This window comes from Rufibacter immobilis, from assembly GCF_003721565.1.
Classification (GTDB): Bacteria; Bacteroidota; Bacteroidia; order Cytophagales; family Hymenobacteraceae; genus Nibribacter; species Nibribacter immobilis.
Genome location: NZ_RJJE01000006.1, coordinates 1 through 43497 on the forward strand (window position 1 = coordinate 1; position 43497 = coordinate 43497).

The 43497-nt window shown below is 43.2% G+C and carries 48 protein-coding genes; 9 read left to right on the forward strand and 39 right to left on the reverse strand.

The genetic code is table 11. The features are described 5' to 3' along the window. The 5 genes from EFA69_RS06405 to EFA69_RS06425 form a co-directional block, all read right to left on the reverse strand. The coding region (locus EFA69_RS06405; protein ID WP_148041283.1) for a hypothetical protein at nt 1–521 on the reverse strand (521 nt) is incomplete at its 3' end. A 57-nt stretch (nt 522–578) separates the two neighbouring features. Continuing rightward, nucleotides 579–2087 (reverse strand): hypothetical protein, encoded by a 1509-nt coding sequence (locus tag EFA69_RS06410; protein WP_123132279.1) that lies wholly within the window; start codon nt 2085–2087, stop codon nt 579–581. A gap of 27 nt (nt 2088–2114) precedes the next feature. After that, the gene (locus tag EFA69_RS06415) at nt 2115–2624 is read right to left on the reverse strand and encodes a hypothetical protein (RefSeq protein ID WP_123132280.1); all 510 of its coding nucleotides are present in this window, start codon (nt 2622–2624) and stop codon (nt 2115–2117) included. 27 nt (nt 2625–2651) lie between these two features. Further along, a complete protein-coding gene (locus EFA69_RS06420) occupies nt 2652–3260 on the reverse strand; it encodes a sigma-70 RNA polymerase sigma factor region 4 domain-containing protein (protein WP_123132281.1) in 609 nt (202 codons plus the stop codon). 44 nt (nt 3261–3304) lie between these two features. After that, a complete protein-coding gene (locus EFA69_RS06425; protein ID WP_123132282.1) occupies nt 3305–3760 on the reverse strand; it encodes a hypothetical protein in 456 nt (151 codons plus the stop codon). A gap of 807 nt (nt 3761–4567) precedes the next feature. Between EFA69_RS06425 and EFA69_RS06430 the strand changes: the two genes are divergently transcribed. The 5 genes from EFA69_RS06430 (at nt 4568) to EFA69_RS06450 (ending at nt 8492) form a co-directional block, all read left to right on the forward strand. Continuing rightward, nucleotides 4568–5539 (forward strand): replication initiation protein, encoded by a 972-nt coding sequence (locus tag EFA69_RS06430; protein WP_123132283.1) that lies wholly within the window; start codon nt 4568–4570, stop codon nt 5537–5539. A 24-nt stretch (nt 5540–5563) separates the two neighbouring features. Further along, nucleotides 5564–6031, forward strand: coding sequence for a hypothetical protein (locus EFA69_RS06435; RefSeq protein ID WP_148041284.1), 468 nt, complete (start codon nt 5564–5566; stop codon nt 6029–6031). Between the two features lie 19 nt (nt 6032–6050). Then, nucleotides 6051–6983 carry a hypothetical protein gene (locus EFA69_RS06440; RefSeq protein ID WP_123132285.1) on the forward strand — a complete coding sequence of 311 codons (933 nt, stop codon included), beginning with the start codon at nt 6051–6053 and terminating at the stop codon, nt 6981–6983. Nucleotides 6984–7134: 151 nt separating this feature from the next. Then, on the forward strand, nt 7135–7923 hold the full coding sequence (locus tag EFA69_RS06445) for a ParA family protein (RefSeq protein WP_123132286.1): 789 nt from the start codon (nt 7135–7137) through the stop codon (nt 7921–7923). An 83-nt stretch (nt 7924–8006) separates the two neighbouring features. Next, nucleotides 8007–8492: a hypothetical protein gene (locus tag EFA69_RS06450; protein ID WP_123132287.1), complete on the forward strand. Its 486-nt coding sequence runs from the start codon at nt 8007–8009 to the stop codon at nt 8490–8492. 61 nt (nt 8493–8553) lie between these two features. Here the strand turns inward: EFA69_RS06450 and EFA69_RS06455 are convergent, their stop codons facing one another. The 5 genes from EFA69_RS06455 to EFA69_RS06470 form a co-directional block, all read right to left on the reverse strand. After that, nucleotides 8554–8955, reverse strand: coding sequence for a type II toxin-antitoxin system PemK/MazF family toxin (locus EFA69_RS06455; RefSeq protein ID WP_123132288.1), 402 nt, complete (start codon nt 8953–8955; stop codon nt 8554–8556). Continuing rightward, entirely contained in the window at nt 8952–9341 is a 390-nt protein-coding gene (locus EFA69_RS06460) for a hypothetical protein (RefSeq protein WP_123132289.1), read from the reverse strand. Before EFA69_RS06460 ends, EFA69_RS06455 begins: the two co-directional genes overlap by 4 nt. Nucleotides 9342–9374: 33 nt before the next feature. Further along, nucleotides 9375–10109, reverse strand: coding sequence for a recombinase family protein (locus EFA69_RS06465; RefSeq protein WP_123132290.1), 735 nt, complete (start codon nt 10107–10109; stop codon nt 9375–9377). 93 nt (nt 10110–10202) lie between these two features. Then, nucleotides 10203–10547, reverse strand: coding sequence for a hypothetical protein (locus tag EFA69_RS20105; protein ID WP_148041285.1), 345 nt, complete (start codon nt 10545–10547; stop codon nt 10203–10205). 5 nt (nt 10548–10552) lie between these two features. Beyond that, on the reverse strand, nt 10553–10942 hold the full coding sequence (locus EFA69_RS06470; protein WP_123132291.1) for a hypothetical protein: 390 nt from the start codon (nt 10940–10942) through the stop codon (nt 10553–10555). 494 nt (nt 10943–11436) lie between these two features. Here EFA69_RS06470 and EFA69_RS06475 point away from each other — a divergent pair, with 494 nt between their 5' ends. From EFA69_RS06475 to EFA69_RS06485, 3 genes are all read left to right on the forward strand, one after another. After that, nucleotides 11437–12333, forward strand: coding sequence for a hypothetical protein (locus tag EFA69_RS06475; protein WP_123132292.1), 897 nt, complete (start codon nt 11437–11439; stop codon nt 12331–12333). Between the two features lie 94 nt (nt 12334–12427). Continuing rightward, on the forward strand, nt 12428–13330 hold the full coding sequence (locus EFA69_RS06480) for a DUF2971 domain-containing protein (RefSeq protein WP_123132293.1): 903 nt from the start codon (nt 12428–12430) through the stop codon (nt 13328–13330). A 92-nt stretch (nt 13331–13422) separates the two neighbouring features. Further along, a complete protein-coding gene (locus EFA69_RS06485) occupies nt 13423–13635 on the forward strand; it encodes a hypothetical protein (RefSeq protein WP_123132294.1) in 213 nt (70 codons plus the stop codon). Nucleotides 13636–14146: 511 nt separating this feature from the next. On the opposite strand, the gene EFA69_RS06495 is transcribed toward EFA69_RS06485, so the two are convergent. The 6 genes from EFA69_RS06495 to EFA69_RS06515 all read right to left on the reverse strand — a co-directional run bounded on the left by EFA69_RS06495 (nt 14147) and on the right by EFA69_RS06515 (nt 17318). After that, the gene (locus EFA69_RS06495; RefSeq protein ID WP_123132296.1) at nt 14147–14593 is read right to left on the reverse strand and encodes a hypothetical protein; all 447 of its coding nucleotides are present in this window, start codon (nt 14591–14593) and stop codon (nt 14147–14149) included. A gap of 4 nt (nt 14594–14597) precedes the next feature. Then, nucleotides 14598–14972 (reverse strand): hypothetical protein, encoded by a 375-nt coding sequence (locus EFA69_RS06500; RefSeq protein ID WP_123132297.1) that lies wholly within the window; start codon nt 14970–14972, stop codon nt 14598–14600. Beyond that, nucleotides 14972–15121, reverse strand: coding sequence for a hypothetical protein (locus EFA69_RS20240; RefSeq protein ID WP_183906709.1), 150 nt, complete (start codon nt 15119–15121; stop codon nt 14972–14974). Before EFA69_RS20240 ends, EFA69_RS06500 begins: the two co-directional genes overlap by 1 nt. Beyond that, nucleotides 15121–15321: a hypothetical protein gene (locus tag EFA69_RS06505; protein ID WP_148041286.1), complete on the reverse strand. Its 201-nt coding sequence runs from the start codon at nt 15319–15321 to the stop codon at nt 15121–15123. The genes EFA69_RS20240 and EFA69_RS06505 overlap by 1 nt, the downstream gene beginning before the upstream one ends. A 76-nt stretch (nt 15322–15397) precedes the next feature. Then, nucleotides 15398–15754 carry a hypothetical protein gene (locus tag EFA69_RS06510; protein ID WP_123132299.1) on the reverse strand — a complete coding sequence of 119 codons (357 nt, stop codon included), beginning with the start codon at nt 15752–15754 and terminating at the stop codon, nt 15398–15400. A 34-nt stretch (nt 15755–15788) separates the two neighbouring features. Then, on the reverse strand, nt 15789–17318 hold the full coding sequence (locus tag EFA69_RS06515) for a hypothetical protein (protein ID WP_123132300.1): 1530 nt from the start codon (nt 17316–17318) through the stop codon (nt 15789–15791). Between the two features lie 637 nt (nt 17319–17955). Here EFA69_RS06515 and EFA69_RS06520 point away from each other — a divergent pair. Next, nucleotides 17956–18408, forward strand: coding sequence for a lysozyme (locus EFA69_RS06520; RefSeq protein WP_123132301.1), 453 nt, complete (start codon nt 17956–17958; stop codon nt 18406–18408). Between the two features lie 157 nt (nt 18409–18565). Here the strand turns inward: EFA69_RS06520 and EFA69_RS06525 are convergent, their stop codons facing one another. The 23 genes from EFA69_RS06525 to EFA69_RS20420 form a co-directional block, all read right to left on the reverse strand. Continuing rightward, the gene (locus EFA69_RS06525) at nt 18566–19354 is read right to left on the reverse strand and encodes a hypothetical protein (protein WP_123132302.1); all 789 of its coding nucleotides are present in this window, start codon (nt 19352–19354) and stop codon (nt 18566–18568) included. After that, entirely contained in the window at nt 19354–24726 is a 5373-nt protein-coding gene (locus tag EFA69_RS06530) for a tail fiber domain-containing protein (protein ID WP_123132303.1), read from the reverse strand. Before EFA69_RS06530 ends, EFA69_RS06525 begins: the two co-directional genes overlap by 1 nt. Before the next feature lie 6 nt (nt 24727–24732). Further along, on the reverse strand, nt 24733–25560 hold the full coding sequence (locus EFA69_RS06535; protein WP_123132304.1) for a hypothetical protein: 828 nt from the start codon (nt 25558–25560) through the stop codon (nt 24733–24735). A gap of 9 nt (nt 25561–25569) precedes the next feature. Further along, nucleotides 25570–25749, reverse strand: coding sequence for a hypothetical protein (locus tag EFA69_RS06540; protein ID WP_123132305.1), 180 nt, complete (start codon nt 25747–25749; stop codon nt 25570–25572). Nucleotides 25750–25794: 45 nt separating this feature from the next. Further along, nucleotides 25795–26034, reverse strand: coding sequence for a hypothetical protein (locus EFA69_RS20245; RefSeq protein WP_123132306.1), 240 nt, complete (start codon nt 26032–26034; stop codon nt 25795–25797). 8 nt (nt 26035–26042) lie between these two features. Then, nucleotides 26043–26534, reverse strand: a complete 492-nt coding sequence (locus tag EFA69_RS06550) for a DUF6712 family protein (RefSeq protein WP_123132307.1) — start codon at nt 26532–26534, stop codon at nt 26043–26045. A gap of 36 nt (nt 26535–26570) precedes the next feature. Further along, a complete protein-coding gene (locus EFA69_RS06555; RefSeq protein WP_123132308.1) occupies nt 26571–27080 on the reverse strand; it encodes a hypothetical protein in 510 nt (169 codons plus the stop codon). Then, entirely contained in the window at nt 27028–28341 is a 1314-nt protein-coding gene (locus tag EFA69_RS06560; RefSeq protein ID WP_123132309.1) for a phage portal protein, read from the reverse strand. Before EFA69_RS06560 ends, EFA69_RS06555 begins: the two co-directional genes overlap by 53 nt. A 30-nt stretch (nt 28342–28371) precedes the next feature. After that, nucleotides 28372–29229 carry a hypothetical protein gene (locus tag EFA69_RS06565; RefSeq protein WP_123132310.1) on the reverse strand — a complete coding sequence of 286 codons (858 nt, stop codon included), beginning with the start codon at nt 29227–29229 and terminating at the stop codon, nt 28372–28374. Next, the gene (locus EFA69_RS06570) at nt 29226–29492 is read right to left on the reverse strand and encodes a hypothetical protein (protein ID WP_123132311.1); all 267 of its coding nucleotides are present in this window, start codon (nt 29490–29492) and stop codon (nt 29226–29228) included. The genes EFA69_RS06565 and EFA69_RS06570 overlap by 4 nt, the downstream gene beginning before the upstream one ends. A gap of 122 nt (nt 29493–29614) precedes the next feature. Continuing rightward, a complete protein-coding gene (locus EFA69_RS06575; RefSeq protein ID WP_148041287.1) occupies nt 29615–30091 on the reverse strand; it encodes a hypothetical protein in 477 nt (158 codons plus the stop codon). A gap of 140 nt (nt 30092–30231) precedes the next feature. Beyond that, a complete protein-coding gene (locus EFA69_RS06580; protein ID WP_123132313.1) occupies nt 30232–31110 on the reverse strand; it encodes a hypothetical protein in 879 nt (292 codons plus the stop codon). A gap of 55 nt (nt 31111–31165) precedes the next feature. Further along, complete coding sequence (locus tag EFA69_RS20250) at nt 31166–31537, reverse strand: hypothetical protein (RefSeq protein WP_183906711.1); 372 nt, start codon at nt 31535–31537, stop codon at nt 31166–31168. 69 nt (nt 31538–31606) lie between these two features. After that, nucleotides 31607–32248 (reverse strand): hypothetical protein, encoded by a 642-nt coding sequence (locus tag EFA69_RS06590; RefSeq protein ID WP_123132314.1) that lies wholly within the window; start codon nt 32246–32248, stop codon nt 31607–31609. Continuing rightward, on the reverse strand, nt 32241–32867 hold the full coding sequence (locus EFA69_RS06595) for an XkdF-like putative serine protease domain-containing protein (RefSeq protein WP_123132315.1): 627 nt from the start codon (nt 32865–32867) through the stop codon (nt 32241–32243). The genes EFA69_RS06590 and EFA69_RS06595 overlap by 8 nt, the downstream gene beginning before the upstream one ends. A gap of 23 nt (nt 32868–32890) precedes the next feature. Further along, nucleotides 32891–35593, reverse strand: coding sequence for a coiled-coil domain-containing protein (locus EFA69_RS06600; RefSeq protein WP_123132316.1), 2703 nt, complete (start codon nt 35591–35593; stop codon nt 32891–32893). A gap of 80 nt (nt 35594–35673) precedes the next feature. After that, a complete protein-coding gene (locus EFA69_RS06605; RefSeq protein WP_123132317.1) occupies nt 35674–38037 on the reverse strand; it encodes a hypothetical protein in 2364 nt (787 codons plus the stop codon). A gap of 3 nt (nt 38038–38040) precedes the next feature. Next, nucleotides 38041–38436 carry a hypothetical protein gene (locus EFA69_RS06610; RefSeq protein WP_123132318.1) on the reverse strand — a complete coding sequence of 132 codons (396 nt, stop codon included), beginning with the start codon at nt 38434–38436 and terminating at the stop codon, nt 38041–38043. Nucleotides 38437–38469: 33 nt separating this feature from the next. Beyond that, nucleotides 38470–39849 carry a DUF5977 domain-containing protein gene (locus EFA69_RS06615; protein WP_123132319.1) on the reverse strand — a complete coding sequence of 460 codons (1380 nt, stop codon included), beginning with the start codon at nt 39847–39849 and terminating at the stop codon, nt 38470–38472. A 25-nt stretch (nt 39850–39874) separates the two neighbouring features. After that, nucleotides 39875–40438 carry a hypothetical protein gene (locus tag EFA69_RS06620; protein ID WP_123132320.1) on the reverse strand — a complete coding sequence of 188 codons (564 nt, stop codon included), beginning with the start codon at nt 40436–40438 and terminating at the stop codon, nt 39875–39877. 428 nt (nt 40439–40866) lie between these two features. Continuing rightward, nucleotides 40867–42189 carry a LamG domain-containing protein gene (locus EFA69_RS06630; protein WP_123132322.1) on the reverse strand — a complete coding sequence of 441 codons (1323 nt, stop codon included), beginning with the start codon at nt 42187–42189 and terminating at the stop codon, nt 40867–40869. Between the two features lie 11 nt (nt 42190–42200). Then, the gene (locus EFA69_RS06635; protein WP_148041288.1) at nt 42201–42905 is read right to left on the reverse strand and encodes a hypothetical protein; all 705 of its coding nucleotides are present in this window, start codon (nt 42903–42905) and stop codon (nt 42201–42203) included. A 278-nt stretch (nt 42906–43183) separates the two neighbouring features. Next, nucleotides 43184–43497 (reverse strand): hypothetical protein (locus EFA69_RS20420; RefSeq protein ID WP_221175688.1); only part of this gene is annotated, 314 nt, incomplete at its 5' end.

The window sequence follows — 43497 nt, forward strand, 5'->3', positions numbered from 1 at the left end:
AAAAAAAAAGCGTCTACCTTCTGGACAAGTGAAGCAGGAAGTTCATTGAACAACTTAGCCCTTGCCTCAAGAACCTTACCACCCTGAGCGTCCAAGTCTTCAACTGTCTCACCTGATTTCCTGCACAGGAGAGCCATTTTGTAGAGAATGATTTCCTCTGGTCTCTCTTCAAAGGCTTTCTCAATCCTGTGGTACATCACAAAGGCTTTATAGATTTCATCTTCAAGGGAGTTGACGTAGTAGGTGTCACCACTGAACTCAAAGTGCTCAATAACACCAGTCTCCCTCTCTTCCAGAAAATTCAACTGGTGGAACAACCGGAACACAAGCGTAGCCTTGAAGCTGGTCAGGTAATCGTACCCAATGCCCGAAAGGATGGAAACCACCCTAGCAGCCTTCTCATAGTCAGAGAGGTCTTCAGCCCTGTCCAGAGCCTGTAATTCCTTAGCCTTGCCGTAGGTCACCTCTGACCACGTTGAGGGTAGTGAGTACTTCTTACCCTCCAATTCAAATTCTTTCATATACAGTTCATATGGATTTCAAGGGATTTTATTTTTAATTAAAGTTTTGATTAAGACTCAGACAGTAGCAAAGAAGAAGCCTGAGGTACTGTTACTGAGAGTCTTGACACAGTAGACAAAGGCATCAGTTTGGTCATCATTTTTGACGTGAGGAAAAACCGTCACCTGATTCAGGAAGGGTTGAATGTAAGTACCCTCAATCAGACTCACCCTCTTGGAATCTACAAAGTTTGCTACGGCTTGTGCTCTCACTACTTTGTTCTCCCTGCCGTGGCTTAACTCTGAGATGTTGAACAAGGTCTCTGCTCTCAACTGCTGTAGCAGGGATATACCAGAAGCAGCCTTCTCAACATAGATTCTTGACTCTGGTGAGTAGTGTTGGGGAACATACTGCTTGAGGAATTTAATCAGGTCAGGGAAGTTCAGTCTCTTCTCTACCACATCCTTGATGAAGATTTGATTATCAAGGAAACAGGCAACCACCATAGCAGTTGCGTCACTTGACTTTGTATCACCGTAGGCTGTATCTAGAAAGAAGTGCCAAATAATTCTCTTACCCCCGTATTTCTGGTTGAATTCTAACCAAGAGATTTTATTGAAGGACTCAGCCTTGAAGATACCAGCGTCAGCAGGGATAGGAGCCTGAAGGTATTGGGCAGCGTAGGTAGCAGGTTGTTTCTTCAGGTCATTGATAACCTCTCTGTCATACAGGTCAGGCAACAGGAGACCGTCAGAATCATAGTAGTCTTTGAACCTCTCAGGCTTAACTACTGATTCCTCAGTCACCTCAAGTGGTACAGAGATGTGATTGAAGGTCTCTTCACCGTAAGTGTTCAGCAGATAGTCAGTGAAATCATCCTTGAACAGACGTTGCATCACCACCACTATGAGACCTGTCTTCTTGTTATTTAACCTTGATTTGATTTTACCCTCATAGAATCTCTCAGCCTGATTTTTGGTAGCGTCAGAGTATTGGTCAGTGTCTTGCTGAATATCATCTAGGAGAATGATGTGAGCACCAAAACCGATAGAAGCAGAACCAACGGAGAATGCTTTTCTCTCACCACCTGCTGAGGTGATGTAGTGAGTCTTCTGATTTTGGTCATCTTTCAACCTGACCTCTGGAAAGATTCTCTTATACCAGTCAGACTCAAGCAACGTCCTTGTCTCATTTGAGAGTGCCGTTCTCAAGTCATCAGTCACAGAGGCTGTCAGGAACTTGAAGTGAGGTAATTTAGTCCAGCACCAAGCATTGTATGTCACTGAGATGATTTTAGACTTCAGGAGTCTAGGTGGTAGGTTAATCAGGAGATGTTTTGTCCTTTTGATACCCTTACCAATTCTCTCAGCCTCAACCTGAAGCAGGTCACATAGTTCCTTGATAATAGGCGTGTCGTGAAACTCAGTGTCAGGTTCCAGAACTTGGGTGAATGCAGCCTTGAAGAACTCATAGAAGGAGTTCCTGTAGTGAGCAGCTAGAATCTGTTCTTCGGTGACGGTTGAGAGTAATTCAATTAATTGCTTCTCTTGGGTTACGGGTTCCTTTGGTTTTTTCTTTGGTGGCAATCATTTAAATATTAATTAAAATTATACTTAGTAAACTGACTCAGGTGTGATGTCTATTGTTTTGTGTTGAGCACCTAGGCCAGCAGCCAATTGAGCAATCATCTCAGGTGAGAGTTGCTGAAGCAGCTTGTTAGCGTCAACGGTGGTAGTGTTCACATTCTGGTTAATCTCAAAACGCTTTACATCAAGACCTGTCAGCTTGTTTATCTTGTCTTGAATAGCAGCACAGTCAGCCCACTTCTCTGCATTGTAGGCTTTATTGTAAAGGTCATTGTACCTGATTAGTGCCGACTGCATATGATACCCCAACTTATCATCCTGAGTCTCCTGAAGGGCTTTCTTGACCTTTGTTATATAGTTCCTAGCACCTCTTTCACTGTCACCGTACTTTCTGACAAATGCATTCACTACGTCAGTGTATCTCATTGACTTGACTATGTACAGGTCTTTTACAAACTCAAATTTCTCCTGACTCAGGTTCTTGGTTTTACCGTTCATCACTGAGACACCCTTAGTATGTTTCTTGTCATTATTCATCTATTAAATTTTTAATTATTGTTATAATTATAAATATGTATTCAGTGCTTTCCCGTTCAGGCACATAGGCACATCATCAGATTTCAGAATCAGGGGAAGGTTTCGCCTGATGTCTTCCCTGATAAGCTTCACAATCAGGTAACACCTGCTTCTTGAGTAACCTGTGACTTCTGCCAGTTGGGAATAGGTAATCTTGTTCACCGCGTAGGTCTTGAAGATTCCGGCCCTTATCCAGTCATAGCGTCCGTAGACGAACTCCATTGCGTTCCTGTAGACCTCTGAGGTGGAGAAATCAGGTTCCGGTCTTTGGCTCACGTCAGTCAGGTATTCATCCAAGTAGTACTTCTCATTGTAGTACTTCTTGGACACACCTTGCTTTCTGATATCATCCTTCAGTTTCTGACAGGCTGTCTTTGAGAGGTAGTTGAGCAGGTTGGCCTCTGTGTTGAAATCACCCTCAGTCTTCTCACCGGAAACCATCTTCTCAACGGTCAGAAGAACAACGTCTGACAGCAGGTCTTCCAACTCTTCTCTGCTGAGGTGAATCTTCAGGAACCTGTCAACATTCTGGTAAATCTGCTTTTTAAGTTTATTTCTGTTTGCCTCTATGGTGTCGTAAATCTCTTCAAGTGTCATTTTCTGTATATTAAACTTATTTAATATTTTAATTTTATTTTTAATTAATAGATAACCGTGTATCTGTGGTTGAAGGAGTCTTCCACCAGCTTATCACTTGGAATCACGTAGCTGTACTGTTGGGCTTTCTCAAGGGGCAGCATCTTTACACGCTTGGGTACATAGCCCCTGTCCTGACCAGCCTTGGTCTTATTGCAGGACTTCACCTGCGTCTGCACATCAAGGCACTTCCTGAGGTCAAAGAGCACGTACACGCTGTCTGTGTAGAAACACTGGTACAATGGAACCACACCGGAGGCGTAGGCTTCCGCTATCAGGTAGTTGAACTTCGGTTCCTCAATCATTATGTCAGGGTAGAAGGTGCTGCTGCACTCCCTGACTTTGGTTTCCACTAGGTAGGTCTTGCCACTGTAGTCAACCCTGTAGTCAAACTGGTCATAGCCGTGGGCATCCGTGATGAAGTAATCCTTCTTGGGGTCAGTGCCCCTAAGCGGATTCATTGTGATGTAAACTCTCTCCTTTACTGCTCTCTTGGTGAATTCTTCCTCTTTTTTGTTTATTATATATTTCTTAGGCATTATCAATGCACCGTATCAATGGTGTCATCAATAAATAGTACGTTGTTAATACTTTTAATTAAAAAATTAATGATTTATGAAAAAATAAATCAATTATTTTCCAGACGGTAGGGGTGCGAGGTTCATTTCTGCTATATTTGGTATGCAGAGGTAGGAGCACTCATAATCTTGGGGTGGATTAATTTATAAACCAATTTATTATTACAGTTCCGAGTACTGATTCCTACCTCTGTAATTTTTACCGCCTTCTCATAGGTTCTAGCAAGTCCTTCAGAGCCTTAACATATTCGTTTCAATTAGAATCAGTTCGGTATCTGTATTAGTTGGTTTGACAGGTTTAAACGTAAATACCTTGCAATCAGATATTTATGCGGTATTTTTAAATAAAGAAAAAAGGAAAAAAGAACTTCTTACGGATTTGTAATCTTTACTTTTCTTTATTGATTTTAAATATTTATATATTTAAGAGACTTGTAAGTTGTTGACTATCAATTATTTATAGCAGCTAAATAATACATATCCCGAACTTACTAATACGTATCCCGAACTTGCTAGTACAGAAGCCGAACCTATTAATACAGAAGCCGAACTTTGAAAATACAGTAACCGAACTGAACTAATACGGATTCCGAACTTACTAATACATATTCCGAACTTGTAAATATTACTATTACATAAACATTTGTAATAATAATATTTTGCTTATGTTTGCATATCTCAGCCTAAGATATGGAAATAGTAAAGCACAATACTACGATAAGCCACGCTAACAGCTTCATAGAGGGTGTTTATGATATGAACCTCATAGAGTTGAGAATCTTTCTCAGCCTGTTATCAAAGCACAAAAGGGGGGTTAATGTATTCAAAGAGGCAATACCTCTCACTCTTAAAGACCTTGAGTTACCTATTGCAAAGTCAACTTTCAGTGAGCAACTATCAAGACTCAAGAAAACTACGGACAGGCTATCAGATATCAAATTCAAGTTTGAAACCGATAGTACCTACCAGCCTCTTCACATCTTCACGCCTGTATTAGATAAAGATAAGAAAGCTATATCTGTCAAACTCTCACTAGAGATTCAGGAGCTTGTTAATATATGGACAAATAACTTCACTGAGGCTGACGTAGAGACTCTGATGCAGATTCCTACATTTACCTCTTACAGAATCTATATGCTGCTCAAGCAGTACCAGACTTGGAAATCTGAAAGGGTTATCACCCTTGATGATTTAAGGGATATGCTGAAACTGTCTGACCAGAAATCATATGAGGTCTACGGCAACCTGAAGAACAGAATTCTCAAACCTGCTCAGGAACATCTTAAAAGCACTGATATGTCTTTTGAATTAAAGGAAATCAAGTCAGGTAAAGCCGTGAGAGCAGTTGTATTCAAGTTCAAAAAGAAAGATAAGAGAGTCATTGAGGTAAAACAGGCCGAACTCTTCTCACCAACACCTGAAGAACCTAATAGTACAGTAGCCTCTACCCCTGTACTAACAGACAAGACCACTGCCAATGCTATCAGGATTATGAGAGAACGCTATGAATTCACTCAGGCTCAGATTGACAGGTACATCAGTAAGCTGAAACCAACTGTCATAACTAAACTCCATAACTCTTTCCAGACAAACCCACCTGTCTTGACCAAGAGCACACCTTCAGAATGGTTGGTCAGCAAGCTTGAAGAGAAAATCAAATAATAGGATATGAATCTAAGCCCATACGTGACCCAGCTAGTAGGTTCAAGGGTTGTTGAAGACTTTAGATGGTCATTCTTCGGGGAAGAATCAGAAGAGAGTATAACAGCTAGGGAATACCTAACTGAACTAAAAATTGTTATGCTTTCTGTTAAGGAACCCTATACCATCAAATTTAGTGATGTAGAGCAGATTGAAAAGGGTGAACACTGTGCTGTTTTCCCTAACATAGTGGGTGAACACCTTGTTAACGCCTTGAATGCTTATTTAGCTAAGGAGTATGAGAATTTTTTCCAAGCATTAGCGAATTTCAAGCATTTCAACTTAACCAACCCTGTGGAGTTGAAGTTTTATCAGGAAAGACATCAGGATATCATAGACAGGATTCTGATGTTGCGGAGTTTCAGGCAAGACTTATCTTCACTGTTATCTTTCTGTGATGATTATAATGAGGTTAAGATTAATCAACCTGAGACTACCGGATATAAGTACTAAAGTTTTTTAATCATATCCTATGAAAAACTACTTCCTGTACTTACTCAGATTCAAGAGTGAGCCTATCATCAAGATAGGTATCTCTAACAATGATGATTTCAGCAGAGTCAAACACCTGTCCAACATCTATGAGTTTGACCTTGACGGTTCCTACGTAGTGAAGGCCAAAGACTCCAAGTTCATCACCAAACTTGAGAAGCATCTTCACACCACCTATAACACATTCAAGGTAGGAAAAGAGTATCAGACCAAGTACAAAGGCAAAGACGGACATACTGAGTTGAGATGTTCTTCCTGCTTAGACCATATCCTTGAAGATATTAGGCACTACAGCAGCAAGGAGTTCTTAGGGGTAGAGTTGGTTGAGGGTATCAAGTTTCCTGAACGTGTTGTCACTAACCAGCCACCAAGGAAGATACCAGTTAAGATACCTTTTGTGGATGAACTTAAGGACTTAGATATATTCCAGCAGATATTAACCTTTGTCAAGACCAGTGATGAGATAGTCAAGGTTAACATCAATGAAAAAGAATTCAAGATAGTCTCTACAACTGAGAATGCTGTTGCTCTACTTGTCAATAGGTTCATTGTTGGTGGTGTCAATGTGGTCTCAAGGTATGGTAATGAGTTCTCTGAAGATGAAGATGATGATACTATGTACTGGTTTGCTGAAGGTAGTACTCAATATTCTCCAAGTGGTGGGCACAAGAAGCCGAACACAGCAGCCCAAGCAAGAAAGGTGATGTCTGATTTCTTTGATATACTTGCTAACTCACCCAAGCTTGACGCTACAATGAAAAACCATAAACCTGACTTTAGCAGATGGGAAGGTTTGGGTTTAGCGCCGTTCTTTCTACATCCTGAAGCTTTAGAGAAGATAATTCAAGAGAGGGAGAGGTTGGGTATAATCGGCAAGAAGAAACGGGGTAGGAAGCCCAAAAGAACTTCATAAATCAACGTTCTCACCCCAAGATGTGTAGACGTGCCACTTCCGGTCAGCACCTTGTAGAGAGCCTGTAAAAGGCTTTATTCCTTATCTTTACTTTTAATTAAAACTTTAATCATAAAAGCAATTAAAATATTAATCCTATATTTGTTTCACTATGGAGAATAACAAGAAGCCAGTGGTTATCAGTATCATCAACCTGAAGGGTGGCGTAGGCAAGACCACCACTGCCGTCAACGTGGCAGCAGCCTTGAGGGAATTGGGCAAGAGAAGCCTTCTGGTAGACTTAGACTCACAGGGTTCGGCCACAAGGAGTCTCCACAGGGGTTCGGTTGAGTACACCGTAGGTGATTTGATGTTCGGGCAGTCTGGTCTTGAAGAGACACTAATCAGTTCACAGGTTGGGATTGACCTGCTACCCTCAAACATTGAGCTTGCAGACTACGAACGGAGCCTGACAACCCTGAAGAACTATCACACCTATCTGGCAAAGGTCTTCAAGCAGGTGTCAGGGGAGTATGACTTCATCCTGATTGACTGCCCACCTTCTCTAGGCAATCTGACCGTCAATGCCCTATATGCCTCTGACTATTACCTAGTGCCAGTCCTGACGGACTTCTACTCACTGGATGGGATAAAGAACATCACCACCACCGCCCACAAAGTCCAGCAGCTTAACCCTGAGTTGAACCTGTTGGGTGTGCTGGTGACCAGATACAACGTCAATGACAAGAAGATTGTAGACAGACAGGTGTTTGAGAAGCTACAGTCAGTCCTTGGTGAGTTGCTGTTTGAGACCACCATCAGGGTCAACAACCCTCTGAAGGATGCCGTAATCAACACTCAGGACATCTTCACCTTTGACAGCAAGTCCAACGGTGCCCAAGACTACGCTGCACTCACTCAGGAGATATTGAATAGGGTAGGGGCAGTGAAGGTTTCCTAATGGAACCTTTCTCACTCTTATTGTTAATTTAAATTTAAATTATAGGTATCTTTGATTCTATAGCCGTACATACTGCTGAAACTATGACTTCTAAGAAAGACAATACCAACAAAGACAGAAAGGACAAGCTTGACTTCACCACAGATGATTTAATCTTTGGTAACAAAAGCCCTAAGCCTGAGCAACTGAACTCCTACGGCCTGAACGCTACCCCTGCCCCTCAGACGGAGAGAAAGAGAGTGGCAATCCCTAAGGGTAGACCTAAGAAGGAGAAACCTCAGGCTACCTACTTGGTGGTGCCTCAGGAGTCACACTATGAGAATGAGAAGAACAAGTTCCTTCCTTTCTCCACCTCAATGAGAGCAGACCTGTACTTAGGTCTGAAGCGTCTTGAGTACCACGACAAGAGAACCATACGCTCAATCCTTGAAGAGGCTCTTGAGATGTACCTGAAGAAACAGCCACACGCAAAACAACCCCTTCCAGAGAAAGAGGCTAAGAAACTCAAGCCAATGAAGACAGCCATTGACTACTACTACGAACGTCAGGATGATGGTCAGGAAGAATAAAAACAGAAGAGGCTACCCTTAAATGAGTAGCCTCTTCTGTTTTTGATGTATGTATGATTTTCTATCTCACGTTCTGAGGGTTCATTTGATTCACATTGAAGTCATTGTTGGTGTAATCATCACTGATGATGTTGTTATAGAACTGAGCAGCAACAAAATCAATAAATTCATCATTGACAGAACTCAGTTTGCTGTCAATGATAGAGTCATTAGCAGTGAACACCTTGAACAGGTTGAGATTGCTAGGTAATTGTAACGGTGCCCCTGAATAAGCATTGTTGTCAATTGGAAGACTCAGATAACTGTTTCTAGACTTAGAGGTAATCTGCATCAGGATATAGTCACCAGATGAATTCACGTTGTCATTACTGATGATTAATGCAGGTCTCTTCTTACTTTCTGACAAGTCAGTGAAAGGGAAATGCACCCAAACTATGTCACCTCTGTTATATTTACTGCTCAACTTCTTACTGTATTTGAGTTGGAGAAGGAACCACTGGTAGTACTGTTATCAGAATATTGCTGTCTGTAGATTTCATCATAACGGTCATCTTCCTCAGAGTCCCAATCTTCAGCCAGAGAGTCCTGAGAGGCTAAGGTAATTTCATCAACGTGCCTAGATGTATTAGGGGTGACGTTGCCGTGAGACCTTGAATGGACATTTTCGGTAGAACTGTGAGTCTTACATTCAACTATGACTTCATCATTATCTGTGATGATATCAGGGTTAGCAGCTATACTAAACCTCTCATTACCATCATTCACAAACCTGACGTACTTCAGGCTTTCCAGCAAGTCCCTGAACTTGCCGTAGCTTGAATCATCTATTGTTACTTCTATAGTCTTCATAACTTCTAAATGTAGTGAAAAACATAGTACTACCTATACTGTAACGGATTCTGAGTCCTTTTGGTGCCTTCTCAGGTACATATCAACCGTACCAGTCTTGAATTCCAGACCCCTTGGTGTCTTGTAGCCTAGGTGGTTGAGTTTGTCAGCAATCTGCTTCAGCGTCATTTTCTCCTTCAGCCTCAGGTCAAGTATCTTGTCAATGGACTGCCTTGAGATGATAGACTCCTGAACCTGTTTCTGACGTGACTGTGAACCCTTCAGACGGTGCTCATTGGTCAGGTTCTGAGGGGTGCCTAGGTTGAATCCCTGAAGCTTCTTGGACTTCAGCGCAGCCTTTGTCCTCTGTGAGACCTTCAGGAGTTCGTCTTCGTGCAGGGCACACTTGATACGGAGTATGGTCATATCATCATTGGGAGAGTTCACACAGACGAACCTAGCCCCCGAAGCAGCAATGTAGTTCATCAGAAGGGAGAAGCGGGTGAGCCTTGACAACTCCTTCACCAGAATGACAGCACCTGTCTCAATGGAAAGCTTTATAGCCTCGTGCAGCTTGGGTCTCTTTGCCAGCAGTTGAGAGAGAACGGGTGCCTTGTCTGCTGAAATCCTGTCCTTGTTCCCACCTGACTCAACCTCAATGAAGGTGGCTATAGAGGTGGCACCTGTAGACCTGATGTACTCCCTGACATCACGCTCCTGTCCCTGCTGACCAAGACCGGACTGCCCCTGACGTTGGGTTGAGACCCTGTAGAACTCAATGACTTTCATATCTGAAGCAAAGTTAGTGTTAAGTGTTTCAAATACCTTGAACGTTCAGGGGTAAAGTTAAGTTTTTAATTCAAAATATAAATAAAATTTTAATTAATAAAAACAGGAGGTAGTGTAGACTGTCCTGTGTCCTGAGTAGGATTTACTGAGTCTGTCATAGGTCACCAAGAGCCTGACGTTATCAAGGAGCGTCACCAAGTCAATCCAGTAGACCTTGAATCTGTAGGTGTCTGTACAGGAGCCTGAGTGGTATTCCTCAAGGCTCAGACGGTCACCAGTGATGGTCACAGGTTCGTGAAGTATAGACTCTGCTGTGTCATTGGTGGTAAGAGCAGTCAGGTTGAATGTCACGGACAACTTTGAGAACCTGTCTTCTCTAATGGAAGTAATGAGGCTCAGGTAGCCAGTAGACTCAAGGAAGGGTATTGGTGTTGTCATTGGGTTTAGTTTGTTGCTTGGTTGTATTTGAACAGGAAGGACTCTCTCTTAACCTTGACCTCAATCCCTGTGAGAAGTCCAGAACCAGAGAAGGAGAAGAACACTTCACCTATCATATCCTTGGGCAGTTTGGAGGGTGTGATGATGACCTTGTTTTCACGTTCCAAGTACATCAGGTTCCTGCCGTTGATGGTCAGGGTCTTGGGTTCCTGAGGTGGTGGAAACATAGGCTGGCCTTCCTTGGTGATGATGTTGGTGGTCAAGACCTCAATCTCTGAGTTATGCCTGTACACCTTCTTGATTCTTGGAAGGAATACCTGAGTATAGTACTCTGAGGTGAAACCGGACAGGGGTTGCTCACCACCTATCCTGATTTCAAAAATGTTGTTGTTCATAATCGTTTTTGTTTTAATTTGTTTAATTTAAATTTTAATTAAAAGATAATGCTTTTAAAAAGACACCTCTTTGAAGAAGGTGTTCCTTATTAAATAGTCACCGTTTCAGAAAACGGATATTTAGTTTTAATTAAAACTTAAATTATTTGCTTGTTCAAATAAAAAGACTGCATCCCTAGAAGCAGCCCTTCAAAATAAGTATTGACTAGACACACTATCTTGAATTGCAAAAATAAGTGCGGTTCCTGAGAAAGTCAATACCCCTGAATAAAAAGTTATACACATCGGGAGGTTTTCAAATCCCTTGAACGTTCGTTTGTAGTTCTTGAAATCCTGAGGTGTCACTACGAATGATTTCGTATACCCGTATAAGCGAATATTTTTGAGAAGGTAAGAGGGTGAATTCGGTTGATTGAACTTTTATTATCTTTAACAATTCCTCTAAAAATATCAAATAATAGCCTTATTCAATCCAATCAACGTTTTCTGACCTTATGCCCCAACTCTTTACTCTACTCCTTCAGGTCTCCAAGACTGTTCCTGACACCACTGCTCTCAAGGCACACACCAGCCTGAATCCAGACGAAATAGCGAACTCAATAGCACTCAACCCTTGGTTTGTTCTCATTGGTGGTATCGTTGGTGTACTTGGTTTGTTCTTGTCCATCTACTTCTACTTCAAGTCCAAAAGTGTCAAGAGCCTATCTTATAACACCAAGAACTTTCAGTTGGTGGATTCTAAGTTGAATAAGGTTGAAGGGCTGGATGTCAGTTATAAAGGGAGTAAGGTCTTGAACCTGACGGTCACTAGGTTCATTATCTGGAATAGCGGCAATGTTACGATTAGAAGGGATGATATTGCCAGTAAAGACCCGTTAAGGATTGCGATTGTCAATGAGGGTGGTTTCCTTGACTATCAGGTAGTCAGAGAGGTGAATAAGGTAAATGACTTCACTGTGACACCAATAGCTAATGGAAGGGAGTTGTTGATTGATTTTGAATACCTTGACCATAATGACGGGATTATCATACAGACGTACCATACCTCAACTATTCCTTTCGTCAGGTTGTTGGGTACTATCAAGGGTATAAAGGGTTTTAATTCTTCTATAATGATTAGTACTGCTGCATCAGATTATAATGATGAAGTAACCGATGGGAAAATTACATTCAAGAAGAAGCTTATAAGATTTGTAAGTTCAACGTTTGCCCCTGTATTTTGGATGTCGTTTGGAGCATATTTGATGTATCACTATCAAGGTGAAGAACCTACAATGGTTTTCTACGGTGGGTTATTTATCGCTATTGGTGTACTGTATTTAGTTTTTAAAGTAATAGAGATATACAAGAGGCTTCCTGATGAATATTACCCTTATTTTAAAGACTTATAGTGTATTCTGAATGGTTGAAGGAAGTCTATAAATAGAATCTGTGGAATCGTTAACTTTCATATATCATCAAATTAGTGTTTTATAATTTTCACATATGAATAAGAAAGTTCAACTTACTGAAGAGTTTATTGCTAAAAATCCAGAGTTTGTAAAAAGATTACTTGAATCAAAGATAAAGCATTCATTAAGAACTATGGGTATTGATACTCAGAAAGAAATTGAAACACTTTATCATTACACCTCACCAGAAAATGCAATATTGATAGCAGAAGGAAATAAACTTAAATTTAGTGACCCTAGGACATTAAATGACCCTTTTGATTTAGATTGTAGTGTCTTAAGATTTGATAGTGACCCTGAAGGATTAGCATTATACCTTTATTCCAAAGACAAGAGTAAAAGCGTTGAATATTGGTTGGACGTGACAAGTTCCAGTAGATATAGGGCTGATTTTCAGAATCAGTCAATAAACCTGTACAAAGAAGGAAAGGCGAATTTTGGGATTTGTTGTTTTTCAGAAACATATGATAATCCTTTGATGTGGAGCCATTACACAAAAGATAAAAATAATTTAAGTCATAGTGGCGTTTGTTTTGGGTTTGATTCGAAGGCTCTAAATATGTCTACAGTATCTCGTGTAAAATACACCAAGGAGAAGATGACCTGTAATTATTTTGATGGTGATTTAGATGCCGTTACTTTTATGTGCTACCAAAAGGCTATTGAGTGGGAATATGAAAATGAAGTCAGGGCAGTATGTTTCAATGTAGAAAAGTTTTGTGATTCAAAAAGGTTGATGTCTTTTGACAGGAGTTATGTAAAATCATTATATTTTGGAGCAAGGATAGATAGAGAGGCGAAAAATAAAATAGTTAAAGAGTTAAAAGAGAATAACTATCCTGAATCAATGCAAATATTTACTATGGAGTTGTCAGAAGATTCATTCAAATTTAAAAATGATTTAATTCCTATTCTATTAAAGGATTACCAAGTTTAGAGGTTGGAGTAGCTGAAATATATCTCCTTGCTGGCACTGACTCAGAATTAGATTCAGCATAACACATATTCATAGGTATAAAACCTATTTATATGTTCAACATCATATTTATTCTACAAAAGCTATTCTTACCCGTTCCTTTCCCTCAGGTCTTCATCTGGTGGGTTATCCTTGGTTCTATCCTTGGTTGCCTGTTCTTTGGTGCTTCCTACTTTGCTGCCCTAGGTGTTATCCCTGTCTCCTTAGTTGGCTTGATGTTCATCATCAGAAATAAGAGAAAAGCTAATAAGGACAATCAGGAGTAGTGTCACCAGTATTATTGATAGTTCTGGTTCTAGTGCTCCTGATAGTGTCTTACTCTTCAAGAGCCTGTAAGGACAAGATTTCTTTCCATTATGAGAAGTCTTGGTTCTCAAGGTTGAATAACCCTCTCTTCTGGAACCCTGCTGTGAGTTGGAAGAACAAGTATAAAGATGGTGATTCCGGTAAGGGTGAGAGATTCTTCCTGTCAACCACTGCCCTTGTTTTCCTGACAGATGGTTGGCACTTATTCTCATTCTTGGAGTTGAATTCATTGCAATTAGCTTTGAGTATTCTTCTATATATTGTCTTGGGTTACGGTGTTATCTTATGCTTCCTAGGTGTGAAGTTAGTCTATGGTGTGTGCTTCAACGGACTCTATGACTACCTATTAAAATAAAAGAGGCTACCATCATTGACAGTAGCCTCAGCAGGGATTATGAACGTTATTTAATACGGTAGTTGGTACTCTTGTAAAAAATGTCTAACCAATTATTTTGATTATTTTCTTCTCTATTAGCAATTAGCAATCACCAAATTAATGACAGTTTCAATACCTTTCAACTCATCTAAGGTGAATTCTCCTGTTTTAATGAAGTCAATTATTGCTGAAGGTCTTTTACTAGTCTTTAGTAACCCAATTACATTGCGTTGCCCTGATAGGTCTGGTTCCGTAAGAGCATCAGTCACAATAGCCTTAATACTCAAAGGTCTGTAGAAGTTCTCAATCTCTTCAAGCATTGCATCAAACTTGTAATCATCGGGACGTTTATTCATACCAACCCAAGCCATTGATTTAAGCTTCTTATTTAATCCCATCAACTCACCTAATTTATTGGTTGCTTCTTGGTCTTCTTCTACGGTGACAGATTTACGTCTAATCTTATGTTCACCCATTTTATTGAATAGGTTGAGTAATTCTTGCTCTAGGTAGCTTAGTTCTAATTCTTTTATATTCATCATTATCTTATTTCCAATAATTATTTTTAATTAATTTTAATACTCTCCTGTAACCTTCAGTATTTGGGTGATTATCTCCTGTTTTTACAAGGTGTCTTTCATTGAAGGAGTTTATTCTTGTATTTATTGCTTCTAACTCACGCGACACTAACTCCTTTTTTTCCTTTGTTGGTTTCTCTTTATAAAAATCTCGTGTTTTTACATACAGTGCGTTATACAAACCGTATAATTGATGTTGAATTAATCCTTCATCTTCCTCATTCTGTGTTCTTTTTACTTCCTTTGGTTCGCTGGTACTACCACTGCTGAAGCTTATTCCTACTACTAATAGTAGAATCAACACCCCTGCACCTACTATCATTCCGCATAAAAAACCTATCATTATTTTATCTCCTTAGTTAATTCTTTTATCTGATTAATTACACTCAGCCTTAATTCTTCAATGAGTTTTTCACTTGAGTCTTCTACGGCTCTTCTCAATTGTTTCTCTGTTTTATTGGATTCAATGTCTTTCAATATTTCCCCTGTCATTATTTAATCTCCTTATTTTCTTCTTCTGTATCTACGTTATTGATAGCGTTATCAAGTACAGCTATCATTTTCCGGTTATTCTCTTTTATTCTCTGTGTCTGTACCAGTGCTTCAGCTATCAAATCTAAAAGCGTTGGTGACTTATTTTTCTTCAGGTTCTCAACTACTGAGGCTCTTAATTCTTTCTCTTCTGGTGTCATATACTCCTTTATTATAAATAGTGTGTTGTTGAATAAATTGACTTGAAATGAGGTCAATTTTGGATAAATAATTAATTTATTTTTCAAGAGGTATTACCTTGAATGAATATGTATTTTTCCCAAGGCTTGAGTCTGCCGTTACTGAGAAACCTGTATAGATATCCTTGGTGTCTTCAGTGATGATTTCTGAGTACCTGAGTTGGTCTACAAACAGCTTGAGCATTGGGGTGATGTTGTCAACGTCATACCTTGCGTTGAATCTCACATCAAGTTTAAAAAAGGTTATTTCCGGTATACCAGATTCTTCTATGAGTCCCTTGAAGATGTTCTTGAGTTCATCCTTCTTGGTTTTGGCCTTAGTCCAATGTTGCGAGTATGCTTCATTGAGACTAAAACCTTTGCCAGTGTATGTGATTGTGTATGCTGTTATCAACTTATTTTAATTAAACTTTAAATGTTATTTTAAATTATTCTAGAAACCGTAGAAGTTCATCTACTGCCATAGGTTCTGAGTCACTATCACTTAACATTCTGAAGAATTCATCATCTGTCATTGACGTTGAGTTGATAGAGGTTCTGAATGAGATAACCTTAGCTTCTGGTGTTGTGGTTGCTAACACTGGTTGAGTGACTGTTACTGGTGTCACTGCTTCCTCTTTAATATTGGGGTTGAGGTCGTACACTTCTCTGAAGACGGTCTCAATGATTGTGTACATTGTCTGAACATCCTGTTCTAACACAATGGTTGAATCGTGTATTGTTGAAACCCAAACTCCTTGCATCTGAGCCATCTGTACAGCGTGTCCTATGATAGCCGTTGACTCTGCTTTCTGCATTAGTCTGCTGAACTCCCTGAAATCAACCTCTTTTCTTTTAGAGATGAACCCATATACCTCAGGGTAAAGCCTTTCAAAGGCTCTTGCTACAGTGTTGGATTTCAAACCTGCCGTATGGTTGGAGCAGTAGAATACATCACCAAAGAATGACTCCTTGAAGTTTCTTCTGTTGGTCTCATTGATTGCAATTCCAGCCTCAATCATCACCCTCTCATAAAGAAGACCTGTACTGGTGTCTTGAATATATTGCTCTACTGAAACAGGTAAGGATGTTGCGAACCGGAAAGACTCTTTCAGCAGAATATTCAGGAAAAACGGTTGAGAGCAGGATAAATCAAGGTTATACAGTGCTTGCTCAGGGTGCCTCTTGTTGATTAGGAATTGCCTGAGTTTCCTGCTCATATTGGTCAGAGGCGTATGAACCCTTCCATATTTGTCAACCGTCAGCTTCAGCATACCGTTATCAATGGTGTTGATTGCCAGCAAGTCTGCGTTGAACCTGTCATTGATGTTCTTTTCCAGTACTTCCAAGGGAGTCAGTGACAGGTGTTCATTGAGTTCGTAAAGGTCTTGGGTAGCTGCTGCTGTCTGGTAGTTGGTGAAGCGGCTGTCACCAAAACCACGAAGTGTGTGAAGGGAGTTAGCTAATTTGTTCTCAATGTAGCTGTGTGCTTCCTCAGCCTTGATTCCTACCTGTTGCAACATATCATAGAGATATTGTTCAGACCCTTTCAGAGTGTTGAAATAAGAGTTCTTGTTCCTCAGGTTTTTCTCAAATGTATCATTGATACACACCTCTGTTCTGTATGATACGGCATAAGGAGGTGCTATTTTATAACCCTTACTTTTTCTTCCGGTTATGTAGTGATTGTCAGAGTAGATGATTCCCCATTTGATAAGGTTGTCCTTGATAAGCTTCCTGTATCTACCTAGGAAATTGTTCAGGATTTCATCATTGATTCTGGTGAAGCCGTTGCTCTCTTCAATATCATATCTGTAGAGAGTGCCTGTATATATAAGGTGTAGGAAGTAGTGGTATTTGTCTAGGTGGTCGTTTATCTGTCTTTGAGAGTAACCGTTTTCTCCCATTAAGTTCTTGATATCTACCCCTGTAGGCACGAATAGAAGTACCTGTTTCTTTTTGATGTTGGTGAGTGACATTTCATTTTAGTCTTAGGTTGATTGTTATTTATTTTCATTGTTCCAGTGGTTCCAAGCACTGTGTCAGGTTAGTTGAGGGGTGGAACGTCAGTAGGCTACCTAACGGGAAATGAACAACCCAACCTACTGACCCCCTTTTATTATTAAATAGTATAAAAGTGTGGTAATTGACTAAAACCAATGAAAATAATTGAATTATTTTATGACCACTTATTTCCTATATACCTCAATAGTATGTCTGAGTCCTGAGAAATAAAAAGCAGGAGTGATAAAAATGAAATTATCTTTCAATAGTAAGGGATGTGGGTAGAGTTATAATTTCTTATAACTGATATTGATACGTCATACCATTATTGATACGTCATACCAGTATTGGCTCTCTTCTCTCTGCTAGTTTCACAAGGACTGAAGTGATACGTCATACTACCTCATAATTTTCTTCAATTTCAATTTCAAAGGTTCAAATCTTCATTTTTAAGCTGCAAACTGATACGGCATAAGTAGAGAGGGGAGGGTGGGTGTGTTTGTTTATATATATATATAGGATAGATAATAGAGATGATAGAGAGTCCTTATTAATATATAATAGAATGAGAGAGTAGTGTATACATATAGTGAGTCATAGAACCTTTTAACTATGGCTTACAGAATCTCAAACAATGGAATCAATCAAATAAAGAAACACGAAGGAGTAGAGTACCGGATGTACAGGGACGTTGCTGGTTACCCTACCATTGGCGTAGGTCACCTGATACTGGCAACTGAGAAACACTTACTGACCAAGACCCTCACTGAGTCAGAGGTAGACGAACTGCTCAGAAAAGACATTGCTAGGTTTGAGAAGAACCTGAATGCAGTGGTGAAAGTACCCCTTAACCAGAATCAGGTAGACGCACTTCTGTCCTTGATGTTCAACATCGGTTCCGGTGCCTTCAACAAATCATCAATCCTGAAGAGACTCAACCAGAAAGACTATCTGAGGGCAGCAAACAACTTCACCCTCTGGAATAAAGCTGGTGGTAAGGTCGTACAGGGACTGGTTAACCGGAGGCTTCAAGAGAGAACCCTGTTCTTAAGTCCTATTAATTAAAACATTAATTAAATTAAAAATGAACCGTTTTGAGGTGTTACCATTGAATCAAATCGGCTCAAGTCGTATCAATGCATCAATTCAAGGTATCGTGTCTCACAGAGCCTTAAAACGCAAAAAACCTACTCTTAAAATTGAGAGTAGGTTTTTTTATTGTTTATGGTGTCCAAGAACGCAAAGTCCTCATATCATCTATTAGCCAAAGGTCACCGTACACTGTCCTGATATAGGTGAATCTCTCTGGCTCCGTGACGGGGTTGGTGTAATCTCCCAACCAAATCCTCTCCCCTTCCCCGAAGCTTCCAGAAAGGGTGTAAGCCCAATACATCAGGGGTGCGTTCACAGCATCCAGCCAGTCAGTGTAAGGCATAGTGATTTCAACACCCGTTGCACGTGGTTCTTCCGTGTAAGGCAGTGCAGGAATCACGGTTGAGCAGACTTTTTCGTTCAGTTTTATCCCTGCGTTCGCACTGGTGCCAATGATTTCCCAAGTGACGGTGTAATCAATTTCCTTTCTCTCGAACATCCCATCAACCCTGACAGATACTGAACCAGAAGGGATGGTGGGGTATAGGTTGGTGACAGCCCCTGTGTACCCGTTGGTTCTTCTCACGGTGGCTGTGACGGTCTGCGGGTTCGGTTTGGTCACCGTTATGTTGGTGAACACCTCCTGCTGTGTTTCCAGTGGCTCCGGCTTGCTGGTGTATATCGCCAGAGGTGGCTTGTGGACGTAACCAGCGAACGCACTCAGATTATATGGTGGAGTGTATGGAAGCGTTGAATGGAAGAATAAGTCCTTCAGGAATATGGGTGAAGAGTTGCTGAACATAGAGTTGGTGCCGGGATTTTGGATAGGTTGAGAGGGTGAATAGAACTCACCCTCCAAATCCCCCAAAATCTCTTTCCTCACAGCCGCCATTGTTATGTCTGTATGTGACACTGCCATTAGCCCACCCTTCCTTTCTTCAGTTCATCGACTTCTCTCTTCAACTCCTGAATGGCTTGAACCAGAAGGACATTGATTCTTGGGTAGTCAAGTGAGTGGGTGTCATTGGTGTAGCTCACCAGCAGGGGTTCAACCTCTTTCACAGCCTGTGCTATGAAACCAATCTCTTCTTTCCCACCCAAGTCATTACGGTTGTACCTCACAGGTGTGAGTGCCATTACCTTCGCCAGCCCCTCACAGTAAGGTGTCACGTTGTCCTTCAGCCTTGCATCACTGTTAGACTGCACATTTGCCGTTGCATAGAGATTCACAACGTTCAATGAGCCATCAGATGTCCTTTTGGCAATTGAATTTGGAGTGGCGTTCACATCACCAGTAGCAGAAGAAACATTTTCCAACGCTGTCTGAAGCCCGTGGATATCACTGATGTTGTGGTAATGTGCTGAAGCTGGATACAACAGCGGCTTGTTTTGAATGTTCTCCCAATTGTGTGTATGGCCTGTATTTGCTTTACCGTCAAGGGCACCCTGCAAACCATTAACCTCACTCAATGTATGTGAGTGAGCAGCAGGGGCAAACGTTGAGGGTTTCCCTGACACTGATTCCCAAGACACTGAGGTAGTGGCTGACACTGTTATGTTCACGTTACCCTGAGCGTCAGGAGCCTGACCGTTCACCTTCTTCACCATCTCTGTATGGGTGTGGGAAGTCAGGGAGTACTCTGAGTGTGAGTGCGTAGAAGGTGTGAAACTGGCTGGTTTATCAGTCACCTGAGACCAAGAATGCGTATGCCCTGTGCCAGATTTGGTGTCCAATGCACTCTGAAGACCTGTCACCTCACTCAATGTATGTGAGTGTGCTGAAGGGGTGAACGTAGTGGGTTTGTTGGTGATTTCAGACCAAGCGTGGGCGTGAGCAGCAGCAGGGAAGGTTTGAGGTTTATCAGTCACCTGAGACCAAGAGTGCGTGTGTGAGGTCAAGGAATACTCACTGTGGGTGTGTCCTGTGCCAGATTTACCGTCAAGTGCAGACTGAAGACCTGTCACTTCAGCTACCGCGTGTGAATGTTGAGCAGGAGCGAACGTTGAGGGCTTGCCTGTGATTTGAGACCAAGTATGCGTGTGACCAGTCCCTGACTTTGAGTTCAATTCAGTCTGTAGGTTCTCCACCTCTGAAATCAGGTGGGTATGTTCTGAAGGAGTGAATGTCTGAGGTTTATTGGTAATCAATGACCAGTCAACAGAGGTAGGGGTTCCTGTTCCGCCTGAGACAGCTACTACCACGTTTCCTGAAGCATCTGGACTCAATCCGTTCACGGTTTTGATGTACTCACCGTGCGTGTGCGTGGCAGGTGTGAAAGTGGTGGGTTTGCTTGTAATTTGAGACCAAGAATGCGTGTGACCTGTACCGGACTTTGCATCCAACTCAGACTGAAGACCAGTAATACCGGAAATCTGGTGAGTGTGTTCTGATGGATTGAAGGTCACAGGTTTTCCGGTAACGTCATTCCAAGTATGGGAGTGTGATGAAGGTGTGAAGCTGGTTGGTTTAGCCGTAATTTCAGACCAAGTATGTGAGTGTGCAGCAGGGGTAAATGTGGTGGGTTTGCCAGTTATCTCATTCCAAGACACTGAGGTTGTTCCAGTGGTTGCAGGACTTCCACCACCAATAGGGTTTCCGTCAGCGTCTTTGATGATACCAGACATCACCACTAGGTTAGGGACATAGACAGTATCTGCTTGAGTACCGTTGATATCCTGACCACCAAGGACAACGCTTCTCAATGCTTCTGGCTGCAACTGGTTATTCTTACCACCAAGGATAGCAGAATTGTCAGCAGCAGCACCCAAAACGTCTGAGGTACTGACCTCACTGTGGTTGAACGCCACATTTCCTGAAGCCTTTACAAAATCAAACAGATTCCCCTTGCCAGAGGCCGAACTTGCATCACCTGAAGCCTCAGTATTGTAACCTGCTGACTTCGAGAAAGTGCCTAGAGCCTTAGTCCCTGAGCCTTCAGCGTGTGAAAAGGCACCTTCTGCCTTTGTATAAGCACCTTCTGAGTGTGAATACCAACCGGAAGCCTGAGTATTATCACCTGAAGCGAAGGATTTCTCACCTGATGCTACAGTGCCATAACCGATTGATAACGAATAGTCACCACTTGCAAAAGAACCAGAGCCGAATGCCGTTGAGAAGTTTCCTTCTGCGTGGTTGTCACCAGCCCAAACAGAGTTCAGGTCTTTGTCAAATTTGATAGCAAGAGGAATCTGCACTATGGTATTGTCTTCAACAGCCAGATAGTGTTGGTAAGGGTTTTTGGGATAGTAGTTTGGTTCCCTGAACTCAAGGCTTCTCTCAGTACCTGACAAGTCCATATTGCAGTTAAACCCATCTACACCAGCAATATGAGCATAGGATGTCATTGGGTGAAGGAGTGGGTTCAACACACCGTCTTCATACAAGTCCTGAGCAAGCATCCTGTCAAAACCGTAGTCCTCACCTGTCTCAAAATAACCTTTGTAAGGTGTATAAACAACTCTGTCTAGATATGTTTGATTCCACTCAACAGGTAGCCTATCATATACCAAGTCAGAAGAGAAGCTGAAATAAGTAGACTCAGTGTCATAAGCAGGTGATAAAATATCAGCTACATACAGGAAGTGGGGCACCTCAGAATGAAGTTCCTGATAGAAGAGTGAGTTCAGTAATGAGAACCCACCGTTCTGACTTAAATCAGAGTACTGCTGGCTGAACCCAAGTTTAGCTCCTGAAACCAATGTACCTAGGAAGTTAATGTACAGTTCCCTAGTGCTGTAGTCAGGGTTGTAGTCTGACTCACCTGTGTCTAGAGTCCCTTGTATATCAGTTGATAGACCGATATCAACGGCAACACCAGAACCATCATCAAGAGAAGTGTCTTCTAGGATGTAAATCAAATCAGGTGTGTTAGTCACTACCTCATTCTTGATGAAGACAGTGGCAGCATCAAGGGCTGACTGAAGACCAGTAACACCGGAAATCTGGTGAGCGTGTTCTGATGGATTGAAGGTCACAGGTTTTCCGGTAACGTCATTCCAAGTATGGGAGTGTGGTGTAGCAGGGAACGTCTGAGGTTTATCAGTTACCTGTGACCAAGTATGCGTATGTCCTGTACCAGCTTTACCGTCAAGGGCAGACTGTAGGCCAGTTACACCGGAGATAGCGTGAGAGTGCTCCGAAGGGGTGAACGTAGTGGGTTTGTTGGTGATTTCAGGCCAAGAATGTGTATGTCCTGTGCCAGATTTACCGTCTAATGCTGCTTGCAAACCAGTCACGTCAGAAATAATGTGTGAGTGTGCACCTACGGCACCACCACCTATAGTACCACCTGTAGAGTTCATCAGATTGCCAGTTACAACCAAGTTAGGCACATAGACTGTATTAGGTGAAGTACCTACAATATTCTGACCACCGATAATAGCAGAGTTTGTAGCTCCTGAAGCTAACGAATGTCCTGAGCCAGCTACAACAGCACCATTTGTTGCAGTTGAATATATATTGTGGTTTAAACCGCCTAAAATAGCTGAATTAGCGGCTGAAGCACCTGATACTGAAGCATTAGTCACCCTGCTATGGTTGAATGCTGCGTTACCTGTTGCCAGAACCCTGACGGTATTGCTATTACCCCTACCACCTGTATGAGAAGCCTCTCCAACGGCAGACGTATAGTTTCCTTGACTGTGGGAAGAATAACCGGAAGCGTGAGTATGAAACCCTTCTGAGTGAGATTGCTGCCCATATGCCCTTGTTTGAGTACCTTCAGCGTAAGAAGCGATACCGTGAGCTTCAGAGAAGTTACCAACAGCAACACTACCATCACCGTAAGCCTTGGTTACATATCCTTCAGCGTGTGAGTATGTCCCTGTTGCTATTGTTTTGTAACCCTCAGCGTGTGAATAGTTACCGGATGCTATTGTTTGGTAACCCTCTGCGTGTGAGTAATTACCTAGTGCCTGAGTATAGTAACCCTTTGCGTGTGACGCTTCACCGGATGCTTCAGAACTATAACCCTCTGCGTGAGAGTAGTCACCGGATGCCTGAGTATTATACCCTAAAGCGAAGGATTTCTCACCAGTAGAGATATTGGATTCAGTTGAATATGACTTGGTTTCTGGATTGTATTTTATTGGTAGAGGGTACTGTTTGATGTCATTACCGTCTACGCTCAGATAATATTGGTTCGGGTCTTTAGTGTAGAAACCTGACTGCTTGAACCTCACTAATCTCTGGTTCACTGCTTCCTCAGTGTTATAGTAAAGATTAGCAAATTCTGATTTATATTGGGTGAAATAGAAAGGGAACAAATCAATGTTCAGGACACCGTTTTCATACACATCCTGATAGATGACCTTAGTAAGGGTAACACCATTATCAAAGTCATATTCACCTTCACCAGTGTTGAAGTTGCCATAGGTGCTGAACAGGTATAGGTCTTTGTCATCATAAATAGGGTTGTACACCTCAGGAACCCTAATCATTTTTACCTTGCTACTGAAAGAGATACTTTTGCTACCAGCAGTGTAGTCAGGTGAGTTCTGTTCATCAACTACATAAAGAAGGTTCCCTTTCTCCTTGTGGAGTTCCTGATAAAGATGTGATTTACTGAAATCTACCAACCCGTTTTCATTTAACAAGTCTTCATATCTCTGAGGGAAGCCTAGTAACTTCGTGTTCAGGTGGTAGTAGCTGAAAAAGAAGTATATTATTCTTCCCATATACTCAGGTTTGAACAATGGATTAGAGATGTCTTCTACTTGTCCTGAAGAGATATTCCAATTGAAAGGAGTGGAACCATCATCAATAGGGTTACCTTGATAATCTAACTCTTCTTTCAGGACAAAGAACAATCCTTCAGGGTTGGACACACCTATAATAGCCTCAATAGGGCTGGCATTGTCCAACGCTGTCTGAAGTCCGTTGACATCTTCAATTTCGTGGGTATGTCCTGAAACAGGGAAACTCTCAGGCTTATCGGTGATTGAATTCCAAGAATGACTATGACCTGTTCCAGACTTACCATCAAGGGCAGATTGTAAACCAGTTACTTCACTAAATTGGTGTGAGTGGGCAGAAGGTGCGAACGTCAGAGGTTTCTCAGTCACCTGTGACCAAGTTAGGCCAGTGATACCACCCCCGTAAGGCAACCAAGCATTGAGGCCAGTGCTTAGGTAGTAGGGCTTACCTTCGGTCACGTCAAAGATTGGTTGACCTGCATACCTGAGAGGGTTGGAGAGGTAAGCCTGTCTTTCCTCAGTGGTCATTTCAAAGTCTACGTCTATGTTTTTTGCATATTGTCTTGAGTACTGTAGTGCTAAATCTGCTGAAGCCATTAAATATTAAATAGTCACTATATACCTTGTCGCATTATTGAAGGGCACTACAGGCGTGTATCTGTAGACTTTATATCCGATAGGGCTGAAGTTGTTAGCCCCTGCAACATTTTGATTATTCTTTGTGAAGACACCTTTCACGTCAAGGTTGGTAGCTTCGTCTATCACCTTGGAAACATCCCTCAGGGTGTCCATATAGGCGAACTCAACTGACTCAGTGCCAGCAGGAATGTTGATGGTGAAGGAGTTCCCCTGACTTATGTCCATCACCTTTCCTGACAGGTTCCTGATATCGTTAGAGGTTGCCGTAGGCTTGTCAACGTCATAGAAAGCGTACCTCTTGCCAGAGATGGTCACGGTGTTGGAGTTCACCGTACCTGCTTGGATAGCCCCTTGAGGTGAGGGATTCCCTAGGTTCGTGTTCTTGACAGCACCAGCAGCGTAGGAGAATGAGGCTTGGTAGGAGATGGAAGCGTCACCAATGGTCACTGAGTCTTGGACATTCTGCAACACAGCGTCAAGCAGGACGGTACTACCTCTCTTCAGGACGTATTTGGTCAGGGCACCAGCGTCATTCCTGTTGAATGTAGGGGTGATGGTTGGGGTGATAACAGTACCGGCTTCAACGTTGCCAGTGACAGTGGAAGAGATGGAGCCTGTAGGGGTAGTGTAGGTGACATTGCTTTCCTTGGTCAGAAGCTTCTCAAGGACTGTCTCAATCAGGTCTGTGGGTGATATGATGTCACCGTCCTTGAAGCCACCCACCTGAGCACCTGTCACCCTTATCTCTTTCCCTACCGTGAGGTTTCTGGAAGGAATTCTTGACTCTTTCAATTCATTGTCTTATTCATTAAGGTTATCCTTTGGGGTGCTCTCCCTGAACCAGTTGGTAGGAAGAAGGGAGAGGGCACCAGCGAAAACGGCACCAGCAAATGTCCAGTCAGTAACCACACCCGTTGCAAGCCCAACTCCTAGCAGCACCAGAAGCAGCAGCCCCAAGAGGGTTGACTTAGGTGCTTTCATTATATTTTTAAGTTTCATTTTAATTAAATCATTAAAGGATATTATTTATTGATGTCTTTCTTTTTGAACAGCTAACTCAATCTTAACCTCAAGTAGAAGGTCTTTGATTTCTTTGAGTTCATTGGAAACATTGTGCTCAAGCTTCGTTACTCTTTCCTTGAGATAAGTTATCTCAGATTCCTGTCTGGTGTCATTGGTCTTGAGTACTACATAGATTCCTACCAGAGAACCGATTCCACCAAGAATGGTGAATATCAGTGCGATTAAAGGGATTGATATAACCATCACCTTACTTAGTAGAAAACAATTGGGCTGAAGCCAGAAGCGTCAGAACTTGGGGTGTCATTACCCTGTGAACCAGCATAGTACTCAGGGAAGTCAGCCTTATTTTTGGACAGGTACTCAAGAATCCTTGCCTTGACAGTCTCAGCCTTGGACATCACCTCATTCCTTTTCTCCCTGATGTCAGTTATCGAAGGGGCGTTCTGGCTCTGCTCATTGCCTTTGTTGGTCACGGTGAACAGGTTGAACATCAACTCATACTGAACCAGAAGGGCGTAGTAGAGTTTAATCTTTGGGAATAGGTCAGCCTGTCTAGGGGTGAGTTCCGTCCCGTTGGTGACGTGGTTGACATAGAGTTCATAGAGAGGGATTGACAGCAGGTCAGTGATGTAGAATTCCTCAACGGTCTTGAAGGCAATCTTAATCTCATTAGCGTCTTTGTGAGAGGTGACGTTCACGGTTGTTTTCAGGTACGCTTCATCAATCAGGTATACTTTTAACATTTATATTTATAATTTAAACTTTAATTAATTATTTGGTTATGAGGTGGGTTGGTTCCTGATGTTGAAGTCAGAATAGTCAGAGACAAACTTCCCTCTCTCATAAGACCATATCCCTGTCAGGACAATGAAGCAATCCGGTCTGAATGACCTCCAAGAGCCTTTTATTGCCTGACCTCTGTTCTGTGTGTAGCGTCCCTGAGCGTCCCTGATACCAGTGTTCTTGGTGGAGTTCTTGGTAGGTCTGCCAGTGTCGTAGTACCTGTAGGTCTTGGTAGAAGGGTTCCTCTTCTTGGGTTTGTCCTTGGTTGGAACAAGGTCAAGAAACCTAGTCCCGTACCTCGTGCCTGAAGACCTCCCTACCCTGCCTAGCTTCTTATTGAGTCTGTTGTTGCAGTAGACGAACTCAAACCTGCACCAAGTCTTTCTAGACCAGAACAGAAAATCATCAACCTGAGCCAACTCAAATTCCCTGATTTCCCGTTCGTCACTCAGGTTATAGTATCCCTGTATCTTCTGGTGAAGTCTCGTCTGTATCAGTTGTTCCATCTTTTTTCTCAGCAGGGTTTACTTCTTCCTCAACTTCATCACTTGGGTTGAGAAGGTCTTCCACATCATAGCCGTAGTCAGTTATGTAAGCTTCAGGCTTGAGCAAGTCAATCATTCTGTTTTCGTCAAGAATCAAGGCTGAAGACTTCACCTCTAATTCATATTCAGTGACACCGTTGTAGTCAAACACAGACTTCAGGAAGTCAATGACTGGTTTCTGATAGTCCCTGATAACGGTTGAGTAATAGGTCTTCATAGCTGTGTTGAACAGGTTACCGTCAGAACCTAGGCCGTTTCCCTCCTGCCTCACCCCTGCTAGGATGCCCTGACCACCGTGAGCGACTACAATAGCATCAGTAGTAATCTGCCTTGACTTCTCTACAAAGGCCGTGATATCAGAAGGGTTGATAGGGTTAATCTTCACTGAGTTGGGCTGTGAAGTCCAGACAAAGGTGATTTTACCAGCGTTCTTGCTTCCTGTGTTCTTCTGCGTGAAGTCCTGAATGAACTTCCTCTTCTGTTCTTCAGTGGCCTCAGAGTTTATTTCGACAATTGCAGAAGAGAAGAACCCGTTAGCGACTGTGTTAGCTAGGAATTCATCAAGGTTGTAGGCTGTCTCAATGTTGGTCAAGGCCGAGGCGTAGGAGATATCAGGGTAATAATCCTGTCCAGCACCTTTGTTCTTGAAGTACCAAAGCTGTGAACTCTGTTTACCCTGTTTAGAGGGGTTATAGGTCTCATAGTAGACAGGTGGGTTGTCCCTGACGTTAGACCAGTCAGCACACAGCCAGAAGCCTTGCACCCTGCCGAATTCATCAAGTTTCTTGTCTACCCTGACCTTTGTGGAGTCAACGTAGTCAAGGGCAGCTACCTTCTTACCGCCCTTGCCATAGCGAACCATCAGAGCACAGGTCTCCGTGATGGCTAAGTCCTGAGCAGCTTTCTTCAGGATGATGTCTAGGGACTCACCGTACTCATTGGGTTTCTCTACGAAAGCCTCAATGTTATCTGAGCAGGAAAAACCCTCAGCAGAGATAAGCTTCTTCTTGAGTTGGATGAAGGCACTGTGTATCGTAGATTTCTTGGAGAAGTCAATCAACACATCAGGGTAGTTGTTCTTGCTTCCCCAAGGCACCCAATCATCTCTAAGCCTCTTCACCCTAGCTGGTGATATCTCTGGAATCTCTGCACTTGAGAGGTTTACTGATATTGAACTGAATGAATTCTTAGTTTCATTTTTATTGGTGTTATTAGTTTTCAATGTTTAATTAAAATTTTAATTAAGGTTATCTTAATGAGAGAAGCTTACAATATGCCAAGAACCAGCACCGTCATAAACCACCGTGAATGAAGCATTCATAGTGTACATCTCAATCAAATTGTAGTAGTCAATGTCACCAGAGTTCACCTTAATGAATGAAGGCTCAACTGAGGCATCATAGTCACACTTGATGACATACTGTTTCCCCTGAGGTGCTGTAGCAGGTAGGAAGACACTGTTAGCAAAAGGAAGTAACAGGAATTCATCTGAAGGAAGAATCTGGTAATTCTCAACTGTCACCGTCTTCACAGTGAAGTTCTTGTTCACAAGAGTAGTACCCCCTTGACTGTCACGGCTAGGAACCGTGAACACTGGTGAAGGTGTCACCAAGTCATCAAACGGAGCGAAAATCTGAGCAGCCATTGTAGCAGGTGCAATCTCTTCAGGCTTGGTGAGTTGGGTAGTGGTCATCTTCACTGAGTAGGAACTGTCTTCAGTCTTGGATTCATAGTCAGAGACCAGACCTTGACGGAAACCTACAAGCCAGTATCTGCCGTTCCTGTCTTCCACCACACCAGTCAACTCAGAGTTAATCAGGTTCTCAAGCATATAGGAAGCATCAGCCTTGATACCACCAATTGAGAAGGTGATGTCAACCTTGTAGCTGACACCGTTCTTGCTCTGCTCTGCCTTTACTGAATACGTGACATTTGACAGGTTCTCAAACATTGCAAAGGAACCAGACATATCAAGGTGATTTATCTGCCTGTTCTCAAACCCGTACCAGCGCACGTTCTTAGATTCCGTCAGGAATAAGCGTTTACATCCTGTGATGTTGTAGCCTATCTGGTTCCTGAAACTGTTGTAAAGTGGTTTGTCATAAATCATAGCGTGTAGTAAAAAATCATCTCCTTATAGATAAGCTGGTCATTTCCGTCATAGACAAGCAGCAGGTTAGAACCTTGGAAGCCACTCAGGTCAGGGTCAATGAGTGAGAGCCTGTAGGAGTTAGCCAGTTCAAGGGACTCAAACCCAAGTTCCTGCTCTTGGTCAGTAATCAGGTTCTTTATCACCAGCCTTGAGACCGTTGGAGCGTGTGTCTTGTAAATCAGGAAGTGAGCGTCTTCCTGTGTATTCTTCAGTGTTATCATTTACATTTAATATGTGGTTTCACCGTTTCCATTCTCATTATTCTTCAGATTCACAGGACTGGCATAAAAAAACCCCTCTGAGAGTTCAGAAGGGTTCAAACAGAATCGTTTAGAAGGGATTGTTAGCCTTTGTTAATCAAGGCAAGGATAGCAGCGTCAGTCATAGTGACATTGGAAGCATCACCCAAGTTATCAGCAGTCATTTCATAGGTTCTTGAGGCATCGTCAGCAGTGGAGTTGTTCGTGTAGACAGAGCAAGCAAGGCCGTTGTCTTTACCCACCAGCACCCACTTCCCTGAATTCTTGCGAACCAAGGCCACGTATTCCCTACCCAACAGGACAGCCTGAGAGGTAGCGTTGTCTTCGGTCAGGACTGAGAACTTCAGTTTCTGCGTGATGTAGTGTGAGGTAGCTGTTTTCACCTGCTCCTGTTCCAGCGTTGCAGAACCTTTCACAAACACAATGTCTTGGAAAGTGGCACCTGAGGCAACTGTCAGACCAGTGATGTCAAGTTTGTTGGTAGCGTCATAGGTGATACCTGTGAGTTTGGACTTCTCCAAAAGTGCCACCTGATTGATACCACCGATTGTGAAAGCCATCTCAGAGATGTTCCCTAGAGGTTTATTGATATAACTCATTTAAATTCAATATTTTATATAATGTTATTTTATTGGATGGTAAGCACCTTTGATGCACTCACCATCCATTAATGTTTTACTTTAAGTTTTAATTAAAAGAATTAAGAATAAAGGATTTTCTGAGAAGGAACCACAATAGCCTTGTCTCTTGTGTACACAGACTTGAAGAATAACTTGTCACCGTAGTTGTTCAACTTACCGATTTCAATTGAGGCTTCATCATTCACCACGTCAGTAGCAAACACCACCTCATTCTTGTTACCTGCAAACATTGTGTTGGCACCAAGCGGAACAAATAAAACAGCAGTACCAAGGAAGGAAACAGAGTCACCGTTGATGATGAATTTCTCTTTGTAGTTCTCATAGAGGTTTGCAAGAATCATCAGGTCTTTCACTGATTCGTCTGCATAGATTACAGCCTGACCAGTTGCTCTAACCTGTGAAGGAATCGCTTTCCATACCTTCTCCATCTCACCGTAGATGTTACTCACTGTGAGTCCAGAGGCATTCTTAGCGATTTTATTTCCAGCAGCAAGCTTAGTGCCAGCAAGGGTCTTGATATCAGACCAGAAGGCAACCTCAATACTTCTAGCCATCTGAGGGATAAGGGTATCAAGTAATTTGTTCTCAAACTCAGTGATAGTCAGGTTTCTGGCACCAGCACCCATTTTATCATCACCGAATCTGGTGAATCTCAATGTCTCAGGGTCAACGGTGGTGAAGAACATCTTCTTTAGAGGCATTACCTTTTCATCACTGATGGTCACTGAGCCTCTGTCAGCAGTGGCAGGGTCAAAGTCTGAAGCATAGTCCTGCTCTGTGATAGAAGCAGAGAAAGTAGTCACAAACTGCTCAGTCTTCACATTGGGCATAATGTGAACGTAATTGTTGGAAAGGGTCTTAGCAGTCGTTAAAGTCTCACTGTAAATCTGTGCGTAGTAATCACCAGAGAATAATTTAGGATTATAAGTAATTGGCATTTTTAGATTTTAATTTTTTATTTAATTTTATTTTTAATTAATACTATTTAGTTGATTAGAACCCTCTCTTCACAGAGGCTAGGAACATCTCAGCCTTTGTCATTTGTGGCTCAGTGGCCGAAAGGTTTACTTTTTTGTCTGCTGGCTCTGACTCCACTTGGGCAAGTTTAGCCTCAACCTCAGCAAGCTTGGTCTCTAACTCTGCGTTTTGGGCAAGCTTGGATTCCAAGTCAGCGATTCTAGCAACTAAGTCAGCATTGACAGCCTCAAGGTTCACCTCAGGCTCAACCTCAGGTTCTGGTTCTACCACTGGCTCAGGCTCAACTACTGGCTCTGGTTCTACCACAGGGGCAGCAGGTTCAGACAACTCAATACCTAGAGCAGCAGCAAGCTTAGTCCAGATTGTTCTCTTATTTTCTTCAGTCATATTTTATTGATGTCTTATAATGGTTATATGTATTTTTAACCTCACGTTTATTTTTTTTGGATTAATTTTTTAATTAAAGATAAAGGCACCCGTACCGAGGCCGAGAATGAACAGACCTACCTTTACCCCTTTTGAGTCAAGGAATGACTTCTTCCTGTTCTCTGGAATGTAGAGCGCGTCTACGTCTGCTGTCTTGAAGTAAGGGTTGGTGTTGGTGACACTCACCCTCACCCCTTTCTCAGGTTCTTCCCTGATGACTACTGATTTGTCATTGTAGAGTGAGAGTGAATCCAACCTAACTGAGTCTTGTTCCACACTGATTGTGTAGGATAGGTACTGGTCTCTGTGGCTGTAGTTTCCGGTCAGGGAATCCCTGAGAAGAACTGGCTGCTCTCTGACGGTGACCACCTCCTTGACCTGAGTGACTGTTACTACCTCTTTTCCTGCTGTTTTAGCCTCTTGCAGAAGCTTTCTCTGGTTGTCCGTCAGTAAGGCTACACTCTTCTCAAGGTCTTTCACAGTGGCTGAAATCGCTTTCTTTGAGGCTACTTCCTGCTTGAGTTCATTCCTAGTGTAGGTGACCGAATCAGACAGCACCTCAATGAGGTTGGACTTGGAGTCAAGGTCTTTGGTGAGGTCTTCATTCCTGACGCACTGGTAGGCACTCAACCCAATGAAGAAGAGAATGACGTAGAGTAGGTACTTATTCATTCGCGCCCCCTCCTTTCAGGAAATCAACCAACAGGTCTAGCACACCCTCAACCGTTTCAGTCTCTGGTGTCTGCTCAGACATCTTCAGGTTGGTCAGGAAAGAACCCTCTAAACTGAACCCGTTCCTCTCAGAAACCTGTGACCAGATTTCATCAGACGGAAAATGATAGGTAGCGTACAGGGAACCCACCTTCACGTCTTGGAATCCTAAGGCAACGGCTTTGTCTTTCTGAGCGTCAACCACAATCCAAGACTCAATGAGGAATCCCTGTATCAGGTCTTCAGAACTATGGTCAAGGTTGGACATCTTCAACTCACCAGTCCTGAAGAACTTGTTCCTGATACGCTCAATCTCCTGAGACTCAAAGTTCAGGTAATACTCTTTCCCTGTGTCTGAGTCCCTTCTGTAGATTAGCTTGTCTGGAATCAGGACAGCACCAGTGGCGTAGCGTTTCTCTGTCTCTCTGGCTAGGTGAACGGGTTGGGGTGTCTCTTCTTCCAGCCTCAGGAAATTGGACTCAATCGCTGGTCTGTCAACTATTGAAATCAGGCTTATGCCCGTTGCTTCATCCAAATCATCCACGGTCACTGAGTACACTGGTATGTCTTTTCTTGTCATTAGTATTTTAATTAAAGTTTAAATTATTTTACAGAGTATTCTTTGATGTCTGCCACCCTAGCGTTAACGTCAGCGACCTCCGTAGCCACCACGTGAATAGGTGTTTGGGAATAGGTCTGAATGTCATTCCTCAATAGCTGTATCTGGTTCACCAATGCCAAATCAGTCTGTGAAGGTTGGGTGATGTTCTGAGCCACCATCCCACCAGTGGAGTACTTACCTTGGGTTCTGACTGACTCCAACTGAGAGACCAAGACAGGGTTCTGACGAACCATCCAAGCAGGTAGCACATACTCATTTGCGTGGACTACCCCTACCTCAGTACCGTCAGAGATTGATTTGGAGGTGAAGCCACCGTCATAGAATCCTTTCTTTGCGGCAGACTTGATTGCAGCCATTGAGACAATGATTCCAGCCGTTGCAGCAGCAAGGATGGCAATGTTGTCCCAACCGAATTTACCGTTCTTGGAAGCATCTAAAGCAGCCTCAATCGCCTTGGCAGCGTTCAGGCCGTGTTGCACCATCGTCAGAGCCTGAACAAGAATTTCCTGTTTGGCAAGTGATTTCTCTTTCTCCTGCTCAAGCCTGATTTTCTCCTGCTCTGCTTTCTTGATTCTCTGGTCTTCCGCTTTTCTCTCCTGTGCAAGCTGTCTCTGTTTCTTTCTCTCCTGCTCAAGCTGCTGGATGATTTTCTCACGTTCGGCACCTTTGGCGGTCAACAGAGAAGCCTCAAGGTCATTCACCCTAGACTCTGACTCCTGAATCTCAGACTCAAGTGCAGACATCTGCTCCCTGTAGGACTGAATCATTATGTCAACCTCAGCAAGCTTTGCGTCAAAGGCTTCCAGAGAGGCATTGGTGAAAGCGTCAGAAATAGCCTGCACGTTCTGAGCGAACCCCTCATAGACAGCGTTCATTGTCTCGTACTTAGCCTGAAGGTCAGCTATCTCTTTCTCAGCATCTGCTTTCTTCCTCTCCTTGATTCCGTCTTCAACGGTTTTGACCTGAGCAGCGTAGTTCTGGTCAAGTGCCAGTTTCTTGTTGATGTAGTCAAGGTGGATAGCCTCTAATTCATCATTGCTCAGACCCTTGACGCTTATCTCTTTCTTGTAGGCATCATTGAGAACTTTCAGTTCCTGCCCCTTAGCCTTGTTGATGTAGAACAACTGTAGGTCATACTGTTTGTCCAAGCCAGCCTGAACAGCCTTGAGTTTGTAGTTCTCAAGTTCGCCAACTGAGGTCTTCACCTGAGCGTCATTCTGTCTTTTGGCATACTCTTCATTGGTTGCCTTGACGTTGGCGGTGTATTCCCTCTCAGCGTCATTCATCTCAGTGGTAAGGCTCAACAAGGCTGCTGCTCTGTCAGAGGTGTCTTCCAATGTCATATAGGCTGCTGTAGCCTTGGTGTTGTATTCTATCTGAGCATCAAGGGTAGCCTTGTGAAGCCTGAGTTTTTCTTCTTGGGTAGTTGCCTCAGCTAGACTAACCTCATTGCTTAGTTTCTTTCTTTCATACTCAGCCTCAAGACTGTCCTTGATTCTGTCAGCAGCTTCTTTCTTGGTGGTGTAGATACGTTCCTCTCTCTCAAGTTCCAGAAGTTGAGCCTCATTGGATTTAGCCTGAATCTCATTCCTGATATCCTGTTCAGCCTTGAGCATATCAGAGGTCTTCTTACCACCTGCTACCTGAGAGTTCTGCAACTGAAGCAGGTTGAGGTTGTTCTGAAGTTCCTGCTTCTGAAGGGTTAGAATCTGTTGTTTTGCTCTGTAGGCTGTGTTGGCTGCATCAGTTCTTTCTTTCTGAGTCCTGAGGTCAGATTGGGCAACAGCCTCATTCATTTGGACAACACCTTGAAGCTGTGCTACCTGCTTGGATATCTCAATCCCTGTTTTCTGATAGGCTCTTGTCAGTTTCTCAATAGCTACCGACTTCTCACCTACCTTGTCAATTTCATCACCAACCTTTTTGACTCCGTTCCAGAGGTCATTGAGCATTATACCCAACTTTGCCCCGTTCCCTGTTGCAGCCTGACCCAAGGCTGAGAAGAAGTTCGTCACCTTGTCAGTCATTGTATCAATTGTCCCTTCAGGGTCAGAGAAAGCATCTGCAATCCCTTTCCCAATGTCAGAGAGCACATTGACAATACCTGTGAAAACACCCTTCAGGTAGGCAAGCTTCATAGCTAACTTCTCTGAGCCTTCAGCAGACTTGGTGAAGTAAGCGGTCAGTGAGGCCACAGCCACCAAGAGAAGACCTATACCAGTTGAGGCAAGGGCTACCTTCGTGACAGTGCCGAAACGGGTTGCGCCCTTTCCAGCAGTCTCAAATGAACTGGAAGCAACACCCCCAAACTTCTCTATGATGGAATTCAGCAAATCAGACTCAATACCTAGAGCCTGTGTGGTCTTGGTCAGCAGGTCAATACCGCCTGAGGCACCAGTAGCCTGTGAAGCGATACTGGTGAAACCGTTACCGATTGAGGAAAGCGTACCCCTGAGACCGGACATCTTCTGGCTGTTCAGGGTATTCAGGTTCTTGACAGCCCTCTCAGACTGGATGTTGGTCAACTCAAGTTCCTTGGTCAGCCTCTCAAAGGCCAAAGTACCCTCTTCAGCTTCTCCCAACTCCTGCTCAATTCTTTCAAGCTTGTCACCAAGTTCCTCTACTTCTCTGATAGCCTGTACAGTACCTTCTATTTTTAATTCATATTTTGATTTTAAAGCCATTGATTAGTTGAACATTCATTGTTCTATACCCTCAATATGCGTTTGACCTTATTTCATTTTAATCAAAGTTTTAATTAAAATCAGGCCGAAACCATACGGTATAGCTTTACTTTTGCGACCTCTCCCAACAGGTCATAGTTGTTGATTGCTGAAAGCAGATACAAGTCTGAGTCAATCCTGATGATATTCCTTCCTGTGAGTGACTGGAAAAGGTGGGCGTTCATCCTGACCTCACCCTCTGTGAAGTTTGACCAGTCCGTGACTGCCACATCATTCCTGTACAACTGCTGGAACAAAGACTTCTCACCTGAGAGGGCAAGAGACACAGAGTCCATTGAATTGACCTTCTCAGAGTCCGTGAGGAAACCAGTGTCACTCTCAGTGTAGATAGTGTCACCAGTCACTTTCCTGAGCCTGAATTCCCTAGTGGCCTGAATGTACTCCAGCTCATAGGCTGGTTGGTTCCTGACGTTGAAGAATGACAGCTTGGGTATCGGTTTATAGCGGTTAATCCCAAACGTATCATAGAATGTGCCTCCTGTCAGGTTCTTGGTTCTCTGGAACTGAATCAGGAGTTTATTATAGCCGTAGGCATCGGAATAACCAGCGTAGTACATCTGGCCTGACTTCAGGTGACTTGCCCCTTGGTAGAGAGCCAGCTTGGGCATATAGCCGAAATTGGAAGCGGCTGTGTAGTCTTCCACCACGGACATATCTACTGAGTCAGTGGCTGGAATAGCCACAGGAAGTAACTCATAACCCAAGTCCCTGTAGATGTAATCATCACTATAGGTAACAATCTGCTGTCTGATAAAGGACAGAGGCGCAAAGGGCAATGTGTAGGCATCTTCTGACACGTCTGCATTCACCTCAGACATATAGTCCGTATTGGTCAGGAGGTGGTCAGAGTCATCCGTTGACCACCTGTAGAAAGTTTCTGCAATCTCATTCTCACTCAGGGGTGTCTCTTCAAAACCGTTGAGGCTCAACTTTTCGGAGAGGTCAGTGATGTTGGACTTATTGAGTTCATACCATTCGTCACGTGTATATAGGGTAATGGACTTCTCCACCTCATTGATGGAGTAGAACAGGGAGAACACCTTGAAGATAGCCTGAATGAAATCCACCTGTGACATCTTGGGCAGGAACAAAGCAGGGTTCAGTGTCTGTCTGCCCTGACACTCGGTGATTTTGAAATAAGAGTTGTCAGGGTTGCAGCTTAACATCATCTTCTCAGGCTCAACGGAGTCCTTCACGGCTACCATCACCTGAATCCTGTACTGCTTTCCCTCCACCATTCTTGCTGTGAAGGTGGTATAGTGCGTGTGAAGGTTTCCAGATTCTGAAGACGTAGTTCCTGACTGGACATTTAGAGTGTCAGCGTCCATCACATTGAAGTAACTTAGTGATGAGTAATCACTGATGCTTACCTCAGGGTACTGGTTGTCATCAATCTCTCTGAATACCAGAAACTGCTTTGACTCAAGCCTTGGGTTGTTCGAAAGACCCACGTTAGTTGCCTGTGACTCTACCTTCACTTCAATAGTGTAGTTTGAGGTGTACTTGCACGTGTAGACACCATCATTCCCGTAGGAGAAAGACAGGTCACCAGACTGGTCAGTTTCCCAAAGGCCGTAGGGTTGAGGCTCAATAGCGTACATTGAGTAATCCTGCCCTTTGAAGGTAGAGCCTTGGTTGAAGTAGTTGAAATAAAGCTTTGTCTCAAGAGGGTTCAGCTTCCCGTAGTTGTAGGCCGGTGACTCACCGTCTTTGTTGGAGTAGAGAAGAATCATTTTCCTGAAGGTCTCAGAGTCCAGTACATTCCCCTGAACCGAATAGCCAACCTCAGAGAAAATCTTGGTGAACAGAGGTCTGATGAAGTGGGAGATTCCGAAATCATCATATTTCTGCTGGTGGAAGATTCCGTCAACAGTCCCACCGTTGAGGTACTTGATTCTTGCAAAGGAGTCAAACACGAAGGGGAAAGCTATCTCAGCGTTGGAACCGTCAAGGTCAGCGTCCAGCCTCTCCCAAACGTAGGCATCACCAGTGAAGTCAATCTCTTCATAGGTCTGCACGTCCCTGAGTGTCTTGTTTCCGTCTAGTATGTCTGCAATCCTTCCCTCACCAGTGCCAGAGATGAACCCCTCAAAACCATCGGGCGTGATTCTGTTCAGCACGAACTCACCAGACATAATCTCAACTGAGTTCAGGGTGACGTAGCAGGAATAGGGAGTCCTGAACTTGCCTAGCACCTGTCTGTCTGACTCAAACTTGAATATACCTTTGTTCTTCTGCGTCTTGGGTAGTTTGAGCGTGTAGGAGAAAGAGCCTGTCTTCTTGGTAGGGTTACGGTACTCTGAGACAATCTTTGATATCACTGGCTTTATCTTCTCAGAGAGGTCAGCGTCAGCCCCATTGATGTAAATTCTTAAATCCTTCATTACTTATAGTGTGATTTTATTCTCTGAGAAGATGGACTGAACCTGCAACTCAATTGTCCAGAGCCTGTCTATAGAGTCGAACTTATAGCTAGAGTCCAGAACCCTCACCTGTTGCCCGTTCACACTCACCACGGGACTCAACATCAAGTCCTGAAGCCAATTGAACTCAGCCTCTGAGAGGTGCTGTGAGTGGTAGGTGTTGGTTCTGTCTGCCTCCACCGCGTAGGTTCTCTCACTAATTCCAGCGTTGAAGGTCTGCCCCTTGGTCTTCACCTCAGTGTTGTAGAACCTTGTGAAGGACACACAGTCAGTGCCCCCTCTCCTGTTGAGGAAAGTGACCCTGACAGCGTTCTTCAATCTTGGGGTAAGGTTGAAAACCTTTGTCTCTGTTATTTTCATTTATTTAAATTTAAATTTTAATTATCCGGTATATTAGACTTCTACTGCACCCCCGCCAGCTTCTCTCCATCCATCACTATAACCAGCCTTCCACTGTTCACACTCTTCAAGCGTCAAAATAATATGCATTGGGCAACTCCCACCTCTATAAGGCGCATAGCTCGCTGCGTCAATGTGTCCCTGCTGGTAGCCCTCTAGATAAGGGTTGATATTAGGTTCATTTGGGATACACAGAAGATTTGCTTCAGATTCTGCCTTAGCAGCAGCGAAAGCCTTAGCGTCAGCGTCAGCCTGAGATATGGTGGAAGTGGCCTGTTTGGTTGAAGTGTAGGAACCCTGCTCACCCTCAGGGCAGTAGGCTGTATAAGTTTGCGTTGAGGTGTAGGTCACCGCAGGGGTACAAACCAATTTTGCCTGTGCGTCAGCCTGAGCAGCGTTCAAAGCCTTGGTATAGGCATCTTCCTGAGAGATGAAAGAGGTTCTGGTCTGCGTTGAGGTATAGGAACCTGTGTAACCGTCAGAACAGTGGGCTGTATAGCTCTGCGTTGAGGTGTACTGCACCGCGTTTTCATCAACAACACATACAAGGTTGGCCTGTGCGAGGCTTGCCGCCTTGCTCATTGCCTTTGTGAGAGCGTCAGGTTTGGTGAGTGTTGAGAAATCAGTTGCTGTGGCAGTCATTGAGCCTATGTAGCCAGCCTGTTCACAATTCACGGTTGCCGTGGCGGTTGCCAGATAGGTAGGTGTCTCCGACTCAAGCCATACGGAGAGTCCTGAGGCGTTGGAGCCTTGGAGAGAGGGTCTGACGTTGAAGACGTACACCCCTAGGGTTGGAAGGGTGTGCTCAGTCTCCCTTCTTGAGGTGTAGTAGTTGCAGACAAGTTTCACCTCAGTAGGCGCGGTCACCAGCACTGGAAGGAACAAGTCTGAACTCTCACTCTGGTTTGGTGTGATTGAGGTCAGGAACTTAGCCTCTCTGTTATAGTCAACCACTAAAGAAGAGGAAACTGACTCAGAACCGTCTAATGATAATGCTGCCCTAAGTCCATACAAGACATCAGAGATGTAGTGGTAGGATTTAACCTGAACCCTGTTCACCAGCTTTACTACTCCTATTTTGACCTGATAGGACACAAGCGCAGATTCATCCTTCTGCATCACTACGTTCGGGTTCAACACCTTTGGTTCGGGGAAGAGACTCTGAACAATGTCTGAGACATCAAACTCACACAGTCCTAAACCTGTACCGTTCTTGACCAGCGTGGTCAGTAGTTTAGAGGTGATGGAATCATAGACCTCAAGGAAGAACATATCCCCAAGGGTGTAGTCACTGTAACTGACCTCAAATACAATTCTGTTATATGCAGCCTCAATGAATTGAGGTGCCTTGGTTATTGTTAGTTTCTGTGACAATGCTTCATTAGATTTTCTATTTAGTTTATTTCTTCTTTGTCAGGTGGAACTCAACCGTGGTGACAATAGCTGGCACTATGAGTTCATCAATGACCTGAGCAAGTGCCTGTTCTGCGTATTCCATAGAGGGTGCAATGAAATTCCTTGCCCTGAGACCTTTCTTGTAGATTGCTGTCTGAATAGCGAACGCTAGGGAGTTGATTGAATTTCCAGAGGCTTTCTGGTACTTGCCTGTCTTCTGGCTCCTTCCTAGAATCCTGTATCTCTTAATCCAGTTTATCAGGACTGAGACAGGGACTTTCCTTGCTAGTGCTTTCCTACCCACGTCAAGGAAGTAGGCGTGTTGAGGGAAATTGATTGTGACACCATCGGTGTTGAAATCAACTGTGGTCTGCTGGTAGAATCCGTCCTTACCGTCTTTCCTGAACTTATGCCTTGAGCCAGCTTCAGCAAGGGTGATGATGTATTCCTTTATCTCCCTTGCCACTTGGAACAACTGACCGTTCAGATATGACTTCAACTCTTTCTCAGAAAGAACCTTCCCTCCCCTCTTGGTGGTTTTGATTGATTTTATTCTTGCATAGGCCATATACACTGATAATATGTGATTCCCCTGATTCCGTTTAAGCAGAAAAACCACCTTTTAGGTGGTTCATCATAATTTATATTTTAATTAAAGGTTTAATCAGTGAGTGAGAAATATAGAAGAGTCAATAGCCCAATCATTGTCACCAATCACCTCAAAATCAATCTGAATCTGGTGTTCTTGGTTGAACCTGTCCCTGCACCCTTGGATAATGGAGACCTGTTCGGGACTAAAACCTTGTGTGTCCGATTCCACCCACCTTAGCGTTATCCATTTATTTAGTACCGTAGATTCCTGACCAGAAGCGTCCTTTATCTGGTGGGACTCAATGACGTGGTTGTTACTGAAGTCAGAGACTATTAGGAAATTGAGAGCCAGTTCAGGAGTGATATATTCCTCTGGTATCAATGCGTACTGTTTGTTCATATTCTTTATTCATTTATGAAGGTCACACCGTTGTAGGCAGTGCCGTGATTATTATTTCCTGATGAATCCAAAGTATCACTATCCAGTCTGTAGTTAGCAACCAAGTTTGGTTGAGGTGCAGTGAAACTTGAGGTCATATTACCTTGAATTTGTTCCTGTGTCCTCACTGTATTCCAGAATCTGAGGTTACTTAGTTTAAGTGTGGAGTATGCAAGGAAATTGGGAGTACCACCAATCTGCAAAACATTAGCACCCGTGAAGTTCGCCGCAAACACAATACTTTTTTTGAACACGCCATTCATAAACAATGACGCTGTTCTGGTTGGGTTATCATAGGTGACAGCCCAATGAATCCAAACATTTGTGTCAGTGAATGTCTCTGTTGATTCAAGGTTGGTGCCCCAAAATGAGAATCGTAATCTATCTCCTGAATAACCCATATGTATAATCTTTGATGTTGACCTTTGTGAACCAACAGTTAACATCCAGTCGGCTGTCCCACTTCTAGTTCTTTTCGCCCACAACTCTATTGTGAAGCTTGAGCTTGTGAAGTCTATTGAGTCCCCTATGTTAGTTGATTCGATATAATCATCAACACCATCAAATTGCGTGTATTTCGTTATGTCATTCTCATAGGTGACACCGTTCAATGCAGTGCCGTGATTATTATTCCCTGATGAATCCTGCACATTGCCATCAAGTTTGTACCGAAGCAGCAGCCCCCTGCCTATATTCCTGAAGCTGTAGTCATTGGTGATATCCTCAGATGACCATACTGTGCTGTGAACCACTACCTCACGTACTCTTGCCTTGAGAGGGTATCGGTTTGCGTTGTTAATACCAACCCTGAATTCACCCATCCTTGCCGTTGGTATTGCGGCGAAGATAAGCGGTAGTTCCTGCGCCAAAACAGTGTCCACATATAGTCTGATGGTTTTACCTATTAAGTCAACCGTCATCACTACCCTGTGCCAAAGTTCGTCCCTGTGGTATAAGGAATCATTTCTAACAAAGAATACAGTGTCGTTTATTCTTACCTGTGCTGAGAAAGTGTTGTTGTAGACGGTTATGCCGTAGCCATTGGGGTATGAACCCAAATAACTCTGACCAGCAATTGAACCGTAACGCACATTTCCAGACGTTTCAGACTGAACGCTGATGAATTTAACCCAAGCTGCCAATGTTAAACCCGTTATCTCTGAGAGGCTGTTTATTGGTAGGTTTTCTGACCTGATGTAGTCATTCACACCGTCAAATGATGCGTACCGCCTTATTGTCAAATTCATCAGCGTCTTTGCTGAATAGAAACTGAATTTCCTGTTTCTCATTAATTAAAGTTTTAAAGACTTGTGAGCACCACCTTGGAAGATGCTGTGAGGTTATTCTTGGTGATTTCCACTGACAGGACATCATTAACAGCCAGTGCGATTGGTAGCGTGGTTACGGTGCTGTTCTTCCTGTAGGTGACAGCAGAGCAGTTCACCAGAGCCTGAGCCGAATAGGTAGCGGCCTCTTCAGCCGTGGCCGTGATGGTGATTCCAGACTCTGACTCAACCCCGTAGTTAAAGGACATTGAGTACAGGTCAGGGATATCATTCACCGTATAGGTCTCCCCTGAACTTAGTTCTATGGTCACCCCGTTCACATTATCAATGACAACAGCAGGTTCAAAGACTGGTAACTCAACCAACGGCACCGTGTAGGTCTGACCTGCAAGTACCTGAGTTGTGGTGTTGTTGTTGGGGTCAATGACCGTCACTGGTTTACACAGCGTCTGGTTCTGACCAATATCAATGACCTGAGCATCATAGGGAGTCGCAACCCTTGAGGTATACCTTGGAATCTCAATGGTGAACTCACCACGGCAAACAACTATAGAGTCTTGGTTGACATTCTCATAGTAGAATTTATTCATTCCGGTCACTAGGATGTTACTGGCTAGGTTCTCTATGTGATAGTGTATTTCATCAAGAATCTGAGAGGTTTTGGTCTTGCCGTTGATAAGGTCTTCTGAGGTGAAGTCATTGGGTAGTCTGTCACCCACGGAGAGAGCAACACTGAAGGTCTCAGAGTTACCGTCAACGTCAGACTCAATATCTGATTCAAGGTAGGCTACAGGGTAAGAGGTGACATTAGTATCATCCTGCAACTGCACACCAACCTTGAACTCACTGATAGCTATGTGGGCGTTGGCTGTCAACCTGATTAGGTCAATGATTCCCTTAAGCCCTTGGACATTGTATAACTGATGTGACATTTAATTTTTAATTAATTATTTAATTTATTGAGGTTTGTGAGCGTCTAGTTTCTGAAGTGACTCATTCATTTTATTGAAGTCAATCTGGTGCTCCTGCCAGCTAAGTACTTCGCTCGTTTTGAGGTTATATACAGTATGAACCTTTGTAATTTCCTGCGCAAGGCTGAACGCCAACCCCTGCCAGTTCCATTTTTTGTCGTAATTGTCAAGAAGTTCTCTACGCTCTCCTGATGTTGGCTCACCGCCTGAGAATATGCTTTTGAAGCTGCTTCTAAGAGAAACCATCTGCCCAAAAAAAAAGCGTCTACCTTCTGGACAAGTGAAGCAGGAAGTTCATTGAACAACTTAGCCCTTGCCTCAAGAACCTTACCACCCTGAG

Excerpts from the sequence above, each read along its gene's own strand:
- EFA69_RS06415 (WP_123132280.1), bottom strand. The coding sequence starts at position 2,624 with ATGAATAATGACAAGAAACATACTAAGGGTGTCTCAGTGATGAACGGT.
- EFA69_RS06420 (WP_123132281.1), bottom strand. The coding sequence starts at position 3,260 with ATGACACTTGAAGAGATTTACGACACCATAGAGGCAAACAGAAATAAA.
- EFA69_RS06425 (WP_123132282.1), bottom strand. The coding sequence starts at position 3,760 with ATGAATCCGCTTAGGGGCACTGACCCCAAGAAGGATTACTTCATCACG.
- EFA69_RS06430 (WP_123132283.1), top strand. The coding sequence starts at position 4,568 with ATGGAAATAGTAAAGCACAATACTACGATAAGCCACGCTAACAGCTTC.
- EFA69_RS06440 (WP_123132285.1), top strand. The coding sequence starts at position 6,051 with ATGAAAAACTACTTCCTGTACTTACTCAGATTCAAGAGTGAGCCTATC.
- EFA69_RS06445 (WP_123132286.1), top strand. The coding sequence starts at position 7,135 with ATGGAGAATAACAAGAAGCCAGTGGTTATCAGTATCATCAACCTGAAG.
- EFA69_RS06450 (WP_123132287.1), top strand. The coding sequence starts at position 8,007 with ATGACTTCTAAGAAAGACAATACCAACAAAGACAGAAAGGACAAGCTT.
- EFA69_RS06460 (WP_123132289.1), bottom strand. The coding sequence starts at position 9,341 with ATGAAGACTATAGAAGTAACAATAGATGATTCAAGCTACGGCAAGTTC.
- EFA69_RS06465 (WP_123132290.1), bottom strand. The coding sequence starts at position 10,109 with ATGAAAGTCATTGAGTTCTACAGGGTCTCAACCCAACGTCAGGGGCAG.
- EFA69_RS20105 (WP_148041285.1), bottom strand. The coding sequence starts at position 10,547 with ATGACAACACCAATACCCTTCCTTGAGTCTACTGGCTACCTGAGCCTC.
- EFA69_RS06470 (WP_123132291.1), bottom strand. The coding sequence starts at position 10,942 with ATGAACAACAACATTTTTGAAATCAGGATAGGTGGTGAGCAACCCCTG.
- EFA69_RS06475 (WP_123132292.1), top strand. The coding sequence starts at position 11,437 with ATGCCCCAACTCTTTACTCTACTCCTTCAGGTCTCCAAGACTGTTCCT.
- EFA69_RS06480 (WP_123132293.1), top strand. The coding sequence starts at position 12,428 with ATGAATAAGAAAGTTCAACTTACTGAAGAGTTTATTGCTAAAAATCCA.
- EFA69_RS06485 (WP_123132294.1), top strand. The coding sequence starts at position 13,423 with ATGTTCAACATCATATTTATTCTACAAAAGCTATTCTTACCCGTTCCT.
- EFA69_RS06495 (WP_123132296.1), bottom strand. The coding sequence starts at position 14,593 with ATGATGAATATAAAAGAATTAGAACTAAGCTACCTAGAGCAAGAATTA.
- EFA69_RS06500 (WP_123132297.1), bottom strand. The coding sequence starts at position 14,972 with ATGATAGGTTTTTTATGCGGAATGATAGTAGGTGCAGGGGTGTTGATT.
- EFA69_RS20240 (WP_183906709.1), bottom strand. The coding sequence starts at position 15,121 with ATGACAGGGGAAATATTGAAAGACATTGAATCCAATAAAACAGAGAAA.
- EFA69_RS06505 (WP_148041286.1), bottom strand. The coding sequence starts at position 15,321 with ATGACACCAGAAGAGAAAGAATTAAGAGCCTCAGTAGTTGAGAACCTG.
- EFA69_RS06515 (WP_123132300.1), bottom strand. The coding sequence starts at position 17,318 with ATGTCACTCACCAACATCAAAAAGAAACAGGTACTTCTATTCGTGCCT.
- EFA69_RS06520 (WP_123132301.1), top strand. The coding sequence starts at position 17,956 with ATGGCTTACAGAATCTCAAACAATGGAATCAATCAAATAAAGAAACAC.
- EFA69_RS06525 (WP_123132302.1), bottom strand. The coding sequence starts at position 19,354 with ATGGCAGTGTCACATACAGACATAACAATGGCGGCTGTGAGGAAAGAG.
- EFA69_RS06530 (WP_123132303.1), bottom strand. The coding sequence starts at position 24,726 with ATGGCTTCAGCAGATTTAGCACTACAGTACTCAAGACAATATGCAAAA.
- EFA69_RS06540 (WP_123132305.1), bottom strand. The coding sequence starts at position 25,749 with ATGAAAGCACCTAAGTCAACCCTCTTGGGGCTGCTGCTTCTGGTGCTG.
- EFA69_RS20245 (WP_123132306.1), bottom strand. The coding sequence starts at position 26,034 with ATGGTTATATCAATCCCTTTAATCGCACTGATATTCACCATTCTTGGT.
- EFA69_RS06550 (WP_123132307.1), bottom strand. The coding sequence starts at position 26,534 with ATGTTAAAAGTATACCTGATTGATGAAGCGTACCTGAAAACAACCGTG.
- EFA69_RS06555 (WP_123132308.1), bottom strand. The coding sequence starts at position 27,080 with ATGGAACAACTGATACAGACGAGACTTCACCAGAAGATACAGGGATAC.
- EFA69_RS06565 (WP_123132310.1), bottom strand. The coding sequence starts at position 29,229 with ATGATTTATGACAAACCACTTTACAACAGTTTCAGGAACCAGATAGGC.
- EFA69_RS06570 (WP_123132311.1), bottom strand. The coding sequence starts at position 29,492 with ATGATAACACTGAAGAATACACAGGAAGACGCTCACTTCCTGATTTAC.
- EFA69_RS06575 (WP_148041287.1), bottom strand. The coding sequence starts at position 30,091 with ATGGCTTTCACAATCGGTGGTATCAATCAGGTGGCACTTTTGGAGAAG.
- EFA69_RS06580 (WP_123132313.1), bottom strand. The coding sequence starts at position 31,110 with ATGCCAATTACTTATAATCCTAAATTATTCTCTGGTGATTACTACGCA.
- EFA69_RS20250 (WP_183906711.1), bottom strand. The coding sequence starts at position 31,537 with ATGACTGAAGAAAATAAGAGAACAATCTGGACTAAGCTTGCTGCTGCT.
- EFA69_RS06590 (WP_123132314.1), bottom strand. The coding sequence starts at position 32,248 with ATGAATAAGTACCTACTCTACGTCATTCTCTTCTTCATTGGGTTGAGT.
- EFA69_RS06595 (WP_123132315.1), bottom strand. The coding sequence starts at position 32,867 with ATGACAAGAAAAGACATACCAGTGTACTCAGTGACCGTGGATGATTTG.
- EFA69_RS06600 (WP_123132316.1), bottom strand. The coding sequence starts at position 35,593 with ATGGCTTTAAAATCAAAATATGAATTAAAAATAGAAGGTACTGTACAG.
- EFA69_RS06605 (WP_123132317.1), bottom strand. The coding sequence starts at position 38,037 with ATGAAGGATTTAAGAATTTACATCAATGGGGCTGACGCTGACCTCTCT.
- EFA69_RS06610 (WP_123132318.1), bottom strand. The coding sequence starts at position 38,436 with ATGAAAATAACAGAGACAAAGGTTTTCAACCTTACCCCAAGATTGAAG.
- EFA69_RS06620 (WP_123132320.1), bottom strand. The coding sequence starts at position 40,438 with ATGGCCTATGCAAGAATAAAATCAATCAAAACCACCAAGAGGGGAGGG.
- EFA69_RS06630 (WP_123132322.1), bottom strand. The coding sequence starts at position 42,189 with ATGAGAAACAGGAAATTCAGTTTCTATTCAGCAAAGACGCTGATGAAT.